Below are 43,789 nucleotides of genomic sequence, written 5' to 3' on the forward strand. Positions count from 1 at the left end.
CCACCGAGGTGCCGCTGAACCCGCAGCGTGTGGTCGTCCTCGAGCCGGTTCACCTCGATACCGCGGTCGCCCTCGGCACCATCCCGGTGGGGACCACCGTCCTGAGCGAGACCGTGGGCGTGCCGTCGTACCTGGGCCCCGAGGCCGCCGCCGCAACCACTGTCGGAATCGTGCCGACCCCGAACGTCGAGAAGATCGCGTCGCTGAAGCCGGATCTGATCATCGGCACCGACACCCGGCACGCCGATCTCTACGACCGATTCGCCGCCATCGCCCCGACTGTCTACATGGCCTCGCAGGCGGATCCCTGGCAGGACAATGTGCGACTGGTCGCGTCGGCGCTGAACAAGCCCGCCGAGGCCGAGACCCTCCTCGGCGACTACGAGCGACGGTGCGACCAGATCGCCACCAAGTTCGGCACCACCGGGAAGACCGCGCAGCTCATCCGTCCACGGTCGGAGAACCTGACGCTGTACGGCCCCACCTCGTTCGCGGGCAGCACACTCGAATGCGCGGGATTCACCACGCCCGAACGGGACTGGGAGAACTCGATCTCGGTCGACCTGTCGCCGGAACGGGTGGGAGAGGCGCGGGCCGACATCGTGCTGGCCACGACCGCGAAGCCCAGCGACCGTACGACGGTTCCGAGCATCCTCTTCGACGCCTTCCCCGACGTGCACCTGGTCGACACGTCCTTCTGGATCACCGGCGTCGGTCCGCTGGGCGGCATGACCGTCCTCGACGACATCGAGCGGATCCTGAGCTCCGCGCCGTAGTCGTTCGCGACATCCACCGAACCCGGACCGGCCCCACTGGATGTTCCAGTGGGGCCGGTCGTATCGCATGTCAGCCCAGCGGGGTGCCCACGTAGTTCTCGGCGATCAGGGTGCGGCCGGCGACCGAGCGGGTCACCATGTCGAGCTCGGCGACCTGACGCTTGTGGTCGAAGCCGGACGCGTCGGGCAGGCGGTGCATCATCGACGACATCCACCAGGAGAAGTGCTGCGTGCGCCAGATTCGCGGCAGCACCGTCTCGGTGTAGTCGTCGAGCGGGCCACGGTTGCCGGCCTCGAAGAACTCGGCCATGCCCTTCGAGAGCACGTAGACGTCGGCCACGGCCAGGTTCAGGCCCTTGGCGCCGGTCGGCGGCACGGTGTGTGCGGCGTCGCCGGCGAGGAAGAGGTTGCCGTGCTGCATCGGCTCGCACACGAAGCTGCGGAACTGCAGGATCGACTTCTCGAAGATCTTGCCGTCCTTGATCTCCGCGCCCTCACCGTCGACCCGGGCGTGCAGCTCGGACCAGATGCGGTCGTCGGACCAGTTGTCCACCGAGTCGTCCGGGTCGACCTGGAGGTAGTGCCGCTGGACCTGCGGGGTGCGGGTGCTGATCAGCGCGAACCCACGCGGGTGGTTGGCGTAGATCAGTTCCTCGGACGACGGCGGCGCCTCGGCGAGGATGCCGAACCAGGCGAACGGGTACTGACGGAAGTGGTCCTGGCGGATGGCCGGCTCGGGGATGAGCTTGCGGGTCTTGGTGCGCGAGCCGTCGCAGCCGCCGACCAGGGCGCAGGTGACGGTCTGCGGGTTGCCGTCCGTGTCGGTGTACGTGATGTACGGCTGGTCGGAGGTGTGGTCGTGGACCTCGACGTCGGAGACGCCGAACCGGATGTCGCCACCGTCCGCGATGCGCTTGGCAATGAGGTCCTTGAGCACCTCGTGCTGCGGGTAGACCGTCACCGCGCGGCCGTCGGTGAGCTCGTCGAACGCGATGCGGTGCCCGCGGCCGCCGAACCGCAGCTCGATGCCGTGGTGCTCGAGCCCCTCGACCTTCAGCCGGTCGCCGAGGCCGGTCGCGGTCATGAGGTCGACGGTGTTCTGCTCGAGCACGCCCGCACGGATGGTGCCCTCCACCTCTTCCCGGGTGCGGGCCTCCAGCACGACGGATTCGATGCCGCGCAGGTGCAGCAGGTGGGACAGCATCAGTCCGGCCGGGCCGGCGCCGACGATGCCGACCTGGGTGCTCGGGTTGGTCATGCGGATACTCCTCGGTAGCTCGTGATCGCCACCACTGTTCCCGCGGCGGTTCCGGTGCGATACCGCGACTTTCACTCAGTGAAAGAAATCTCCGTCGCCGACCCTGAGACGTCCGTCACGACATTCCGCGCGAGATGCCCCGCGCGGCGGCTCGCAGGGCGGGGATGAGCGGGGCCGGATCGTCGGCCGCCCGGACGACGACGGAGATGGACGCGACCACGGCGCCGTTGGCGCGCAGGATGGGCGCCGCGACCGCCAGCGTGCCGACGTTGAGGTGCTCACGGCACACGATGTAGCCGGCGCGCCGGATCTCGGCGAGCGTCGACCGCAGCCGGTGCTCGGTGGTGATGGTGTTCGGGGTGAACCGGGCCAGCCCGGCCTCGAGGACCTCGGCCAGCAGATCGGCTCCCCCGTGCGCGAGCAGGACCAGCCCGCCGCTCGACGCATGCAGGGGCAGCCGACCGCCTGCGCGCCCCACCACAGTCACCGCCCCACGTGCGGAAAGCCGCTCGATGTACAGGGCCTCGAGCCCCTCGCGCACGATCAACTGGACGTTCTCGTGGGTAGCCTCGTAGAGGTCCTCGAGGTAGGGCATTGCGACCTGCCGGAGCCCGTGCGCGCGGGGTGCCAGCGCCCCCAGCTCCCAGAGCCGCACGCCGATCTCGTAGCGCCCGTCCGCGTCGCGCTCGAGGGCGCCGTGGTCCGCCAGTTGCCCACACAACCGGTGCACCGTCGGCAACGGCAGACCGGTGCGCCGGCTCAGCTCGGACTGCGTCAGGCGCGGCCGCTCGACACTGAAGGAGTTCAGCACCAGGAAGGCCCGAGCGAGCATGCTGCGGTCGACGGCGTTCACCTCACTCACGCGTCCAGTGTGGCCGCCGCGTCGCCGCGATGACCTACCACCCCCGCGGTCCGCCCGCTTGACATTCGAATGTGATCCACCAAACAATGACGTCTGCCAAAAAATGAACGGTGGTTCGCATCGCGAACGCCTGTGGATTCCGGAGAGTGAATGAGCACCATCGAACGACCGTTGACCCGCGGTTCGACCGCAATGTGGGTAGCACCGCTCTGCTGGATCGCCGTCCTGCTCGACGGCTTCGACCTGGTCGTACTCGGCGCCGTCATCCCCTCGCTCCGCGAGTACGGGGACTGGAACCTGAGCACGGGCGCCATCACCGCCATCTCGACGTTCGGCCTCGTCGGCATGACCATCGGCGCACTGGTCATCGGCACCCTCACCGACGTCATCGGGCGGCGCCGGGCACTGATCTACGCGGTGGCCGCCTTCTCGATCGTCACCCTGCTGTGCGCCGTCGCCCCGAACCCGTTCGTCTTCGGGCTGCTCCGCTTCATCGCGGGCATCGGCCTGGGCGGCGCGCTGCCCACCGCACTGGCCCTGGTCAACGAGTTCTCGAAGAAGCAGGGCGGCGGGTCGGCCTCGACCCTGCTGATGACCGGCTACCACGTCGGCGCCGTCGCGACGGCCGCGCTGGCCCTGGTGATGATCGAACCCTTCGGCTGGCACTCGATGTTCGTCATCGGCGCGGCGCCCGCGATCGTGCTGATCCCGCTGATGATCCGGTACCTGCCGGAGTCGCCGTCCTTCCTGCTCTCCAAGGGCCGCCGCGACGAGGCCGAGGCCATCGCCGCGCAGTACGGCCTCACCCTCGAGCCGGCGCCGGCCGCCGACGCAGCCGCCACCGCCACCAACCCGGTCAAGACGCTCTTCTCGCCGAAGTTCCTGCGGAACAGCATCGCCATCTGGGTCACCTCGTTCATGGGCCTGCTGCTGGTGTACGGCCTCAACACCTGGCTGCCGACGATCATGCGTGAGGCCGGCTACGAACTCGGCGCGGCCCTGACGTTCCTGCTGATCCTCAACGCCGGCGCCATCGTCGGCCTGCTCGTCGCGGGCCGCGTCGCCGACAAGATCGGGCCCCGCGCCGCCGCCATCGTGTGGTTCACCGGCGCGGCCATCTTCCTCGCGGCGCTCAGCATCGACGTCGCGGGCGGCATCTACGTGCTGGTCTTCCTGGCCGGTTGCTTCGTCTTCAGCGCCCAGGTGCTCGTGTACGCCTTCACCAGCGCCAACCATCCGGCGGCCATCCGCGCGACCGCCCTGGGCTGGTCCGCGGGCGTCGGCCGGGTCGGCGCGATCTGCGGCCCCCTCCTCGGCGGCGCGCTGCTCGGCGCCGGCTACGCGGTGCCCTGGGGCTTCTACGCCTTCGCCCTGGTCGGCCTGATCGGCCTGATTGCGATCTCCTCGACCCGCAACCTCGGCACCGACTGACCAACCTGACGCAGGAGGGCCGACCGGGATTCCCGGTCGGCCCTCCTGCGTCGGTGGGTGCCGGCTAGCCGATGGGTGCGAGCGCGGGCCGCTTGGCGCTGACGCCGTCGCCCGAGGAACTGCCCCGCACGCGCCGACCGACCCACGGCACCAGGAAGTCCTTGGTCCACGCGAGATCGGCGCGCCGCCGCGACGCCTTGTCGGTGGGCAGGTCGGGCCCCAGCGAGTCCCTCTCGATCCGGTGCGGGGCGCCGAGCGTCCCGAGTACCCGGATCGCCATGTTCTGGTGTCCGGGGGTGGACATGTGCAGGCGGTCCCAGTCCCACATCCGCAGGTCCTGGTACTCGTCGAAGCGCCAGAAGTCGACCAGCGTCGCGCCGTGCCGGTCGGCCACCTCCCGCACCAGTTCGTTGTAGATCGCGGAGCGGCCCCGCAGCTTGCCGAACACCGCCGACCAGCCCGCGTCGAACGCCGTCCACATCAGCACCGTCGCGCCGGTCGCCGTCAGCTTGCCGATCGCCTCGTCGTACCGCGCGGCCAGCGCGTCGAGGTCGACCCTCGGCCGCATCAGGTCGTTGCCACCCGCGTAGATCGTGACGAGATCGGGTTCCATCGCGATCGCGGCGTCGAGCTGTTCGTCGACGATGGGCCCGAGCAGCCGACCGCGGACGGCCAGGTTGGCGTAGCCGAAGTCCGCGTCGCGCCGGGCCAGCTCCTCCGCCACCCGGTCCGCCCAGCCGCGCAGGCCGTTCGGTCGGGTCGGGTCGGGGTCGCCGACGCCCTCGCTGAACGAGTCACCGAGTGCGACGTACCTGTGGAATACGGGTTCCTGCGGCATCATGCCCCCCAGTATTTCAGTAGCAAAGCTAAGAAATCTGGAATCGGTGCCGAATCACACGTCGGTGCTGAAGCGGACGCCACCGTCGGGCAGGGCCACGCCGGGCCACACCCGGGCGCCGCGCAGCAGTTCGCAGCGCGCGCCGATGTCGGCGCCGTCGCCGATCACGGCGTCGCGGACCAGTGCCCGCGGGCCGATCCGCGCACCGAACCCGACGATCGAGCGCTCCACCGTCGCGCCGGCCTCCACCACAGCACCGTCGAACAGGATGGCGCCGTCGAGTCGCGCCCCGGCACCGACCTCCGCGCCCCGGCCGACCACGGTCCCGCCGATCAGCACGGCCCCCGGCGCCACTCCGGCCCCCGGGTGCACCAGTGCCTCGCCGCGCGGGCCGGTCAGCGCCGGGGACGGCGCGATGCCGCGGACCAGGTCCGCCGAGCCGCGGACGAAGTCCTCCGGGGTCCCCATGTCACGCCAGTACGCGGCGTCCACGTGACCGAACACCCGCCGGCCGTCCGCCAGCAGTCCGGGGAACACCTCCCGCTCCACCGACACCGGGCGACCCGCCGGGATCTTCTCGATGATCTCGCGCCGGAACACGTAGCAGCCGGCGTTGATCTGGTCGGTCGGCGGATCCTGCGTCTTCTCCAGGAAGTCGGTGACCCGGCCGTTCTCGTCGGTCGGCACGCAGCCGAATGCGCGGGGATCGCCCACCCGGACCAGGTGCATCGTCACGTCCGCGTCGGTGGCGGCGTGGGTGTCCAGCACCGCCCGCAGGTCGGTACCGCCGAGCACGTCGCCGTTGAACACGACCACGTTGTCGGCGCGCAGCTTCGGGAGCACGTTGCGGATGCCGCCGCCGGTGCCCAGCGGCTCGGTCTCGGTGACGTACTCGAGTTCGAGGCCCAGCTCGGAACCGTCGCCGAAGTGCTCCTCGAAGACCTCCGCCTTGAACGACGTGCCGAGCACCACGTGGGTGATGCCCGCGGCCCGGATCCGGGCCAGCAGGTGCGTCAGGAAGGGCAGGCCCGCCGTCGGCAGCATCGGCTTCGGCGCCGACAGGGTCAGCGGCCGCAGCCGCGTGCCCTTGCCTCCGACCAGCACGACCGCGTCCACCGCGTCATTTCGCACAATCTCGTTCCCCACGATGTCATTGCCCCCAAAGTCATCCGACATGGCCGGTTGTCTCCTCTTCGTTCGCACGATTGCGCACCGCCGACGCCACGGCGATCTTCGACCGCACCGCCAGACCGCCCTTGAGCGCCCACCGCACCGGAGCCTGCCACCAGTGCGGATGCCGGTCCGCCTGGAACCGGTAGGCGCTCTGGTGGTGAGCCGGCAGCATCAGTTCGGGGTGGCGCCCGGCCGCGTGACCCTTGGTATGGGTGACCTCGGCGGACGGGACGAACACGTTGAGCCAGCCGGCCCGGCCCAGCCGGTCGCCGAGGTCCACGTCCTCCATGTACATGAAGTAGCGCGAGTCGAAGCCGTTGACGGCGTCGAACGCGTCGCGGCGCATCAGCAGGCAGGACCCGGACAGCCAGCCGACCGCACGCTCGGAGACCTGCTCGTTCTCCTGACGGTAGCGCTGCGTCCACGGGTTCGACGGCCACACCGTGCCGAGCACCGCGTGCCCGGCGCCGGACACCAGTCCGGGGACCTCGCGGGCGGACGGGTAGACGCTGCCGTCGGGCTCGAGCACCATCGGCCCGAGTGCGCCGGCCCGCGGCCAGCGCTCGGCGGCGGCGAGCATGGTGTCGATGGATCCGGCGCCCCAGCGGATGTCGGGGTTCGCGACGACGACGAACTCGCACGCGGGGTCCAGCTCGGCGACCGCGCGGTTGATCGCGCCTCCGTAGCCGATGTTCTCCCCCGTGCGCAGCAGGCGCACGTTCTCGTTCGAGGCGGCGGCCGCCTCCGGCGCACCGTCTGTCGAACCGTTGTCGACCATGACGACCTGCGTCGTCAACCGGGTTGCGTCCTGGAGGCTGTCCAGGAACTCCTGGAGATGCCTGCCGGGCGAATAGGTAACCGTCACCACGGCCAGCTGCGAACTCACGCGGGCAACCTTAGTCGCAGACCGCGGGCACCTCCGCCAGGGCCGCCTCCAGCGCCGCGCGCCACGGCCGCAGCGGGGTCAGACCCGCCGTCGCCCACGCCGCCGGGGAGAGCACCGAGTAGGCCGGACGAGGGGCGGGCCGCGGGAACTGCGCGGTGCCGCAGGGGCGTACCCGTTCCGGGTCCGCGCCCACGGCGGCGAACACCGCGCGGGCGAGGTCGAACCAGCTGGCCTGCCCGGAGTTGGTCGCATGCAGGACGCCCCTGACCGCGTCGCGGCCGGCCAGCTCGAGCAGTCCGGCCGCGAGGTCACCGGCGAAGGTCGGCGAGCCGACCTGGTCGTCCACCACGTCGACGTGGTCGCGCTCGCGTTGCAGCCTCAGCATCGTGGCCACGAAGTCGGATCCGGTCCCGGTGTACACCCAGGCGGTGCGGACCACCACCGCGGCCGGGTCCGCGGCCAGCACCGCCCGCTCCCCCGCCAGCTTGGTCCGCCCGTATACGGTCCGGGGACCCGTCGGCGCGTCCGGCTCGTACGGGACGGTCGCGTCGCCGGCGAACACGTAGTCGGTCGAGACGTGGACCAGCCGGGCGCCGACGCGCGCGGTGGCCTCGGCAAGGGTGCGCGGCCCGTCGACGTTCACCCTGGTCGCGGCGGGCTCGTCGGACTCTGCGGCGTCGACCGCGGTGTACGCGGCGCAGTTGAGCACCACCGAACCGGGCCGAACAGCCGCGGCCACGGCGTCGGGGTCGGTGATGTCCAACTCGCCCGACCCCAGGCCGACGACGTCCAACCCGAGAGTGGCACCACGGCGGAGCAACTGGGTACCGAGCTGGCCACGGGCGCCGGTCACAAGGATCTTCGTCACATCGGAAAGTCTGGCACGCCGGTCCGAGGTCCGAGACCGGGGCCGTTTCGTCAGTAGCCTGAGACCGGGTCGAAGGGACACCGTATCGACAGGAGGACCCAATTCGTGCCGGACAGCAAGGTGCGCGGCGGCAGTACGCCGGGCCGAAGACCGCCCAGGGGTGATCGGTCGCGCCCGACCACCTCGGCGGGCGGGCTGACCGCCCACCCGGGACGACTGGCCCTTGCCATCGTGTCGGCGCTGGTCCTCGTGGTCACCGGGTTCGCCTGGCGCAGTGTCGACGCCCTCGAGGCCAACCTCGCCACCGCCCGACTCGGGCTCGGCGGCACCAAGGACGGCGCGCTGGACATCCTGATGGTCGGCACCGACAGCCGCACCGACGCGCACGGCAACCCCCTATCGCAGGGCGAGCTCGACTCGCTGCGCGCGGGCGACGCCGAGGCCGACAACACCGACACCGTCGTGCTGATCCGGGTGCCCGTCGACGGCAGTTCCGCGACCGCCCTGTCGATTCCGCGCGACTCCTACGTGGACGTCCCGGGCATCGGCAACTCCAAGATCAACGCCGCGTTCGGCGCGACCAAGGCCACCGAACTCGACCGGCTGAAGGCGGAGGGCGAATCCGACTCCGAGGCCGAGCAGCAGGCCACCCAGGCCGGCCGCGAGGCCCTGATCAAGTCGGTCGCGAACCTCACCGGGGTGACCGTGGACCACTACGCGGAGGTCGGTCTGCTGGGATTCGTCCTGCTCACCGATGCCGTCGGCGGCGTCGACGTGTGCCTGAACAACCCGGTGGACGAGTGGATGTCCGGGGCCAAGTTCCCGGCGGGCGAGCAGACCCTCCGCGGCGCCGACGCGCTGTCCTTCGTCCGGYAGCGACATGACCTGCCCCGCGGCGATCTCGACCGCATCGTCCGCCAGCAGGTGTTCATGGCMTCGCTGGTGCACCAGGTGCTCTCCGCGAAGACGCTGAGCAACCCGAGCAAGCTGAGCCAGCTCAGTTCCGCGGTACAGCGCTCGGTGGTGATCGACGACGACTGGGACATCCTCGGTTTCGCCAAGCAACTGCAGGGTCTCGCCGGCGGCGAGGTCAAGTTCGAGACGATCCCGGTCGTCGACATCAACGCGACCACCGACTACGGCGAGTCCATCGTGCAGGTCGATCCCAAGGCGGTCCGCAAGTACGTGGCCTCGCTCGCGGGCCAGGGCGAGGACACTGACTCCGACGCGGAGTCGACACCGTCGGTGGACCCCTCGACCGTGACGGTGGACGTCGCCAACGACAGCGGAATCGGCGGGCTGGCGACACGGGTCGCGGAGGCGTTGTCCGCGAAGGGCTTCCTCGAGGGCGCGGTCGGCAACAACACCGGCACGTCGGTGAGCACCAGCCGGATCCTTGCCGCCGACTCCGACTCCGACGGCGCGAAGTCGGTCGCCGCGGCGCTCGGCGGGCTGCAGGTGGTCGGCGACCCGTCGCTGCCGGCGGACACCGTGCGGGTGGTGCTCGCCACCGACTACTCGGGTCCCGGTTCCGCCTCGGCCACCACGTCCGGTTCCGCCGAACCGACCTCCGACATCGTCGAGAAGGGCACCAACACCACCCCGGTCACCCCGGGGCCGGCCATCGATGCCGGCCGCAAGGGACCCCAGTGCGTGAACTGACGCGGTGTGTGAACTGATGGCCGTTCGACTGGTGCAGTGCGCCAACTAGAGAAAGCGGATTCGTGAGCGAGACCAACCTGACCGCGGCCCTGCTCGACCCGATCCTGCAGCGGGACCCGGCGCGGCCGCGCGTCACCTACTACGACGACGCCAGCGGCGAGCGCATCGAGCTGTCCGCGCTCACCCTCGCGAACTGGGCTGCCAAGACCGCGAACCTGCTGCGCGACGAGTTCGGTCTACTGCCGGGGGCCCGGGTGAGCGTGCTGCTTCCCGCGCACTGGCAGTCCGCCGCCGTCCTGCTCGGCTGCTGGTGGACGGGTGCGGAGGTGCTGCTGACCGCCGCCGACGACGCGGACCTGGCACTGGTCACCGCCGAGGGACTGGACGAGGTCGCGGACCTGCCCGAGGTGGCCGTGCTGTCCCTCGACGCGTTCGGTCGCCCGGCCGACAACCTGCCGGTGGGCGTGACCGACTACGCGACCTCGGTGCGGGTGCACGGCGACCAGTTCCGCCCCGACGCGGCGGCGGCCGGCGCACCGGCCCTGGACGGCCGGACCGTCGCCGAGGTCCTGGCGGAGGCTCGCGAATCCGCGGCGGCGCAAGGCTTCTCCACCGACGACCGGGTGCTGTCCACCACCGGGTGGTCGACCACCCGCGAGCTGACCGACGGACTGCTGGCCGTGCTGGCGGCCGGAGCCTCGCTGGTGCAGGTCGCGAACCCGGACGAGCAGAGGTCCGAGCGTCGCGTCGCGAGCGAGAAGGTGACCCGGGTGCGGGCAGGCTAGCCGCTCAGCCCACCCAGGCTGCCGAGGCCGCCCATGCCCAAGCCGCCTCCCAAGCCACCGCCGTCACCGCCGCCGTTGCCGCCGCCGTTGCCGCCGTTCATGCCTGTCAGCAGATTGCTGATCAACCCGATCATGGCCAGCAGTACATTCTCGCTGATCGATCCCATCGTGCCCTCAACTCCTTGCGTTACCGGAAACGGTCACACCGCACCGCCGTGACAGTGCGCTGTCCTCCGCGCCGCGCCCCGATCGCCGCACTGCTCCCATTGAACGCCTCACCCGGGGCATTGGCCAGAGTCGCTCGGCATCTGGCACCGGGTGCACGACGGAACACCGCGCCGCGCCGAGAACCGGCGCGGCGCGGTGGCTCAGGCGGCCAGGGCCTGAACCGGCGACACCCGTGCCGCGGCCCTGGCCGGCAGCAGCGCCGCGGCCACCCCCGCGACCCCGCCGACCAACACGATCACCACCAGCGTCAGCCAGGCCGAGGACGGCAGCACCACGTCCCCGGCACCGAACACCGATGCCGTGCCCGCCACACCCAGCACCAGGCCCAGCAGGACCCCGAGCGCCGAGGCGACCACCGCCACCAGCACGGCCTCGTACACCAGCAGCGTCCGCAGGCCCGCCCGGCTCACCCCGACCGCCCGCAGCAGTCCGGACTCACGCCGCCGCTCGAGCACCGACAGCGCCATCGTGTTGCCGACCCCGATCAGCGCGATCAGGATCGCCACCGACAGCAGTCCCACGACGATCAGCAGCAGCGTGTCGAGCACCGAGGCGAGCGCGGCGCGCATGGCCACCGCGCCGCCGACCTCCGCGGTCGGGTCGAGTTGTCCTGCCGCGTCGGTGATCTCGGACTGCACCGCGTTGACCTGTTCGTCGGTCAAGCCGTCGGCCAGCCGGATCCACAGTGACTCGGTGACCGGGGCGGTGGTCATCGCCAGCACCTCCGACCGTCCGACCAGCGCGGGTTGTCCGTCCGGTCCGGCGACCACCGTCAACGCCCGTGTGACCCCGTCGTGGCGGAGTTCGAGCCGCTGTCCCACGGCGACGCCCAGGGCGTCGATCTGCTCGGGCGAGAGGGAGATCTGCCCGGCCTGCGGCAGTGCGAGCGGGATCCGCAGCGCCGCGCGGGTGGCATCCGGGTCCACACCGGAGAGGGTCACCCGTTGGCCGTTCGGGGCCGTCGCCTCGGCGCGCAGCAACGGCGCCACGGCCGTCACCCGGTCGAGTGCGCCGACCCGGCGCTCGAGGTCGACGGGTATGCCCTGCGGCGCGGCGCTGACAACGGTCACGTCGACGGGGAACTGCTCGTCGAGCGCCTTCGGCGCGCTGGCCCCGACCGCCGCGATGCCGACCACCATGGTCGCGGTGACCGTGACGCCGACCAGCAGCGCGGTCGCGGTCGCGGTGGTACGGCGCGGGTTTCGCAGCGCGTTCCCCACCGCCAGCTCCCCCAGCGGTCCGGCCAGCCGGGCCGGGGCCCGACCGAGCGCGGCCACCGCGGCGGGAATGACGGTGCGGCCCAACAGGACCACGCCGAGGAAGAGGAGGATGCCGCCGCCGCACGCGACGGTCACCTGTTCGGCGCGAACGCCCGCGGCCAGCACCACCACGCCCACGAGCAGCCCGGCGCCGCCACCGACGTTGCGGGCCAACGAGGACGAGGCCGGTTCGGGCTTCGCCTCGACGGGGGCCAGGGCGGCGAGTGGCGCCACCCGCGTCGCCGCCCGCGCGGGCGCCATGGCCGCCAGGTAGGTCACCACGAGCCCGACCGCCAGACCCGCCCCCACCGCGGCCGGCGAGACACCGAGGGTGTCGAGCGGGACCGGGGCGTCGAGGGCCCCGGCCACCCGGGTGACGGCCCAGGCCAGCCCGACCCCGGCCAGTACCCCGGCGACGGAGGCCACCAGCCCGACGGCCAGCGCCTCGATCCGCACACCGCGCCGCACCTGGGCTCCGGTCGCCCCGATGCAGCGCAGCAGCGCCATCTCCCGGGTCCGCGCGGCCACGAGCACCGCGAATGTGTTGGCGATGACCAGCCCCGACACCACCACCGCGATCGCCGCGAAGGCCAACAGCACGTTGCGGATCACGTCGGCGCCGCCGAGGTACTCGGCCGAGGCCGCCTCCGCCTGCTCGGCCCCGGTCCGCACGGTGGCATCCGGCCCGAGGGCGCCGGCCACCGCCGCGGCGAGTGCCGACTGGTCTCCGTCGACGCCGGCCACCCGGATCTCGTGGTGCGCCCCGCCCGCGGTCCACGTCGCGAGCTGGTCCGCGGTGGCGAACAGCGAGACCCCGCCCATCCGCCGGGCGCTCCCGGACAGGTCGACCTCCCCCACCACGACGGCCTCGCCCGAGACCTCTCCGGCGTCGGCCGAGAGCGCGGTCACCGCAACCCGGCTGCCGAGCGGGAGCCCGGAGCCGGAGCCGACGGCCACCTCGCCGGGTGCGTCGGGGAAACGCCCGTCCGACAGGCGCTGCCAGCGCAGGTCCTCGTCGACCGCAAGCGAGGTGGCCGTCCCGAACAGCTTCCCGTGTTCCGCCGCGGACACCCGCACCGCGGTCTCGGTGTCAGTGGTCACCGCCCGCACCCCGGCCACCTCGCCGACGGCCAGGGCGGCGCGGCGGGCCTGCTCGGCGTCGCCCGCGTCTGCCACCACCACGTCGGTGTTCCGGTACTGCCCGGCAAGGGAATTCGTGATGCTGGCCTGCGTGGTGGCGCCGAGCACCAGCGTCGCCACCACAAACGCGACGGCGATCAGGACCGCGAGGACGGAGGCCAGGTAGCGGCCCGCGTGGGCGCGGGCCTGCGCGAGGGTGAGGCTCAGCATGTGCGCGCCCCGAGCTCACGCATCATCTCGATCACCGAATCCGTCGTGGGACTGTCGATCTCGCCGGCGATGTGGCCGTCGGCGAGCAGCACCACCCGGTCCGCATAGGAGGCGGCGACCGGGTCGTGGGTGACCATCACCACGGTCTGACCGACCTCGCGCACGCTCGCCCGGAGCAGGCCGAGCACCTCGGCACCCGAATGGGAGTCGAGGTTCCCGGTGGGCTCGTCGGCGAAGATCACGTCCGGCCGGGGCAGCAGGGCCCGCGCGACCGCGACGCGCTGCTGCTGGCCGCCGGACAGCTCGTGTGGCAGGTGGCCGAGCCGGTGCCGAAGGCCGAGTCGGGTGACCACCTGCGCCATCCAGTCGGGGTCGGGGCGCATCCCGGCCAGCCGCATCGGCAGCAGCATGTTCTCCTCCGCGGTGATCACCGGCAGCAGGTTGAACGCCTGGAACACGAATCCGATGCGGTCACGGCGCAACTCGGTCAGCGCGCGGTCGCCGAGCCCGGTCAGGTCGGTCTCCCCCAGGTAGACCCGACCACCGGAGGCCTCGTCGAGGCCTGCGAGGCAGTGCATGAGGGTCGACTTCCCCGAGCCGGACGGTCCCATGATCGCGGTGAACTCCCCGCGGCGGAAGTCCACGTCCACCGCGTCCAGCGCGCGAACCGCGGCCTCGCCCTCCCCGTACAGCTTCGTCAGTGCGACCGCGCGGGCCGCCGGAATGTCCAGTGTCGTCATGAAATCGACGCTACGAGCGCGGACCGGTCGGGCGCATCGGCGCGAGGTGGGATCCGGGGCGCGGGAGCATCGGCGTGCGGGGGGACCCACCGGGCGGCCCCGTCATACCTGGGTAGGACGTCAGCCGCGGAGCAGGTCCTCCGGCCGCACCAGCCCCGCCTGGTAGGCGAACACCACCGCCTGGACCCGGTCTCGCGAACCGGTCTTCGAGAGCACCCGTCCCACATGGGTTTTCACCGTCGCCTCGGAGACGAAGAACTTCGCCGCGATCTCGCCGTTCGACAGTCCGTGCGCCATCGCCTCGAGCACCTCCACCTCCCGCTTCGTCAGCGCCTCCGGCAGCTGCGGACGGGCCACGGGGGTCGCCCCGGCCAGTATCGGGCCGACGTGCTGGAGCAGCCTGCGGGTCGACCGGGCGGCGATCACCGCGTCGCCCCGGTACACGGTCCGCACCGCGTCGAGCAACTCCTCGGGCTGGGCGTCCTTGAGCAGGAACCCACTGGCCCCCGCGGAGATGGCCGCGAGCACGTACTCGTCGTTGTCGAAGGTGGTGAGCACCACCACCTTCGGGGACAGCTCCAGCGCCGCGAGCCTGCGGGTGGCCTCGATGCCGTCCATGTTCGGCATCTGCACGTCCATCAGCACCACGTCCACGGGCACCCGGGTCAGCTCGCGCAATGCCTGCTCGCCGTCGGCGGCCTCGACGACCACGCTCATGTCCGGCTGGGAGTCGATCACCATCCGGAAGCCGGCCCGCACCAACTGCTGGTCGTCGACCAGTCCGACCCGGATCGGCCCGGATTCCGTCATGTCATGTTCCTCTCGTAGGGCAGTTCGACCTGGACCCGGTAGCCGCCGCCGGCCTGCGGACCCGCCTCGAACCGGCCCCCGTGCAGTTCGACCCGCTCCCGCATCCCGATCACGCCCTGCCCGCCGGCGCTCGGCGCGACCAGGGCGGCGGCGCCGCCCCGGCCGTCGTCGCTGACGGTCAGCTCGAGCGCCCGCTCGCCCCACCGCTGGCCGACCGTCACCTGCGCGGCGGGTCCGGCGTGCTTGAGCACGTTGGTCAGTGACTCCTGCACGATCCGGTACGCGGTCAGTTCCGCCCCGGTGGACAGCTCGTGGGCCTCGCCCTCGACCCGGTGCGCCACCGCGAGGCCGCCGCGACGCATCTCCCTGATCAGGTCGTCGATGTCGGAAACCCGTGGCGTGGAGCTGTACTCACGGGGGTGGTCCGAACGCAGCACCGACAGCAGGGCACGCATGTCGGTCAGCGCCTGCCGCCCGGTCTGTGCGATCGTCTCGAGCGCGGCGACCGCCGCCTCGGGGTCGGCCCTGGCGCTGTAGCGCCCGCCGTCGGCCTGCGCGATCACCACGGTGAGCGAGTGCGCGACGATGTCGTGCATCTCCCGGGCGATCCGGGTCCGCTCGTTGATCGCGGCGATCTCCGCCTCCTGCGCGCGCTCGAGCTCGAGCAGCCGGGCCCGTTCGGTGAGGCCCTCCAACTCCTGGTTGCGCACCCGGCGCAGGTCCCCGAAGGCCCACACCGCGACGACGTACACGATCAGGAAGGCAATGATGAAGGCGTGGGCCTGCCAGGTGGATTCCTCGCCGCCGAAGAACCGCAGGCCCGCCGCCACCACACCCAGCACGGCCGCGGCCAGGCCCCACCCGACCGCCCACCTCGGCCCGTACGCCGCGAGCGCGTACAGGGCGATGGGGACACAGATGCCCGGCAGCGCGAGATTCGTCTGGGTCCCCGCGGCGAGGTAGATCACCGAGGACAGCGCGACCGCGAACCCGGTCACCGCCGGGCGGGTACGACGCCAGGCCAGCGGGACGGTCAGGCCGAGCGCGATCGCCACGTCGAGCGGTCCGGTGCCGACCGAGACGGCCACACCGAGCAACGCCAACGCGGCCGCGAGAGCCCTGTCGATCCCCACTGCGTGCGCGGCACTCCAGCGGTACCAGCGCTCGCCCAGCGGGAATCGGACCATGTCGCCAGCGTAGCCACCGGACGGCGCCGCACCGCACCGCGGCCACGGCCGACCCCACAAACGCCAGTTCCCCGATGTCACATCGGGTGTCCCGGGGGGAACCGATGTGACATCGGGGAACGTGGGGCGGTGGGCCGCAGGGCCTACCGAGGGGCTGTGCGGTCAGCTCACTTGAGCAGCGCGCGGGACATCACGACCCGCTGAATCTGGTTGGTGCCCTCGTAGATCTGGGTGATCTTGGCGTCGCGCATCATCCGCTCGACCGGGAAGTCGGTGGTGTATCCGGCGCCGCCGAACAGCTGCACTGCGTCGGTGGTGACCTCCATCGCGACGTCCGACGCGAAGCACTTCGCGGCGGCCGAGATGAAGCCGAGGTTCTTCTCGCCACGCTCGGCGCGTGCCGCCGAGGTGTAGACCATCAGGCGTGCGGCCTCGACCTTCATCGCCATGTCGGCGAGCATGAACTGCACGGCCTGGTTGTCGGCGATGGCGCGGCCGAACTGCTTGCGGTCCTTGGTGTAGGCCAACGCGGCGTCGAGCGCGCCCTGGGCCAGGCCGACGGCCTGCGCACCGATGGTCGGGCGGGTGTGGTCGAGCGTCTGCAGCGCGGTCTTGAAGCCGGTGCCGGGCTCGCCGATGATGCGGTCGCCCGGGATGCGGCAGTTCTCGAAGTACAGCTCTGCGGTCGGCGAACCCTTGATGCCGAGCTTGTGCTCGAGCGGGCCGACGGTGAAGCCCTCGTCGTCCTTGTGCACCATGAACGAGCTGATGCCGTTGGCGCCCTTGTCCGCGTCGGTCACGGCCATCACGGTGTACCAGGCGGACTGGCCGCCGTTGGTGATCCAGCACTTGGAGCCGTTGAGGATCCAGTCGTCGCCGTCCGCCTTGGCTCGGGTGCGCATCGCGGCGGCGTCGGAGCCGGCCTCGCGCTCGGACAGCGCGTAGGAGGCCATCGCGTCGCCGGCGGCGATCGACGGGAGCACCTGCGCCTTGAGCTCCTCGGAGCCGTTCAGGATCAGGCCCATGGTGCCGAGCTTGTTCACGGCGGGGATCRGCGACGACGAGCCGCAGACGCGGGCGACCTCTTCGATGACGATGCAGGTGGCGACCGAGTCGGCACCCTGTCCGCCGAACTCCTCCGGCACGTGCACGGCGTTGAAGCCGGAGTTGACGAGGGCGATCCGCGCCTCCTCGGGGAAGCGGGCCTTCTCGTCGACCTCCTTGGCGTACGGCGCGATCTCCTTCTCCGAAAGCGCGCGGATCGCCGCCCGGAGCTCGTCGTGCTCTTCGGCGAGCTTGAACAGGTCGAAGTCCGAGTTTCCAGCCATCTGCAGCTCCTCTGGGAGAAAGTGGTGATCCGCCGCGACCGAAGTCCGACGCGGCACTCAGTGCCAAACTGAGGCCACTATACCCCAACCACCGGGACGTTCCTGGCACACTACGTGCCACGGTGCGGCACCGAGTGCCAGGCTCTGCGCAGGATTGGCGCCGCCTCCACTCCGGTCCCGCGGTCAGCGCCCCGAACCCAGCCGCTCCTGCAGCAGGTCCGCCACCCGGTTCGGCGCGGTCCCGCGCGGGAAGACCGCAACCACCATCTCGTCGGCGAACCCGTCCGCTCCCGCGGCCCGGTGGACCCGCGTCCGGATCTCGGCCAGCGCGGCGCGCAACTCGCCCGAGGTGGCGCGCACCCCGTCGCGCACCATCCGACGCAGCAGGTAGTTGTGGGTGGCGGTCACCGAGGCCGCGAACTGCACCAGCTCGAGGTCCGCCTCGTCGGGCAACTCACGACGCAGGTACTCCACGAACAGCCGCTCGTAGCGGTAGCCCGTCACGATCTCCCGGTCCCGCAACGCCGGCACGCCCTGGACCACCGCGTAGCGCCGTTCGGCCACGTCCCGCCAGTGCGAGAAGCGCTCGAACACCAGCATCGCGGCGTCACACACGGCCTTCCACGGGTCGTCGTGGTCGGCGTCCAGGTACTCGGCGGCCTGGGTCAGCAGCGTCTCGTGGTCGGCGAAGACCACGTCCTCCTTCGCCCGGAACTGCCGGAAGAAGGTGCGCCGCGAGATGCCCGCCGCCTCCGCGATCTCGTCGACGGTGGTGGCCTCGTAGCCCTTCTCGGCAAACAGCCGCAATGCCTCCGCCACCACTGTGAGCCGAAACTGTGCGGGATCGTCGCTGGGCATGCGGACCAGCGTAGGCCCTGCGGGCCTGTGCGCCTTTCCGGCAGCCGGAGCCACCAGAAAGGCGCACAGGCGGCGGGGCCGCCGCTAGGGGGCGACCGACGACCAGTCGGCGAACCCGGTGGGATCGTGCCTGCCGAGGCTCGCGTGCTCGAACAGGCCGGCGCCGGGCTCACCGTTGCAGGTGGCGCTGGCTGAGAAGTCGCTGACGCCGAAGGGAATACGGCCCGCGATCGCCGGGTCGGTGAGGTCGTAGACCGCGCGTTCGACCCACTTGCGGCCGCGCCACTGGCCGTGCGTCCACTCGGGATCGCCGCCGTAGCCCGCGCCGACGTGCAGCGCGATCCCGGTTCGCGGGGTCACCTCGATCGTCACCGGGCTGCCGTCGGCCGCGGTCAGGTGCAGGGTGGCCGCCCGGGCCCGCCGGGTGCCGGAGACGTAGTCGAACTCGACCCGCGGCCAGCCGAGCTGCTCGATCCGGCCGTCGTTCCAGACCCGGGTCGCGTCGTTGAGAGTGCGGAACCCGTCCGGGCTCTCCTGGATGATCACGATCACCGAGAACTCCTCGAACCGCAGCGGCACGTACAGCCACCAGAAGCCCTCGGACGGGCTGTCGACGAGCCGGCCCGCCGGGTCGCCGTCGCCGACCGGGCGGATCCCCCACGACCGGTCGCGGGTGCCCATCCACCGGTCCGGATCGACGACGACGTCCTCGCCGTCGACCGACAGCACGCCCGACCAGGTGCCGGTCTGGGCGAACCGGCTCGAATCCAGCTGCGGCCGCAGCCCGTTCATGAGCAGGTGCGGCTGCTCCTGCACCGCGGGGCAGGAGCCCTCCCAGGTGAGGTCGAATCCGAGGCCGCCGACGTCGTCGCCCTCGCACACCACCCGCAGCCGCCGTAGCGGCTCGAGGACCTCGATGCGGAAGCCGCCGACCGCCAGGTCCAGCGAACGCTCCTCGAGCGCGTCGGAGAACCGCACCGCCCACTGCCGATCACCCTTGCGGACGGTCGCGAACGCATCGGTGACACCCAGGTTCGGGTACGCCCCGAAGCCGGTCACCAGGAACAGGTCGCCCTCGGTGTCGAGGGCGTTGAAGTACGAACGGTCGTAGAAGTTCTTGTCGCTGGTGGCGACCCGCGCCATCGACAGCGGGGTCTGGTGGATCGGGTACTCGTCAAGCGGCGCAGGCATGTCGACTCTCCCAGGTTGGAATTCGTTGCAACGATGAACGTAAATCCGAACGTCGCAGAATCTAACCCGAAAGGCCCGCCCCGATGCGCGAAACGGGCAACTGCCCGCCCGCGCTTCTCGGTCAGCCCAGCAGCTTGGCGCGCAGCGCCGCGTCCTTCTCGAGCACCATCGACTCGAGGCCTGCCTGGAACTTCTCCATCGCCGCCCGCAGCGCCGGGTCCGACGCCCCGAGGATCCGCGCCGCCAGCAGGCCCGCGTTGCGGGCGCCGCCGATGGACACGGTCGCGACCGGAACCCCGGCCGGCATCTGCACGATCGACAGGAGCGAGTCCATCCCGTCGAGGTACTTCAGCGGCACCGGCACGCCGATCACCGGCAGCGCGGTCGCCGACGCGACCATGCCGGGCAGGTGCGCGGCCCCGCCGGCGCCCGCGATGATCACCTTCAGCCCGCGACCGGCCGCCTCGCGGGCGTAGTCCAGCATCCGCTGCGGGGTGCGGTGCGCGGAGACCACGCCGACCTCGAACCGGATCCCGAACTCCGCCAACGCCTCCGCCGCGGCCTCCATCGTCGGCCAGTCGGAGTCGCTGCCCATGATCAGGCCGACCTGAGGCCCGTTCGAATCACTCACCGTGCACATCCCATCCGTCGGTCCACTCCCCGTGCGAGAGCCAGTGCGCCGCACGCTCGGCGCGCTCGCGCACCTGCGCCACGTACGCCGCGTCGTCGATCGAACCGACGGCCGCGCCGACCACGTTCACGTGCCCGATCTTGCGGTCCTTGCGCTCGCCCTTGCCGTACAGGTGCACCTTCGCGTCCGGCATCCGGGCGAACAGGTGGTGCAGCCGCTCGTCCATGCTCATCGCCGGCGCCTCGGGCGCCCCGAGCACGTTCGCCATCACCGTCACCGGCGCGATGGGCGAGGTGTCGCCCAACGGGTAGTCGAGCACCGCCCGCAGGTGCTGCTCGAACTGCGAGGTCCGCGCGCCGTCCTGCGTCCAGTGTCCGGAGTTGTGCGGTCGCATGGCCAGCTCGTTGACCACCAGCCGGCCGTCCGTGGTCTCGAAGAGCTCCACCGCCATCGCCCCGACCGCGCCGAGCTCGGCCGAGATCCGCAACGCCAACTGCTCGGCCTCGGTCGCGAGCTCCGCGGGCAGGTCGGCCGCGGGCGCGATCACCACGGCACACTGCCCGTCCCGCTGCACGGTCTCCACCACCGGCCAGGTGGCACCCTGGCCGTACGGCGAGCGCGCGACCATGGCGGACAGCTCGCGACGCATCGAGACCTTCTGCTCGACCATCAACCGCACGCCCTTGTCGAGCTGCTCGGTGACGATCGCCTCGGCCGACTCGGCGTCGGTCGGCATCCACACGCCCCGGCCGTCGTAGCCGCCGCGGACCGCCTTGACGACGATCTGCCAGCCGTGCTCGTTGCCGAAGCGCTCCACGTCCCCGGCCCAGGTCACCTCGGCGAAGGCCGGCACCGGCACACCCAGCTCGGCGAGCCGCCTGCGCATCGCCAGCTTGTCCTGCGCGAAGACCAGCGCGTGCGGCGGCGGCTGCACGTTGACGCCCTCGGCGACCAGCACCTCGAGGTGTTCGGTGGGCACGTGCTCGTGGTCGAAGGTGAGCGCGTTCGAGCCGACCGCGACCCGGCGCAGCGCGTCCAGGTCGGTGTGGCTGCCGAGCACCACGTCGGAGCTGACCTGCGCGGCCGGCTCGTCCGGTCCGCCGGAGAGCACCCGCAGGCACTGGCCCAGCTCGATCGCGGCCTGGTGCGTCATCCTCGCCAGCTGCCCGCCACCGATCATCGCGACCACCGGCATGCCGGTGCTCGGGCCTCGTGGGCTGGTGGGGCGGGGCTGGGATCCGGGTTCAACGCTCACGACTGAACATGGTGTCATGCCCGGTTCGCCGTGGGTACGTCGAGGTCGGCGGCACCCACCCGGAGGCGACGGACGCCCCGCCCATCCTGATAGCTGCCTGAGATCGGAGTGTCCGTCGCACGTCACACCGGGCTCTTTCGTAGACTCAACCGTTGTGTCATTTATCGATCAAGTCGTGAGCCGCCTCCCCCAACCCCTGCGGGGGCTGGTGTTGCAGCATCACGAACTGGTCAAGTTMGCCCTCGTCGGCGGCACCACGATGATCTTCGACCTCGCGATCTTCTACTCGCTGAGCCTGACGATCCTCGAAGAGAAGCCCGTCGTCGCCAAGATCATCTCCGGCGTGATGGCGACGATCCTGAGCTACATCCTCAACCGTGAGTGGGCGTTCAAGCACCGCGGCGGACGCGAGCGCCACCACGAGGCGCTGCTGTTCTTCACCATCAGCGCCGTCGGCGTGGGCCTGGCCGCCGCCCCGCTGTGGATCGCGAACAACGTCTTCGACATCCGCGGCACGCAGGACGTCACCACCGTGGTGATCGTCGACTTCGTGCTCAACTACATCATCGGCAACCTGCTGCAGATGGTCTTCCGGTTCTGGGCGCTGCGCCGCTTCGCGTTCCCCGAGGAGAACGGCCGCGTCGAGCCCGACGGCACCATCGCGTTCGACGCGACCCCGGACCAGCTCGCCGAGGAAGAACTCGACCACAGCTGAGGGCTATCGCGGTTCGACCGGCGCGACGGGATCCTCACCGCGGGCGGTCGGCACGAACACCGCGAACAGCGCCGGTCGACGGCTCTGCAGTGCGAGGCGTCCGCCGTCGGCCTCGACCAGCGCCCGCGCCAGTGCCAGGCCCACCCCGGTCGACCCCGCCCCGGAGAACCCGCGTTCGAAGATGTGCGGGGCCAGCGCGTCGCTGACGCCCATGCCCTCGTCCGACACCTCCACGCACACCATCGCGTCGCGGCGAGGCTCTACGCCCGGCACCATCCGCACCAGCACCGTGCAGGTGCCCGCGCCGTGCCGCAACGCGTTGTCGACCAGGACCGACACCGACTCCCGCAGTCGCGGCGCCGTCGCCGACGCCCACAGGTCCGGCGACCCGCGCAGCACCAGCGACCGTCCGGCCTGCTCGAACTGCGGCTGCCACTCCGCGACCACCGTCCTCAGCTCCGCCAGCACCGGCACCCGGCGGTGCCCGCCGCCGAGATCCCGGGACGAGCGCACCAGGTCGTCGATCGCCTGCGTGAGCCGGTCCACCTGGGCGAGCGCCTCGTCCGCCTCGTGGACCACCGCCGGGTCCGGGTGCACGGACAGCTCGTCGAGCCGCAACCGGACCGCGGTGAGCCGGCTCCGCAGCTGATGGGAGACGTCGCCGACGAGCTCACGCTCGCGCTGCAGGCGCCCCGCGATCTCGACGGTCGCGGAGTCCAGCACGTCCGAGACGCGGTCGAGTTCGGGGATCCCGTGCCGCCGCGCGTCCTGACGGAAGTCGCCCTGCGCCAGCCGGGCTGCGCGGTCCGCCACGTCCTGCAACGGGTCCGCCAGCCGACGGGCGGTGACCGATGCCACCGCCACACCCGCGCCGAAGGTCACCAGCACCACCAGCCCGACGGCGGCGGCGGCCTGCCGCTGCATCGTCTGCATCCGGTCGGCCGACACCTCGAGCCGCAGCGAACCGGACTTGCCCATCGAGATCGACTCGACGAGCGGATCGTCGAGCGGCTCCGCCCCGATCTCGACGCGGGCGACCGAGTCGTCGGGCATCGGGTAGGTCACCGAGAGCCGGCCGCCGTCCGGGATCGCCAACCGCAGCGTGTCGACGTCGAGCCCGCCCTCGATCACGCCGGCCTCGCCCTCCTGCGCGATGATCTCGTCGGCCAGTTGGTCGAGCCGGTTCTGCAGGCTGGTCCGACTGAAGTCCTCGACCCACATCCAGCCGAGGTACATCAGCGGCAGGCCGAGCAGCAGACCGGTGAGCAGGACGACCGCGACGATGGACTGCAGGATGCGACGACGCACTTCGGCGGCCTGTCAGTTGTTGAAGCGGAACCCGACACCGCGGACGGTGGCGATGCGACGTTCGGCGACCGGACCCTCGTCACCGATCTTCCGACGCAACCACGACATGTGCATGTCCAGCGTCTTCGACCCGCGCAGGTCCGCGTCGCCCCACACCTCGTGCAGGATGACGTCGCGCGAGACCACCTCGCCGGCCCGGTCGATGAGCACCTTGAGGAGTTCGTACTCCTTGTTGGCCAGGGCGATCTCGGTCCCGCCGACCAGCACCCGGCGGGCGGCCGCCTCGAGCCGGATGTCGCCGACCTCCACCACCGAGTCGTCGGCGTTGCCGCCGCGGCGCATCAGGGCGCGCACCCGGGCCATCAGCTCGGCCAGCCGGAACGGCTTGCCGACGTAGTCGTCCGCGCCCGCGTCGAGGCCGACCACGAAGTCCACCTCGTCGGTTCGCGCGGTGAGCATCAGCACCGCCAGGCTGGACCCCTTGGCGCGCAACTGGCGGCAGACCTCGAGCCCGTCGACGCCGGGCAGCCCGAGGTCGAGGATCAGCAGCTTGAAGGACCCGCCCAGGGCCATGTCGAGCGTCTCGGGTCCGGTCTGGGCGACGGTCACGGTGTAGCCCTCGCGACCCAGCGCGCGGGAGAGCGGCGTGGCAATGGCCTCGTCGTCCTCGGCAAGTAGTACGGCAGTCACGTCACCACAGTACGGAGCCGCGCAACCGCTGCGTATCCGTTGCCACCGATCAGCCGAAATCGACTGCTCCGCCGGGGTTCTCCCCCGGGTCCAGGTACGTCGAGTCGAACACCTGGTGGTACAGCAGCGAATGCACCCGCTGCACGTCCGGGATGTCCTCGAACTCGAGCGGATCGTCGGCGGCCGACACGATCACCAGGGTCCCGGTCCTCAGCATCCGGTCGAGCAGACCGTGCCGGAACTGCACATTGCTGATCCGGCCCAGCGGGATGTCGATGCCCGTGTGGGTGATCACGCCGTGCCGGATCAGCACCCGGCGGTCGGTGATGATGAAGTGCGTCGACTTCCAGCTGACGAGCGTGCCGACGCATCGCCAGCCGACGATCCCGAGCCACCCCGCGAGCACGACGAGGAGGCCCACCGTGCGCGCCGCCCCCTCGAGCCGGGACTGGGCGAGGCCGGCGAGGAACCCGGCGGCCGCCGTCGCGAGGAGAAACGTGATCGCCGGCAGCAGCAGCATCTTCCAGTGCGGGTGCCGATGCAGCAGCAGTTCCTCGTCCGCGGCGAGGGCATCGTCCGGGTATCCCATGCGCGAAATTGTGCCACCTAGTCGCGGCCGGACGCCGTGCCCTCCGCGGCCACCACTGCGGCGCCGTCGGTCGGGTCCACGGACGCGTCCAGTACCGCCTCGGTGACCTCCGACTGCGCCGCCGACTGCAGGGCGGCGGCGCGCTCCGCGGCCTCCTGTTCGGCGGTCGCGAGTTCCTCCGGACTCGGCGCGGACCCGGTGATCAACGCGTTCGCCCACCGCGTCGACGGGTCGATGTCGAGCAGCAACGCCTTGGCGAGCAGCGTCATCGGGATCGCCAGCAGCGCACCCAGCGGCCCGATCACCCAGCCCCAGAACACCAATGCCAAGAACGTGAGCGTCACCGACAGGCCGACGGCCTCGCCGACGAACTTCGGCTGGATCACCGACTGGATGAGGACGTTGATGACGCTGTAGAGGACGATCACCCAGAGCATCAGCGTCGGGCCCCCCTCCAACAGCGCGATCAGCGCGGGCGGGATCAGGCCGATGACGAAGCCGATGTTCGGGATGTAGTTGGTGATGAAGGAGAGCAGTCCCCACAGGATCGGCAGCGGGATGCCCATGGCCCAGAGCACACCCGCGTCGATCACGGCGACGATGAGGCCGAAGACCGTCGAGACGATGAGGTAGCTGCGCGTGCCGCTGGCGAAGGAGGAGAACGCGTAGGCAATGTCCGCACGGGAGTAGGCAACCGCCCGCATCCGTTCCCCGAACGAACTCGCGTCCATAGCCATGAAGATCAGCAGCGCCAGGATGAAGAAGAGGTTCGAGAAGACGCCGAGCAAACCGAGCAGCACGTCGTCGACCAGGCCGATGACCTTGCCGAGATCGATGCTCGAGAGCGCCTTCTCCACCTGTTCGGACCCGATGTCCAGCTGCGCGAACTGGTTCTGCAGGTTGGCGATCAGCTCGTCGGCCTTGTCGGTGTACTGCGGCAGCAGCGTGGCCAACTGGGCGATCGAGACAATCAGCGCCGCAACGAGACCGAGCAGGATCAGGTAGACCGCGGTCAGCGTCGAGATCACCGCGACCCACTTGGGCGCGCCCTTGCGCTGCACCCAGTCGCCGAGCGGCTGCACCCCCACCACCAGCATCAGCGCCAGGAACACCGGCCCGACGATCCCGGCGAAGGCCCTCGTGCCGGCCACCGCAACCACGGCGCCCGCGAGGCCGAGCAGCACGATCAACCCGCGCGGGAGGGTCGACTGGGGCACCGGGGACGGCGGGGCGGACGCGGGCGTCGCGGCCCCGCCGGAATAGGTCGTCAAATGAGTTGTCCTTCCTCGGCCACTGAGTCAGCACCGAGGTTCGCACCGGGGCGGCCGGGGCGGCATCACCCACGGCGGATGACTTCGCAACCGGCGAAGCTCACCCCCCACGGATGATGTCCGACCTGCGGCGACGCCGACAGAATTCTTGCGAAGTGCACCATGCTCATCACTCGCCACCGACAAGACGAGAGGAACCAGCCATGACGGACCAAACTGCAACCCACCAGGCTGAGAACACTGTCAAGCAAGGTTTCGCGGCCGGGGCCTCCATCGCCGCCGCTGTTCTGTTGATGACCGTCGGCATCCTGCAGCTGTTCCAGGGCATCTCCGCCGTCGCCAAGGACAACCTCCTGGTGGTCGGCCCCGAGTACACCTACCAGTTCGACGTCACCACCTGGGGCTGGATCCACATCGTGGTCGGCATCCTGATCGCGCTGACGGGCCTCGCGCTGCTCAGCGGCGCCACCTGGGCGCGGGTCACCGCCATCGTGCTGGCGGCGCTGTCGATCATCGCCAACTTCTTGTGGCTGCCGTACTACCCGCTGTGGTCGATCCTGATCATCGCGCTCGACGTCGTGGTGATCTGGGCAGTGACCACCTGGGACAACGACCGCTACTGAGCCAACCGGGCACAGACGCGACGGAGGGCGCGGGTCGAGAAGGACCCGCGCCCTCCGTGCGTCCGGACACGTCCGGACGCCAGCTCAGTCCCGCGGCCGCAGGTGCGTGACGTCGCCGGCCGCGACCGCCACCGGCTCACCGCCGCCGTCCGGCAGCACCACGATGCGGCCCTGTTCGTCGACGTCCGTCGCGACACCGAGGAGCTCGCGGTCCCCCGGCAGGCTCACCCGGACCGGCTGGCCGATCGTCGCGCAGCGGGCGCGGTAGTCCGCCGCGAGGCCCCCGGTGGCCCAGCCGTCCTCGCGCCACGCGTTCCACTGGACCGCCAACTCCCGCAGCACCCCGCGCAGCAACGTGTCCCGGTCGATGGTGGCCGCGCCCGCCAGCGCCAGCGACGTCGCGGTCGGGACCGGGAGCTCGTCCTCGGTGAGGCTGACGTTGAGCCCGACGCCCACCACCACCGAGGGCACCGGCACCGTCTGCGACACCTCCGCGAGGATGCCCGCCACCTTCCGGCCCCCGACGAGCACGTCGTTGGGCCACTTGAGGCTCGCATCCACCTCCGCCACCGAGCGCAGCGCGTTGACCACCGCGACCCCGGTGAGCAGCGGGAGCCAGCCGAGGCTGGAGATCTCGAGGCCGGGCATGCGCAGCAGCACCGACACCGACAGCGCCGACCGCGGCGGCGCCACCCAGGAGCGGGCGTGCCGGCCACGGCCGTGGTCCTGGAACTCCGCGACCAGCACCGCGCGGTCGAGGTCCGAGTCGGCGGCGCGCGCGAGCAGGTCGGCGTTGGTCGAGCCGGTCTCCTCGACCAGGTCGAGGCTCGCGTAGAAGGCCCGGGAGTCGCCGTCGGGCCCCGAGCTCACCAGGGCCTCGCGCAGGGCGTCCGGGTCGAGGGGTGGCCGGTTCAGGTCGGTGTACATGCCCCCGAGCCTATGGGCGGCCCGGTCGGCGCGCGACCCTCCGATCGGCCGGCCGATTCGACGCCGACTTGATACTCGCCAGTAGCTTGGGTTCAATGGTTGTACCCAATCTGCCCTCGGTCGACGGTCCCCGGAACCCTCTGGATAAACTCTGTCCTTATGACGAGTGTCCAGGACCCCACCGCGCAAGAGGCGTCGAGCACCCCTGATATCCACACGACGGCAGGAAAGCTCGCTGACCTGCACCGACGCCAGGCGGAAGCCATGCTCCCGAGCGGCGAGGCCGCCGTCGAGCGCGTCCACGCCAAGGGGAAACTGACCGCCCGGGAACGCATCACCGCGCTCCTCGACGAGGGCTCCTTCGTCGAGCTCGACGCGCTCGCCCGGCACCGCAGTGTCAACTTCGGTCTGGCCGACAACCGGCCCGCGGGTGACGGCGTCGTCACCGGTTACGGCACCGTCGACGGCCGCGACGTCTGCGTGTTCAGCCAGGACGCCACCGTCTTCGGCGGCAGCCTCGGCGAGATCTACGGCGAGAAGATCGTCAAGGTCATGGACCTGGCGCTGCGGACCGGCCGCCCGCTCGTCGGCATCAACGAGGGCGCCGGCGCTCGCATCCAGGAGGGCGTCGTCTCGCTCGGCCTGTACGGCGAGATCTTCCACCGCAACGTCCAGGCGTCCGGTGTGATCCCGCAGATCTCGCTGATCATGGGCCCTGCCGCCGGCGGCCACGTCTACTCCCCCGCCCTCACCGACTTCGTGGTGATGGTCGACCAGACCTCGCAGATGTTCGTCACCGGCCCCGACGTGATCAAGACCGTCACCGGCGAGGACGTCACCATGGAGGACCTGGGCGGCGCCCACACCCACATGGTCAAGTCCGGCGTCGCGCACTACGTCGCCTCCGGCGAGCAGGACGCCCTCGACTACGTCAAGGACCTGCTGTCCTACCTGCCGTCGAACAACCAGGCCGCCGCCCCGCGCCTGGCGCCGTCCGACCCGATCGACGGCTCCATCGAGGACTCGCTCACCCCCGAGGACCTCGAGCTGGACACGATCATCCCGGACTCGGCCAACCAGCCGTACGACATGCACGAGGTCATCCGTCGCCTGCTCGACGACGACGAGTTCCTCGAGGTGCAGGCCGAGCGCGCCGCGAACATCATCGTCGGCTTCGGTCGCGTGGACGGCCGCAGCGTCGGCATCGTCGCGAACCAGCCGATGCAGTTCGCCGGCTGCCTCGACATCGACGCGTCCGAGAAGGCCGCGCGCTTCGTGCGCACCTGCGACGCGTTCAACGTCCCGATCATCACCCTGGTGGACGTGCCCGGCTTCCTGCCCGGCACCGACCAGGAGTACAACGGCATCATCCGCCGCGGCGCGAAGCTGCTCTACGCCTACGGCGAGGCGACGGTCGGCAAGATCACCGTCATCACCCGCAAGGCGTACGGCGGAGCGTACGACGTGATGGGCTCCAAGCACATGGGTGCCGACGTCAACCTGGCGTGGCCGACCGCGCAGATCGCCGTGATGGGTGCCTCGGGCGCCGTCGGCTTCGTCTACCGCAAGCAACTCAAGGACGCCGCGGCGTCGGGCGCCGACGTGGACGCGCTGCGCCTGGAGCTGCAGAACGAGTACGAGGACACCCTGGTGAACCCGTACGTGGCGGCCGAGCGCGGCTACGTCGACGCGGTCATCCCGCCGTCGCACACCCGTGGCCAGATCGTTGCCGCCCTGCGACTCCTTGAGCGCAAGATGGTGACGCTTCCCCCCAAGAAGCATGGGAACATCCCGCTGTGACGACGACAGGCGACATCTTGAGCGACTCCGTACTCGAAGACGTCGAGGTGCTGGCCGAGGCCGCGGCGACCGTCGACTCCGCCGCTGAGGCGGAGGCCGCGGCGACGGGCGCAGCCGACACCCGGACGCCGTTCCTCACGGTGCTCAAGGGCTCTCCGACGGACGCCGACGTGGCCGCACTGGTGACCGTGTTCGCGGCCGCAGCTGCGGCGGCGGACAGCGTGGTGGACAACACCCCGCAGGACCGCTGGGGTGAGCCGGTGCAGATGCACCGCACGCGCGCACCGTTCTCCCCGTACTCGTTCCAGAACCGGGCGTGACCCGGCTGGTCCTCGCCTCGGCCTCGCCTGCGCGGTTGACAGTGCTGCGCAAGGCGGGGATCGAGCCGTACGTCCACGTCTCGGGCGTCGACGAGGACGCGGTCCAAGCCGCGCTCGGCCCCCGGGCCGCACCGGAGCACGTCGTCACGGAGCTCGCCCGGGCGAAAGCATCGGCGGTCCTGCCGGACCTCCCCGCCGAGATCGTCGCGGACGCCGTGGTGATCGGCTGCGACTCGATGCTGCTGATCGACGACGAACTACAGGGCAAGCCGCACACCGCGGCCGTCGCCCGAGCCCGCTGGCGGTCCATGGCCGGCCGCAGCGGCACCCTGCTGACCGGGCACTGCGTGCTGCGGGTCCGTGACGGTGCCGTCGTCGACGAAGCCGCCGCGGACAGCGCGACGGTGGTGCACTTCGGGACACCGTCGGGCGACGACCTCGAGGCCTACCTCGAATCCGGCGAACCCATGCAGGTCGCGGGGGCCTTCACCCTCGACGGGCTCGGCGGCTGGTTCATCGACCGGATCGAGGGCGACCCGTCCAGCGTGATCGGCATCGGCCTGCCGCTGGTCCGGCGTCTGCTCGGCGACCTGGGCGTCGGGATCTCCGAACTCTGGGCGTCGACCCCCGCCGACTGAAACTCACGCGCCACCAACCGAAGTCGCCCGCCGGTGTGCTCCTTGAGGACTGGTCCGACGATGCTCAGTGCCGCCGGCGACGTCATGCCCCAGTGGGTGCTGTCGACCACATGGTTACGGACACCCCCACTGACGTACGGCTGCCAGCCGGTAGCCGAGCGCAGACCGGTCGGGTCGTCCTCGCCGGCAGTGAAGAACAGCACCTCACCGTCGAACACCTCGGGCCGGTAGGCGGCGGTCAGTCCGGAGTTGTGCTCGGCGGCCGCCAGGAGTCGGCCGACGATCTCGGTGGCCCGCTCCTCGCTCTGCCCGGTCAACTCACCGAACATGGCAACCGCCTGGTCCAAGGTCACCTCCGAGGCCAGTCGATCACCAACCGCGTCCATTCCCATGCCGCTGAGCATTTCTGACATCGTCACTTCACCGAGGGTGTTGCCGGGCGTGGTCTCCGCGGTGAAGCTGTCGAGCATCGCCAGCAGTTCCACCTTCTCCCCCTGCGCCTGCAACTGCACCGCGATGGCGTGGCTGATCACCCCGCCGAGCGACCATCCGAGCAGGTGGTACGGCCCGGACGGCTGCACGCGCCGGATCTCGCGGAGATAGACCTCCGCGACGGCCTCGATCGATCCCGGCAGCTCGCCGTCACCCAGTACCGCCGGTGTCTGCAGTCCGTAGATCGGCCGGTCCTCGTCGACGTACTGCGCCAGTCCGGTGTAGCACCATGCCAGCCCGACGATCGGGTGGACACAGAACACCGGCGGCCTCGACCCCGTCGGACGGATCGGGAGCAGCGTCCCGAAGGCCTGATCGGCGATGTCGTCGGCGCCGTGCTCGATCTGCCGGGCCAGTGCCTCCGGGGTGGAATCGGAGAACAGCCACGGCAGCTGCACGACGGTGTCGAGTTCGGCTCGCAGTCTGCCGACCACCCGCATACCGATCAGCGAGTTGCCGCCGAGCTCGAAGAAGTTGTCGTCCAACCCCACCCGCTCCACTCCGAGCAGCTCCGCGAACACCGCCGCGACCGCCTGCTCGGTGGCGGACACCGGGGGCCGGTACTCCCGCGCCGCGACCTCCGGCACGGGCAACGCCCGACGTTCGAGCTTGCCGTTCGCGCTCAGCGGGAATTCGTCGAGCACCATGATGGTCTCCGGAACCATGTACGACGGCAGCGCCGTCGACATCCCCCGGCGAAGCTCAGCGGTGTCGACCTCTCCCTCGCCGACCACGTAACCGATCAACTGCTGCCCCGAGGTGCCCGAGTGCACGAGCACCACCGCCGCCCGCACCGACGGGTCCGCGGTCAACGCCGCCTCGATCTCACCGAGTTCGATCCGCAGCCCGCGCAGCTTCACCTGGAAGTCGGTGCGGCCCAGGAACTCCAGTTCACCGTTGGCATTCCAACGGACGAGGTCGCCGGTTCGGTACAACCGCTCCCCCGGAGCGCCACACGGATCGGCGACAAACCGCTCGGCGGTCAGGTCCGGGCGGTCGTGGTACCCCCGGGCCAGCTGCGCGCCGGCCAAGTAGAGCTCGCCGGGAACACCCACCGGTACCGGGTTCAGTCGGGCGTCCAGCACGTGCGCCCGGGTGTTCCAGACCCCGCGGCCGATGGGCACCACGGCGCCGACATCGGATCCGATCCGGTGTGCGGTCGAGGTCACCGTGACCTCGGTGGGACCGTAGGTGTTGTCGAGCACGGCGATGGAGCGGGCCGCGAAGCGTCGGGCCAACTCCGCCGGGAGTTCCTCGCCACCGGCGAGGACGTAGCGAAGCGACGCCGGCAGTTGCAGCTGCGGATCGGCGAGGAAGACGTCGAGCATCGACGGCACGAACTCCATGATCGTCACCGACCGTTCCTCGGCGACGGCCACCAGGTACTCGGGGTCGCGATGGCCACCCGGCTTCGCAACCACCATGCGGGCGCCCACCTGCAGCGGCATGAACAACTCCCACACCGACACGTCGAAGGTGACGGGCGCCTTCTGCAGCACGGTGTCGGCAGGACTCAGGGGGTACTGGCCCTGCATCCAGGCGATCTGGTTCACCACCGAACCGTGCGTCACGGTCACGCCCTTCGGACGGCCGGTGGAGCCCGACGTGAACATCGAGTACGCGACGTTCGCCGGCCGCAACGGCGCCAACCGATCCGCGTCCGTCAACGCGGTGTCCGCGAAACCGGACAGGTCGAGCACGTCAGTCTCCAACACGTCAACCGAGGTTGGCAGGTCACCGGAATCCCGCGACCTCGACAGCACCACAACGGGATTCGCGGTTGCCACGACGTACTCGGTGCGGTCGTCCGGATGTTCCGGATCGATGGGCAGGTAGCCGCCACCCGCCTTGAGGATGGCGTACATGGCCACGATCAGATCGACCGAGCGATACATGCCGAGCCCGACCAGGGTCTCCGGCCCGACACCGACCGACACCAGGTACCGCGCCAGCCTGTTCGCCCGGCGGTCGAACTCCCGATACGTCAGCACCTCCTCGCCGTAGATCAGCGCGGTGGCCTCCGGCGTCCGCTCGACCTGCGCCTCGAAGGCGTCCACCAGCGTGAGTTCGGGGACCACGACGTCGGTCTCGTTCCAGAGGGCCATCGCGGAACGTTCGGCGTCACTGCGCAGTTCGATGGCACCGACGGGCACCGCAGCGTCGACGGTGACGGCCTCGAGGATCGCGGTGAACTTCTCCGCGAAGCCGACCACGGTCGACTCGTCGAACAGGTCGCGTGCGTAGTTGAACGTCCCCTGGATCCCGGTGCGCCGCATCTCCTCGTCGAACTCGGTCGACAGCGTCACCTGCAGATCCATCTTCGCTGCGTCGGCCACCGCATCCACCGGCGCCACCGTCAGTCCCGGCAGCGAGATCTCCGATCGGGCGAAGTTCTGCACCACCAGCAGTACCTGGAACAGCGCCGAGTACGCCGTCGACCGGGTCGGGTTGAGCACGTCGATCAACTGCTCGACCTGGATGTCGGAGTGCGCAAACCCGTCGAGGTCGTTGGCGCGGACCCGGGCCAGGAAGTCGGTGAACGCGGCCGCGGGCTCGACCTGGTTGCGGAGCACCAACGTGTTGCCGAACATGCCGATCAGGTCGTCGAGCGCCTCCTCGCCGCGGCCGGCGACCTGCACCCCGATGACGATGTCGTCGGATCCGGAGAGCCTCGACAACAGCACGGCCAGAGCCGCGTGGGCCACCATGAAGAAGGTCGAGTTGTGTTCCCGGGCAAGCCGGTCGATCCGATCGGCAAGGTCCGCCGACATCGTGAAGTTCACGTTGCCGCCGCGATTCGACGCGACCGCGGGTCGCGGGCGGTCGGTCGGCAGCTCCAGCAGTTCGGGAACCCCGGCCAGTGCCTGCTTCCAGTAGCCGATCTGCTTGGCGGCCAGACTTTCGGCGTCGTTCTCGTCGCCGAGCATCTCCCGTTGCCACAGTGCGTAATCGGCGTACTGCACCGTCAGCGGCGCCCATGCGGGCTCGAGGCCCATCCGCCGGGACTCGTAGGCGACGAGGATGTCCCGCGACATCGGGGCCAGGGAGCCGCCGTCTGCTGAGATGTGGTGCATCCCGAGCGCGAGCACGTACTCGTGGTCGGCGAGCTGGAACAGGGCCGCGCGCAACGGGACTGCCCGGGTGACGTCGAACCCGCCGCCGACCACCTCGAACACCCGAGCGTGCAGTCGGTCCTCGGACACCCACTCCGGCTCGAGCGACGGCACCACGTCCGCCGCAGGCAGGACCACCTGGTGCGGACCGTCCTCCGAGTCGGGGAAGACCGTACGCAAGGCCTCGTGCCGCTCCACCATGTCGGACATCGCGGCCCGCAACGCGGCCGTGTCCAGGTCGCCGCTCAGCCGCAGCACGAAGGGGATGTTGAACGCCGGCGAGGTGGTGTCGAACTGGTTGAAGAACCACATCCGCTGCTGCGCATGCGACAACGGGATCCGCTCCGGACGCGGACCGGCCACCAACGGCGGACGCCCGCCCGCGCCGGCGTGCTGCTCCGCCGCAACGGCGAGCCCGGCCACGGTCGAGGCCTCGAACAGCACCCGCACCGGCACCTGCGTGTCCAGCGCCGCGCCGAGCCGCGAGATCACCTGGGTGGCGATCAGCGAGTTGCCGCCGAGCTCGAAGAAGTCGTCGTCGGCACCGACCCGCTCGATCCCGAGCACCTCGGCGAACACGCCCGCCACGATCTCCTCGATCGGCGTCGACGGCGCGCGGAACTCCCGCGCCGCGAACTCCGGCACCGGCAGCGCCCGCTTGTCCAGCTTTCCGTTGACCGTCACCGGCAGCGCGTCGAGGACCACCACCTGCGCCGGCACCATGTACGCCGGCAACGAACCCGCCAGCTCGTCGCGCAACACCTGCTGGTCGAGGGCGACCTCCGGGTCGGCGACTACGTAGCCGAGCAACCGCTGCCCGGTGTGCGGGTCCTCGTGCACCGTCACCACGGCCTGCGCCACTCCGTCGCACCCGGCCAGGGCCGCCTCGATCTCACCGAGTTCGATCCGCAGCCCGCGCAACTTCACCTGCGAGTCGGCGCGGCCCTGGAAGTCCAACTGACCGTCAGTGGTCCAGCGCACCAGGTCGCCGGTGGCGTACATCCGGGTCCCGGCCTCGCCGAACGGGTTCGCCACGAACTTGCTCGCGGTGAGCTCCGCGCGGTCGTGGTAGCCCCGGGCCAGTCCGAGCCCGGACACGTACAGCTCACCCACCACACCGAGGGGCACCGGCCGCAGCCGCGTGTCGAGCACCATCGCACCGACGCCCCCGACCGGCGGACCGATGGTGATCCGGTCACCGACCGAGATCGGCCCGGTCAGGGTGACGACGATCGTCGTCTCCGTCGGTCCGTAGCCGTTGATGAATCGCCGGCCCGGTGCCAAGCGCGCAACCAGCTCCGGCGGGCAGACGTCGCCGCCCACCGCGACCATCTCCAGTGCAGGCAGGTCCTCGGGCCGAACGGTCCCGAGCGCGGCGGGCGCGCTCATCACGTGGGTGACCGACTCCTCACGCAACAGCGCAGCGAGCTCGTCGCCGCCCATCACTGCCGGCGGCGCGACCACCATGGTCGCGCCGGCACTGAACGAGGCGAGCATCTCGAACAGCGAYGCGTCGAAGCTGGCGGAAGACAGGCGGAGCACCCGTGACTGCGCGGTGATCGCCATGTCCGGGTTGGCGTCCGCGGTGAACGGGGCGAGGCCGGTATGGCTCACCGCCACGCCCTTCGGCGTACCCGTCGACCCCGACGTGTAGATCATGTACGCCACGTTGTCCGCGGACAGTGGCGTCGTCCGGTCCCGGTCCGTGACCGGAGCGTCGGACCGGCCCTCGGCCACCTCGCCGTCCAGCTCGAACCACTCGCTCGTGCCCGGCAGCCCCTCGCGGACCCCGGCGACCGTCAGACCCAGCGCCGCACCGGAATCGGTGAGGATGTGCTCGATCCGCGCGGTCGGCAGCGCCGGGTCCACCGGCACGAAGGCCGCGCCGGTCTTGGCGACCGCCCACATCGCGACCACAGCCTCGACCGACCGCGGGAACGCCAGCGCCACGAAGGACTCCGGGCCGACGCCACGCGAGATCAGCAGCCGTGCAAGACGGTTCGAACGACCGTCGAGCTCGGCGTAGGTGGTCTCGTTGCCGGACGAGGTCAACGCCACCGCGCCGGGGGCCAACGCCGCACCGGACGTCAGGATTTCCGGCAACAGCCGCACCGGCAGCGGCGCCGCGAGGGCCCGCTCGACAACCGTCGCGCGTTCCGCCTCGTCGAGCAGGTCGAGTTCGCCGACCGGCAGGGCCGGATCGGCGGCAACGGCCCCGAGCAGCCGCACCAGTCGCGCGACGAATCCGCGCACCGTCGACTCGTCGAACAGGTCCGCCGCGTAGGTCACCGAACCCAGCAGTCCTTCCGCGGAGTCCCGGAAGGTCAGCTCCAGGTCCAGCTTCGCGACCGCGATCTCCGCGTCGAGCGCGGACACCTCGATGCCCGGCAGCTCGAACGACGTCGCCCCCAGGTTCTGCAGCGCCAACGCCACCTGGAACAGCGGCGAATGTGCCTGCGACCGAGGCGGATTCACCACCTCGACGACCCGCTCGAACGGCACGTCGGCATTGCCGAACGCGGCCAGGTCCACCGCGCGGGCCTGCGCCAGCAACTCCGTGAAGCTGAGCGTCGGGTCCACCTCGGTGCGCAGCACCAGCGTGTTGACGAACATGCCGACCAGGTCGTCGAGTGCAGCCTCGCCGCGACCGGCGATCGCGGTGCCGACGGTGATGTCCGTCGACCCGCTGAGCCGAGACAGCGTTGCCGCCAGCGCGGCGTGCAGGACCATGAACAGGGTGGACTGCTCGGCCAGCGCGAGCTCCCGCAGGCGACCGGCCAGTTCGGCGTCGACGCCGAACTCGGTGCGCGCACCGCGCATCGACATCACCGGCGGGCGCGGACGGTCTGTCGGCAACTCCAGCATTGCCGGCACGCCGGCCAACTGCTCGCCCCAGTAGCCGAGCTGAACCGCGGCCAGCGACTCCGGGTCGTCCTCCGACCCGAGCACCTCTCGCTGCCACAGCGCGAAGTCCGCGTACTGCACCTCGAGCGGCTCCCACGTGGGCGCCAGCCCCCCGGCGCGGGTGGCGTAGGCGACCATCACGTCGCGTGCCAACGGCGACAGGGAGAAGCCGTCCGCACTGATGTGGTGCACCACGACCGCGAAGACGTGCTCCGCTGTGCCGGTCTTGAACAGCCTGGCACGCAACGGGATCTCCGTCGAGACGTCGAATCCGCGGGACACGAAGTCGAACAGCGAGGCCGTCAGCACATCCTCGGACACCTCCGTCTCGTCGAGGTCCGCCTCGATCTCGCCGGCCCCGACCACCACCTGGGAGGGGCCGTCCGCCGAGTTCGGGAACACCGTGCGCAGCGACTCGTGCCGTTCCAGCACGTCCCCGACGGCCGCGCGCAGCGCCGCCACGTCGAGTTCCCCGGTCAGCCGGATCGCCAGCGGGATGTTGTAGGCCGGCGAGGCGGTGTCGAACTGGTTGACGAACCACATCCGGGACTGCGCGAGCGAGAGCGGGATCCGCTCCGGCCGCGGACCGGCGACCAGCGCGACCCGTCCGCCGACGCCGACGTGCCGCTCCGCCGCGACAGCGAGCCCGGCSACCGTCGAGGCCTCGAACAGCACCCGCACCGGCACCTGCGTGTCCAGCGCSGCGCCGAGCCGCGAGATCRCCTGGGTGGCGATCAGCGAGTTGCCGCCGAGCGCGAAGAAGTCGTCGTCGGCGCCGACCCGCTCGACCCCGAGCACGTCCGCGAACACGCCGGCCACGATCTCCTCGATCGGCGTCGACGGCGCCCGGAACGCCACGGCCTCGAAGGCCGGCACCGGCAGGGCCTTGCGGTCGAGCTTGCCGTTGACCGTCACCGGCAGCGCGTCGAGGACCACCACCTGCGCGGGCACCATGTACGCCGGCATCGATGCCGACAGCTCGCTGCGCAGCTTCTGGGGGTCGAGCGCGACCTCCGGGTCGGCGACGAGGTAGCCGAGCAGCCGCTGCCCGGTGTGCGGGTCCTCGTGCACCGTCACCACGGCCTGCGCCACGCCGTCACAGGCGAGGAACGCCGACTCGATCTCGCCGAGTTCGATTCTCAGTCCGCGCAGCTTCACCTGCGAGTCGGCGCGGCCGACGAAGTCCAGGTCACCGTCCGCCGTCCAGCGCACCAGGTCGCCGGTGAGGTACATCCGGCTGCCCGCCGCGTCGAACGGGTTGGCCACGAAGCGAGCCGACGTGAGGTCGGTACGGTCGTGGTAGCCGCGGGCCAGACCGGCACCGGACAGGTACAGCTCGCCCACCACGCCGATCGGCACCGGCCGCAGCCGCGCGTCGAGCACCACCGCGCCGACGCCGCCGATCGGTGCGCCGATGGTGATCCGGTCACCGGCGGCCAGCGACGCGGTCCGGGTGACGACGATCGTGGTCTCGGTGGGGCCGTAGCCGTTGAAGAACCGCCGACCGGGCGCGAGCCTGGCCACGAGTTCCGGCGGGCACACGTCGCCGCCGACGCCCACCACCTCGAGATCGGGCAGGTCCTCGGCGCGCATGGTCCCCATCGCCGCGGGCGCGCTCATCAGGTGGCTCACCCGCTGCTCGCGCACCAGTCCCGCGAGCTCGTCACCGCCGACCACCTCCGGCGGCGCCACCACCATGGTCGCGCCGGTGCTGAAGGACGTCAGCATCTCGAACATCGAGGCGTCGAAGCTGGCCGAGGCCAGTCGAAGCACACGAGACGTGGCGGTGATGACCATTTCCGGGTGGGCGTCCGCGGAGAACGCGGACAGCCCGGTGTGGGTGACCACCACGCCCTTGGGCATGCCTGTCGAGCCCGAGGTGTAGATCATGTACGCGACGTTGGTGGCGGACAGCGGCGCCGTCCGGTCCCGGTCGGTGACCGGTGCGTCGGACAGACCCTCCGCCAGGGCGGCGTCGAGTTCGAGCCACTCGGTGGTGCCCGGCATGTCCTCGTGGACGCCCGCGACCGTCAGGCCGAGCGCCGCACCGGAGTCGGTGAGGATGTGCTCGATCCGCGCGGTCGGCAGCGCCGGGTCCACCGGCACGAACGCGGCCCCGCTCTTGGCGACCGCCCACATCGCGACGACCGATTCGATGGTCCGCGGGAACGCCAGTGCCACGAAGGTCTCGGGACCCATTCCTCGCGAGATCAGCAGCCGTGCAAGGCGGTTCGACGTCGCATCGAGTTCCGCGTAGGTCATCTCGGCGCCGGATCCGATCAGCGCGACCTTCTCCGGGTCCAGTGCCGCGCCGGTGGCGAGCATCTCCGGCAGCAGTCGCGCCCGCAGCGGTCGCGCGAGCGCCCGCTGCGCCAGGGTCGCCCGCTCGCTCTCGTCGAGCAGGTCCAGCTCGCCGACCACCACGGCCGGGTCGGCCACGACCGAGCCCAGCAGCCGCAGCAGCCGCTCTACGAAGGTCCTCGCCGTGGACTCGTCGAACAGGTCCGCGGCGTACGTCAGCGAACCGGCCAGGCCGTCCGCACTCTCCCTGAACGTCAGCTCGAGGTCCATCTTCGCGACCGAGGCGTCCGCCTCGAGTGCGGACACCTCGATGCCCGGCAGCTCGAATGCGGCCAAGCCCTGGTTCTGCAGCGACAGGGCCACCTGGGCCAGCGGCGCGTGCGCCTGCGAACGCGGCGGGTTCACCACCTCTACGACCCGCTCGAACGGCACGTCGGCGTGACCGAACGCCGCCAGGTCCACCGCGCGGGTCTGCGCCAGCAACTCGGTGAAGGTCAGGGTCGGGTCCACCTGGGTGCGCAGGACCAGGGTGTTGACGAACATGCCGACGACGTCGTCGAGTGCGGCCTCGCCGCGACCGGCGATCGGGCTGCCGACGGTGATGTCGGCGGACCCGCTCAGACGGGCCAGCTGCACCGTCAGCGCCGCGTGCAGCACCATGAACAATGTGGACTGACGCCCCCGAGCCAGGTCCGTCAACTGCTCCAGCAGCCCCGCGTCGATCGTGAAGTCGGTGCGCGCACCGCGCATCGAAGCCAGCTGCGGGCGCGGGCGGTCCGTCGGCAGCTCCAGCAGCGCCGGCACGCCGGCCAACTGCTCGCTCCAGTAGCCGAGCTGGACCGATGCCAGCGACTCCGGGTCGTCCTCCGACCCGAGCATCTCGTGCTGCCACAGCGTGAAGTCCGCGTACTGCACCTCGAGCGGCTCCCACGTCGGTGCGAGCCCCTCGGTCCGCGCCAGGTAGGCCACCATCAGGTCTCGCGCCAGCGGCCCCGCCGAGAGGCCGTCCGACGAGATGTGGTGCACCGAGAACGCGAAGACATGCTCCCGATCCGAAATCCCGAACAGGCTTGCCCGCAACGGGATCTCCGCCGACACGTCGAAGCCTCGCAGAGCGAAGGTGGTGAACGCGGCCATCAGGCCGTCGGCCGACACCTCCACCTGGTCGAGTTCCAGCCGGACGTCGCCGATCTCGACGACCACCTGGGAGGGACCGTCCGCCGAGTTCGGGAACACCGTCCGCAACGACTCGTGCCGTGCGAGTACGTCACCCACGGCGGCACGCAACGACGCGACGTCGAGTTCACCGGTCAGTCGTACCGCGACCGGAATGTTGTATGCCGGCGAGGCAGTGTCGAACTGGTTGATGAACCACATCCGGGACTGCGCCACCGACAACGGGATCCGCTCCGGACGCGGCCGCGCCACGAGCGCCGTGCGGCCACCGGCACCCGCATGCCGCTCCACCGCCACGGCCAACGCGCCGACGGTCGAGGCCTCGAAGAGCGTCCGCACCGGCACCTTGGTGTCCAGTGCAGCGCCCAGTCGCGCCACCGTCTGCGTCGCGACCAGCGAGTTGCCACCGAGCTCGAAGAAGTCGTCGTCCAGACCGACCCGGTCCACCCCCAAGACATCGGCGAACACCCCCGCCACGATCTCCTCGATCGGTGTCGTCGGGGCCCGGAATTCGCGCACCTCGAACACCGGCGCCGGCAACGACTTCCGATCCAGCTTCCCGTTCGACGTCAGCGGGATCTGGTCGAGCACCACGAACGCCGACGGCACCATGTACTCCGGCAACGCCGTCGCAGCACGGTCCCGAACCGTCGAAACGTCCACGGCGGCCCCGACCGCAGGCACGAGGTACGCCACCAACACCGGATTGCCGGGGATGTCCTCGCGGACGATCACCGCCGCCTGGCCCACCTGCTCCTGCGCCAGCAACGCCGACTCGATCTCACCGAGCTCGATCCGGAAACCACGGACCTTCACCTGATCGTCAGCGCGCCCAAGGTACTCGAGGTCACCGTCGCGGCTCCAGCGCGCCATGTCGCCCGAGCGGTACAGCGCCGAACCGTCCGAGTCGAACGGATTCGCCACGAACCGACCCGCGGTCAACGCCGCCTGACCGAGGTAGCCACGAGCCAACTGCACACCCGCGACGTACATCTCACCCGGGACGCCGACCGGAACCGGCCGCAACCTCTCGTCGAGGACGTACACCTGCAGCCCCGCGATCGCCTGACCCACCAGGCTCGCCGACGCAGATGCCGCGGTGACCTCGTCGACACGGCGATGCGAGACATGCACGGTCGTCTCGGTGATGCCGTACATGTTCACCAACACCGGCGACGAGTCATCGTGTCGCGCATACCAGTCCGACAGCCTGCGCAACTCCAGCGCCTCACCGCCGAAGATCACGTAACGCAACGCCAACTCCGACGGTGCCTGACGATCAGCCTCCGCCAACTGGTAGAACGCCGACGGCGTCTGGTTGAGCACCGTCACCCGCTCGCGCGCCAACAACTCCAGGAACTGCTCCGGCGACCGCGAGGTGAAGTAGTCCACCACCACGAGGGTGCCGCCGTAGAGCAACGGACCCCACAGCTCCCACACCGAGAAGTCGAACGCGTACGAGTGGAACATCGTCCACACGTCGCTCGTGCCGAATCCGAACTCGGACTCGGTGTTCGCCATCAGCCGCCCGACATTGCGGTGCGGTACCAGCACACCCTTCGGGCGACCGGTCGAACCCGAGGTGTAGATCACGTACGCGACATTGCCGGGCGAGAGCGGCGCAAGCCGATCCACGTCGGTCACCGCTGCAGCCGAATACCCGGACAGGTCAACCGAATCCAATTCGACCACCGGAAGCGCGGCCGGCAACGCGATCGCATTGCCCGACCACGTGAGCACACACACCGGCGACGCATCGGAGAGCATGTACTCGATCCGGTCCGCCGGGTACGTCGGGTCCACCGGCAGGTAGCCGCCGCCGGCCTTGACCACCGCGAGCAGCGCCACCACCAGGTCCGCCGACCGCGGCAGGGCCACCGCCACCAACGACTCCGGCCCGACCCCCGCCGCCACCAGCACCCGGGCCAACCTGTTGGCCCGCTCGTCCAGTTCACGGTAGGACAACGCCTCGTCGGCGAAGCGGACCGCAACCCGCTCCGGATGTGCCTGCGCCACAGCGTCGAACAACTCCACCAGTGTGGTGTCCGTACCCGTGTCCGCACCGGAGGTGTTCCACTCCGAGAGCATCAACTCGCGTTCGGCCCGGTCGAGCAGGTCGATGTCACCCACCGTCACCGCCGGGTCCGCGGTGACGGCGGACAGGACCCGCATGAACCGGTCCCCGAACGTCGTCGCGGTTGCCTCGTCGAACAGATCGGTCGCGTAGGTCAGCTCGGCCACCATGCCCGCGGCGACGCCGGTCTCACCCCACGACTCCGAGAGCGTCAACTGCAGGTCGAACCTCGCCACCTGTGCGTCGAAATCCACCGTGCTGACCGTGAGGTCCGGGAGTTCGAGGCTGGTCAACCCCAAGTTCTGGAAGGTCAGCGCAACCTGGAAAAGCGGGTGTCGAGCCTGCGAACGGGTGGGGCTGAGCACGTCGACGAGCCGCTCGAACGGCACGTCGGCGTGCGCGAAACCGGCCACGTCGGTCGCCCGGGTCTGCTCGAGAACCTCCTCGAAACTGGCCGCCGAGTCGATTTCGGTGCGCAGCACCAGGGTGTTGACGAACATGCCGACCAGGTCGTCGAGCGCGGCCTCGCCACGGCCGGCGACCGGCGCACCGACGGCGATGTCGGCGGTTCCCGACAACCGCGCCAACAGCACTGCCAGGGCCGCGTGCATCACCATGAAGGTGGTGCTGTTGTGCGTCCGCGCCAGTTCACCGAGCGCCGCGTGCATGCCCGCATCCACCGTGAACGCGGTGCTGGCACCGTGATTCGACGCCACCGCCGGCCGCGGTCGGTCGCTGGGCAGGTCCAACTGGTCGGGCAGAGCCGCCAGTTCCTGCGACCAGTAGGCCAGCTGCGTGGAGATCAGCGATTCCGGGTCGTCCTCACTGCCGAGGACCTCCCGCTGCCACAGGCTGTAGTCGGCGTACTGCACCGACAGCGGTTCCCATCCGGGCGCGACATCGATGGTGCGAGCCCCGTACGCGACCATCACGTCCCGCACCAACGGACGGATCGAGAATCCGTCGGCGGCAATGTGGTGGACCACGAACATCAGCACGAACTCGTCCCCGCCCAACGAGAACAGAGTCGCTCGCAGGGGGACCTGAGTGGTGACATCGAATCCGATGGCGGCCTCGGCGGCGATGGCGTCGATCAGCTCGGACTCGACGACAGTCACCGGCGTCAGGTCCAGGGCCACGTCGCCGATCGGCACGACCACCTGGGCCGGCCCGGCGGCCGTGTCCGGGTACCTGGTCCGCAGCACCTCGTGCCTGGCGACCATGTCCGCCACAGCGGACTGCAGCGCCGCGACGTCGAGGCGACCGGACAGGCGCACCGCGGCCGGGATGTTGTTCACCGCGGAAGCCGTGTCGAACTGGTTGAGGAACCACATCCGGGACTGCGCGAGCGAGAGCGGGATCCGCTCCGGCCGCGGACCGGCCACCAGCGCGACCCGCCCACCGCCGCCGACGTGCCGCTCCGCCGCGACAGCGAGCCCGGCGACCGTCGAGGCCTCGAACAGCACCCGCAC

The 43,789-nt window shown here is 70.6% G+C and carries 30 protein-coding genes and 1 pseudogene; 9 read left to right on the forward strand and 22 right to left on the reverse strand.

The features are described from left to right. The coding region (locus AC1DU4_RS16305) for an ABC transporter substrate-binding protein (RefSeq protein WP_477841492.1) at positions 1 to 776 on the forward strand (776 nt) is incomplete at its 5' end. 70 nt (positions 777 to 846) lie between these two features. On the opposite strand, the gene AC1DU4_RS16310 is transcribed toward AC1DU4_RS16305, so the two are convergent. Continuing rightward, a complete protein-coding gene (locus tag AC1DU4_RS16310; RefSeq protein WP_477841494.1) occupies positions 847 to 2,034 on the reverse strand; it encodes a 4-hydroxybenzoate 3-monooxygenase in 1,188 nt (395 codons plus the stop codon). Positions 2,035 to 2,149: 115 nt separating this feature from the next. Further along, a complete protein-coding gene (locus tag AC1DU4_RS16315) occupies positions 2,150 to 2,866 on the reverse strand; it encodes an IclR family transcriptional regulator (protein WP_477841537.1) in 717 nt (238 codons plus the stop codon). A 180-nt stretch (positions 2,867 to 3,046) separates the two neighbouring features. Here AC1DU4_RS16315 and AC1DU4_RS16320 point away from each other — a divergent pair, with 180 nt between their 5' ends. Continuing rightward, on the forward strand, positions 3,047 to 4,327 hold the full coding sequence (locus AC1DU4_RS16320) for an MFS transporter (RefSeq protein WP_477841496.1): 1,281 nt from the start codon (positions 3,047 to 3,049) through the stop codon (positions 4,325 to 4,327). Positions 4,328 to 4,391: 64 nt separating this feature from the next. Here the strand turns inward: AC1DU4_RS16320 and AC1DU4_RS16325 are convergent, their stop codons facing one another. Genes AC1DU4_RS16325 through rfbD form a run of 4 tightly spaced genes read right to left on the reverse strand, consistent with a single transcriptional unit; the run spans position 4,392 to position 8,092 of the window. Further along, positions 4,392 to 5,168 carry an SGNH/GDSL hydrolase family protein gene (locus AC1DU4_RS16325; RefSeq protein WP_477841498.1) on the reverse strand — a complete coding sequence of 259 codons (777 nt, stop codon included), beginning with the start codon at positions 5,166 to 5,168 and terminating at the stop codon, positions 4,392 to 4,394. Between the two features lie 51 nt (positions 5,169 to 5,219). Further along, positions 5,220 to 6,296, reverse strand: coding sequence for a mannose-1-phosphate guanylyltransferase (gene manB, locus AC1DU4_RS16330; protein WP_072843797.1), 1,077 nt, complete (start codon positions 6,294 to 6,296; stop codon positions 5,220 to 5,222). Between the two features lie 34 nt (positions 6,297 to 6,330). Beyond that, positions 6,331 to 7,224, reverse strand: coding sequence for a glycosyltransferase family 2 protein (locus tag AC1DU4_RS16335; protein ID WP_477841500.1), 894 nt, complete (start codon positions 7,222 to 7,224; stop codon positions 6,331 to 6,333). A 10-nt stretch (positions 7,225 to 7,234) separates the two neighbouring features. Further along, complete coding sequence (gene rfbD / locus AC1DU4_RS16340; RefSeq protein WP_072843635.1) at positions 7,235 to 8,092, reverse strand: dTDP-4-dehydrorhamnose reductase; 858 nt, start codon at positions 8,090 to 8,092, stop codon at positions 7,235 to 7,237. A gap of 195 nt (positions 8,093 to 8,287) precedes the next feature. Here rfbD and AC1DU4_RS16345 point away from each other — a divergent pair, with 195 nt between their 5' ends. Both AC1DU4_RS16345 and AC1DU4_RS16350 read left to right on the forward strand, forming a co-directional pair. Beyond that, entirely contained in the window at positions 8,288 to 9,754 is a 1,467-nt protein-coding gene (locus AC1DU4_RS16345; RefSeq protein WP_477841539.1) for an LCP family protein, read from the forward strand. Positions 9,755 to 9,816: 62 nt separating this feature from the next. Continuing rightward, positions 9,817 to 10,539 (forward strand): TIGR03089 family protein, encoded by a 723-nt coding sequence (locus AC1DU4_RS16350; RefSeq protein WP_477841502.1) that lies wholly within the window; start codon positions 9,817 to 9,819, stop codon positions 10,537 to 10,539. On the opposite strand, the gene AC1DU4_RS16355 is transcribed toward AC1DU4_RS16350, so the two are convergent. From AC1DU4_RS16355 to AC1DU4_RS16400, 10 genes are all read right to left on the reverse strand, one after another. After that, on the reverse strand, positions 10,536 to 10,706 hold the full coding sequence (locus AC1DU4_RS16355) for a hypothetical protein (protein ID WP_477841503.1): 171 nt from the start codon (positions 10,704 to 10,706) through the stop codon (positions 10,536 to 10,538). The genes AC1DU4_RS16350 and AC1DU4_RS16355 overlap by 4 nt on opposite strands. 201 nt (positions 10,707 to 10,907) lie before the next feature. Further along, a complete protein-coding gene (locus AC1DU4_RS16360; protein ID WP_477841504.1) occupies positions 10,908 to 13,376 on the reverse strand; it encodes an FtsX-like permease family protein in 2,469 nt (822 codons plus the stop codon). Further along, a complete protein-coding gene (locus tag AC1DU4_RS16365) occupies positions 13,370 to 14,116 on the reverse strand; it encodes an ABC transporter ATP-binding protein (protein WP_477841506.1) in 747 nt (248 codons plus the stop codon). The genes AC1DU4_RS16360 and AC1DU4_RS16365 overlap by 7 nt, the downstream gene beginning before the upstream one ends. A 120-nt stretch (positions 14,117 to 14,236) precedes the next feature. Beyond that, positions 14,237 to 14,926 carry a response regulator gene (locus AC1DU4_RS16370; RefSeq protein ID WP_477841508.1) on the reverse strand — a complete coding sequence of 230 codons (690 nt, stop codon included), beginning with the start codon at positions 14,924 to 14,926 and terminating at the stop codon, positions 14,237 to 14,239. Further along, positions 14,923 to 16,113, reverse strand: a complete 1,191-nt coding sequence (locus tag AC1DU4_RS16375) for a sensor histidine kinase (RefSeq protein WP_477841510.1) — start codon at positions 16,111 to 16,113, stop codon at positions 14,923 to 14,925. Before AC1DU4_RS16375 ends, AC1DU4_RS16370 begins: the two co-directional genes overlap by 4 nt. A gap of 167 nt (positions 16,114 to 16,280) precedes the next feature. Continuing rightward, positions 16,281 to 17,441, reverse strand: coding sequence for an acyl-CoA dehydrogenase (locus AC1DU4_RS16380; protein WP_477841512.1), 1,161 nt, complete (start codon positions 17,439 to 17,441; stop codon positions 16,281 to 16,283). A gap of 183 nt (positions 17,442 to 17,624) precedes the next feature. Further along, positions 17,625 to 18,299: a TetR family transcriptional regulator gene (locus AC1DU4_RS16385; protein ID WP_072843643.1), complete on the reverse strand. Its 675-nt coding sequence runs from the start codon at positions 18,297 to 18,299 to the stop codon at positions 17,625 to 17,627. A gap of 84 nt (positions 18,300 to 18,383) precedes the next feature. Then, positions 18,384 to 19,490, reverse strand: coding sequence for an Rv3169 family protein (locus tag AC1DU4_RS16390; protein WP_477841514.1), 1,107 nt, complete (start codon positions 19,488 to 19,490; stop codon positions 18,384 to 18,386). 121 nt (positions 19,491 to 19,611) lie between these two features. Continuing rightward, positions 19,612 to 20,130, reverse strand: coding sequence for a 5-(carboxyamino)imidazole ribonucleotide mutase (gene purE, locus AC1DU4_RS16395; RefSeq protein WP_477841516.1), 519 nt, complete (start codon positions 20,128 to 20,130; stop codon positions 19,612 to 19,614). Then, positions 20,114 to 21,394, reverse strand: coding sequence for a 5-(carboxyamino)imidazole ribonucleotide synthase (locus AC1DU4_RS16400; RefSeq protein WP_477841518.1), 1,281 nt, complete (start codon positions 21,392 to 21,394; stop codon positions 20,114 to 20,116). The genes purE and AC1DU4_RS16400 overlap by 17 nt, the downstream gene beginning before the upstream one ends. 136 nt (positions 21,395 to 21,530) lie before the next feature. On the opposite strand from AC1DU4_RS16400, the gene AC1DU4_RS16405 reads away from it, so the two are divergent. Continuing rightward, positions 21,531 to 22,091: a GtrA family protein gene (locus tag AC1DU4_RS16405; RefSeq protein ID WP_477841520.1), complete on the forward strand. Its 561-nt coding sequence runs from the start codon at positions 21,531 to 21,533 to the stop codon at positions 22,089 to 22,091. Positions 22,092 to 22,094: 3 nt separating this feature from the next. On the opposite strand, the gene AC1DU4_RS16410 is transcribed toward AC1DU4_RS16405, so the two are convergent. Genes AC1DU4_RS16410 through AC1DU4_RS16425 form a run of 4 tightly spaced genes read right to left on the reverse strand, consistent with a single transcriptional unit; the run spans position 22,095 to position 25,949 of the window. Beyond that, positions 22,095 to 23,399, reverse strand: coding sequence for a sensor histidine kinase (locus AC1DU4_RS16410; protein WP_477841522.1), 1,305 nt, complete (start codon positions 23,397 to 23,399; stop codon positions 22,095 to 22,097). 12 nt (positions 23,400 to 23,411) lie between these two features. Next, entirely contained in the window at positions 23,412 to 24,089 is a 678-nt protein-coding gene (locus AC1DU4_RS16415) for a response regulator transcription factor (RefSeq protein WP_477841524.1), read from the reverse strand. A 49-nt stretch (positions 24,090 to 24,138) separates the two neighbouring features. Continuing rightward, the gene (locus tag AC1DU4_RS16420) at positions 24,139 to 24,678 is read right to left on the reverse strand and encodes a PH domain-containing protein (protein WP_477841526.1); all 540 of its coding nucleotides are present in this window, start codon (positions 24,676 to 24,678) and stop codon (positions 24,139 to 24,141) included. 17 nt (positions 24,679 to 24,695) lie between these two features. Next, on the reverse strand, positions 24,696 to 25,949 hold the full coding sequence (locus AC1DU4_RS16425; protein WP_477841528.1) for an AI-2E family transporter: 1,254 nt from the start codon (positions 25,947 to 25,949) through the stop codon (positions 24,696 to 24,698). 203 nt (positions 25,950 to 26,152) lie between these two features. Here AC1DU4_RS16425 and AC1DU4_RS16430 point away from each other — a divergent pair, with 203 nt between their 5' ends. After that, positions 26,153 to 26,572 carry a DUF7144 family membrane protein gene (locus AC1DU4_RS16430; RefSeq protein ID WP_477841529.1) on the forward strand — a complete coding sequence of 140 codons (420 nt, stop codon included), beginning with the start codon at positions 26,153 to 26,155 and terminating at the stop codon, positions 26,570 to 26,572. Between the two features lie 84 nt (positions 26,573 to 26,656). Here the strand turns inward: AC1DU4_RS16430 and AC1DU4_RS16435 are convergent, their stop codons facing one another. Continuing rightward, a complete protein-coding gene (locus AC1DU4_RS16435) occupies positions 26,657 to 27,499 on the reverse strand; it encodes a biotin--[acetyl-CoA-carboxylase] ligase (protein WP_477841531.1) in 843 nt (280 codons plus the stop codon). A gap of 159 nt (positions 27,500 to 27,658) precedes the next feature. Between AC1DU4_RS16435 and AC1DU4_RS16440 the strand changes: the two genes are divergently transcribed. The 3 genes from AC1DU4_RS16440 to AC1DU4_RS16450 are packed head-to-tail and all read left to right on the forward strand — an operon-like array spanning position 27,659 to position 30,257. Then, positions 27,659 to 29,299: an acyl-CoA carboxylase subunit beta gene (locus tag AC1DU4_RS16440; protein ID WP_072843655.1), complete on the forward strand. Its 1,641-nt coding sequence runs from the start codon at positions 27,659 to 27,661 to the stop codon at positions 29,297 to 29,299. 17 nt (positions 29,300 to 29,316) lie between these two features. Then, complete coding sequence (locus AC1DU4_RS16445) at positions 29,317 to 29,619, forward strand: acyl-CoA carboxylase epsilon subunit (RefSeq protein ID WP_477841533.1); 303 nt, start codon at positions 29,317 to 29,319, stop codon at positions 29,617 to 29,619. After that, positions 29,616 to 30,257 carry a Maf family protein gene (locus AC1DU4_RS16450; RefSeq protein WP_477841535.1) on the forward strand — a complete coding sequence of 214 codons (642 nt, stop codon included), beginning with the start codon at positions 29,616 to 29,618 and terminating at the stop codon, positions 30,255 to 30,257. Before AC1DU4_RS16445 ends, AC1DU4_RS16450 begins: the two co-directional genes overlap by 4 nt. 89 nt (positions 30,258 to 30,346) lie before the next feature. On the opposite strand, the pseudogene AC1DU4_RS16455 reads toward AC1DU4_RS16450, so the two are convergent. Beyond that, positions 30,347 to 43,789, reverse strand: a pseudogene (locus AC1DU4_RS16455) (amino acid adenylation domain-containing protein); the annotation flags it as partial.

It is taken from the genome of Rhodococcus sp. P4_F5 (genome assembly GCF_056401315.1).

Excerpts from the sequence above, each read along its gene's own strand:
- AC1DU4_RS16310 (WP_477841494.1), bottom strand. The coding sequence starts at position 2,034 with ATGACCAACCCGAGCACCCAGGTCGGCATCGTCGGCGCCGGCCCGGCC.
- AC1DU4_RS16315 (WP_477841537.1), bottom strand. The coding sequence starts at position 2,866 with ATGCTCGCTCGGGCCTTCCTGGTGCTGAACTCCTTCAGTGTCGAGCGG.
- AC1DU4_RS16320 (WP_477841496.1), top strand. The coding sequence starts at position 3,047 with ATGAGCACCATCGAACGACCGTTGACCCGCGGTTCGACCGCAATGTGG.
- AC1DU4_RS16325 (WP_477841498.1), bottom strand. The coding sequence starts at position 5,168 with ATGATGCCGCAGGAACCCGTATTCCACAGGTACGTCGCACTCGGTGAC.
- AC1DU4_RS16355 (WP_477841503.1), bottom strand. The coding sequence starts at position 10,706 with ATGGGATCGATCAGCGAGAATGTACTGCTGGCCATGATCGGGTTGATC.
- AC1DU4_RS16360 (WP_477841504.1), bottom strand. The coding sequence starts at position 13,376 with ATGCTGAGCCTCACCCTCGCGCAGGCCCGCGCCCACGCGGGCCGCTAC.
- AC1DU4_RS16365 (WP_477841506.1), bottom strand. The coding sequence starts at position 14,116 with ATGACGACACTGGACATTCCGGCGGCCCGCGCGGTCGCACTGACGAAG.
- AC1DU4_RS16370 (WP_477841508.1), bottom strand. The coding sequence starts at position 14,926 with ATGACGGAATCCGGGCCGATCCGGGTCGGACTGGTCGACGACCAGCAG.
- AC1DU4_RS16375 (WP_477841510.1), bottom strand. The coding sequence starts at position 16,113 with ATGGTCCGATTCCCGCTGGGCGAGCGCTGGTACCGCTGGAGTGCCGCG.
- AC1DU4_RS16385 (WP_072843643.1), bottom strand. The coding sequence starts at position 18,299 with ATGCCCAGCGACGATCCCGCACAGTTTCGGCTCACAGTGGTGGCGGAG.
- AC1DU4_RS16390 (WP_477841514.1), bottom strand. The coding sequence starts at position 19,490 with ATGCCTGCGCCGCTTGACGAGTACCCGATCCACCAGACCCCGCTGTCG.
- purE (WP_477841516.1), bottom strand. The coding sequence starts at position 20,130 with ATGTGCACGGTGAGTGATTCGAACGGGCCTCAGGTCGGCCTGATCATG.
- AC1DU4_RS16400 (WP_477841518.1), bottom strand. The coding sequence starts at position 21,394 with ATGACACCATGTTCAGTCGTGAGCGTTGAACCCGGATCCCAGCCCCGC.
- AC1DU4_RS16420 (WP_477841526.1), bottom strand. The coding sequence starts at position 24,678 with ATGGGATACCCGGACGATGCCCTCGCCGCGGACGAGGAACTGCTGCTG.
- AC1DU4_RS16430 (WP_477841529.1), top strand. The coding sequence starts at position 26,153 with ATGACGGACCAAACTGCAACCCACCAGGCTGAGAACACTGTCAAGCAA.
- AC1DU4_RS16435 (WP_477841531.1), bottom strand. The coding sequence starts at position 27,499 with ATGTACACCGACCTGAACCGGCCACCCCTCGACCCGGACGCCCTGCGC.
- AC1DU4_RS16440 (WP_072843655.1), top strand. The coding sequence starts at position 27,659 with ATGACGAGTGTCCAGGACCCCACCGCGCAAGAGGCGTCGAGCACCCCT.